This window comes from Lacinutrix undariae, from assembly GCF_052934785.1.
This window is the reverse complement of record NZ_CM128809.1, coordinates 3,091,716-3,149,386: the sequence shown is the minus strand read 5'-3', so window position 1 is coordinate 3,149,386 and position 57,671 is coordinate 3,091,716. Positions and strand designations below refer to the sequence as shown.

The 57,671-nt window shown below is 31.7% G+C and carries 58 protein-coding genes (2 of these 58 cut by a window edge); 28 read left to right on the top strand and 30 right to left on the bottom strand.

What is annotated here, in order from left to right; all coding sequences use genetic code 11:
- The 3 genes from ACU4C5_RS14180 to ACU4C5_RS14170 form a co-directional block, all read left to right on the top strand.
- Window positions 1–517, top strand: partial view of a PH domain-containing protein gene (locus ACU4C5_RS14180; protein WP_446844866.1) — the end only. It extends 977 nt beyond the left edge of the window; 517 of the gene's 1,494 nt are visible here — the last part of the coding sequence; its start codon lies off the left edge, out of view; it ends in the stop codon at window positions 515–517.
- A gap of 9 nt (window positions 518–526) precedes the next feature.
- Window positions 527–1,204, top strand: coding sequence for a metal-dependent hydrolase (locus ACU4C5_RS14175; protein WP_446844865.1), 678 nt, complete (start codon window positions 527–529; stop codon window positions 1,202–1,204).
- A gap of 107 nt (window positions 1,205–1,311) precedes the next feature.
- The gene (locus tag ACU4C5_RS14170; protein ID WP_446844864.1) at window positions 1,312–1,968 is read left to right on the top strand and encodes a hypothetical protein; all 657 of its coding nucleotides are present in this window, start codon (window positions 1,312–1,314) and stop codon (window positions 1,966–1,968) included.
- Here ACU4C5_RS14170 and ACU4C5_RS14165 read toward each other — a convergent pair.
- Window positions 1,965–2,756: an SDR family oxidoreductase gene (locus tag ACU4C5_RS14165; RefSeq protein WP_446844863.1), complete on the bottom strand. Its 792-nt coding sequence runs from the start codon at window positions 2,754–2,756 to the stop codon at window positions 1,965–1,967. The genes ACU4C5_RS14170 and ACU4C5_RS14165 overlap by 4 nt on opposite strands.
- A 167-nt stretch (window positions 2,757–2,923) precedes the next feature.
- Between ACU4C5_RS14165 and ACU4C5_RS14160 the strand changes: the two genes are divergently transcribed.
- The 3 genes from ACU4C5_RS14160 to ACU4C5_RS14150 are packed head-to-tail and all read left to right on the top strand — an operon-like array spanning window position 2,924 to window position 5,614.
- Entirely contained in the window at window positions 2,924–3,625 is a 702-nt protein-coding gene (locus ACU4C5_RS14160; RefSeq protein WP_446844862.1) for a DUF2490 domain-containing protein, read from the top strand.
- A 6-nt stretch (window positions 3,626–3,631) separates the two neighbouring features.
- A complete protein-coding gene (locus ACU4C5_RS14155; protein ID WP_446844861.1) occupies window positions 3,632–4,666 on the top strand; it encodes an o-succinylbenzoate synthase in 1,035 nt (344 codons plus the stop codon).
- Window positions 4,667–4,669: 3 nt separating this feature from the next.
- Window positions 4,670–5,614, top strand: coding sequence for a CPBP family intramembrane glutamic endopeptidase (locus ACU4C5_RS14150; RefSeq protein WP_446844860.1), 945 nt, complete (start codon window positions 4,670–4,672; stop codon window positions 5,612–5,614).
- Window positions 5,615–5,690: 76 nt separating this feature from the next.
- Here the strand turns inward: ACU4C5_RS14150 and ACU4C5_RS14145 are convergent, their stop codons facing one another.
- The 3 genes from ACU4C5_RS14145 to ACU4C5_RS14135 are packed head-to-tail and all read right to left on the bottom strand — an operon-like array spanning window position 5,691 to window position 10,285.
- Window positions 5,691–6,455 carry a peroxiredoxin-like family protein gene (locus ACU4C5_RS14145; RefSeq protein ID WP_446844859.1) on the bottom strand — a complete coding sequence of 255 codons (765 nt, stop codon included), beginning with the start codon at window positions 6,453–6,455 and terminating at the stop codon, window positions 5,691–5,693.
- A 15-nt stretch (window positions 6,456–6,470) separates the two neighbouring features.
- A complete protein-coding gene (locus ACU4C5_RS14140) occupies window positions 6,471–8,402 on the bottom strand; it encodes a DUF3858 domain-containing protein (protein WP_446844858.1) in 1,932 nt (643 codons plus the stop codon).
- On the bottom strand, window positions 8,402–10,285 hold the full coding sequence (locus ACU4C5_RS14135; RefSeq protein WP_446844857.1) for a DUF3858 domain-containing protein: 1,884 nt from the start codon (window positions 10,283–10,285) through the stop codon (window positions 8,402–8,404). Before ACU4C5_RS14135 ends, ACU4C5_RS14140 begins: the two co-directional genes overlap by 1 nt.
- A 103-nt stretch (window positions 10,286–10,388) precedes the next feature.
- Between ACU4C5_RS14135 and ACU4C5_RS14130 the strand changes: the two genes are divergently transcribed.
- Both ACU4C5_RS14130 and ACU4C5_RS14125 read left to right on the top strand, forming a co-directional pair.
- Window positions 10,389–11,447, top strand: a complete 1,059-nt coding sequence (locus tag ACU4C5_RS14130) for an AMP-binding protein (protein WP_446844856.1) — start codon at window positions 10,389–10,391, stop codon at window positions 11,445–11,447.
- A 95-nt stretch (window positions 11,448–11,542) separates the two neighbouring features.
- On the top strand, window positions 11,543–13,642 hold the full coding sequence (locus ACU4C5_RS14125) for a vWA domain-containing protein (protein WP_446844855.1): 2,100 nt from the start codon (window positions 11,543–11,545) through the stop codon (window positions 13,640–13,642).
- A gap of 55 nt (window positions 13,643–13,697) precedes the next feature.
- On the opposite strand, the gene ACU4C5_RS14120 is transcribed toward ACU4C5_RS14125, so the two are convergent.
- The 3 genes from ACU4C5_RS14120 to ACU4C5_RS14110 are packed head-to-tail and all read right to left on the bottom strand — an operon-like array spanning window position 13,698 to window position 17,040.
- Window positions 13,698–14,573: a hypothetical protein gene (locus ACU4C5_RS14120; RefSeq protein WP_446844854.1), complete on the bottom strand. Its 876-nt coding sequence runs from the start codon at window positions 14,571–14,573 to the stop codon at window positions 13,698–13,700.
- A complete protein-coding gene (locus ACU4C5_RS14115; RefSeq protein WP_446844853.1) occupies window positions 14,573–15,409 on the bottom strand; it encodes a hypothetical protein in 837 nt (278 codons plus the stop codon). Before ACU4C5_RS14115 ends, ACU4C5_RS14120 begins: the two co-directional genes overlap by 1 nt.
- Window positions 15,410–15,411: 2 nt before the next feature.
- On the bottom strand, window positions 15,412–17,040 hold the full coding sequence (locus ACU4C5_RS14110; RefSeq protein ID WP_446844852.1) for an acyl-CoA carboxylase subunit beta: 1,629 nt from the start codon (window positions 17,038–17,040) through the stop codon (window positions 15,412–15,414).
- Window positions 17,041–17,196: 156 nt separating this feature from the next.
- Between ACU4C5_RS14110 and ACU4C5_RS14105 the strand changes: the two genes are divergently transcribed.
- The 4 genes from ACU4C5_RS14105 to ACU4C5_RS14090 are packed head-to-tail and all read left to right on the top strand — an operon-like array spanning window position 17,197 to window position 19,204.
- Window positions 17,197–17,730 carry an NADPH-dependent FMN reductase gene (locus ACU4C5_RS14105; protein ID WP_446844851.1) on the top strand — a complete coding sequence of 178 codons (534 nt, stop codon included), beginning with the start codon at window positions 17,197–17,199 and terminating at the stop codon, window positions 17,728–17,730.
- A gap of 2 nt (window positions 17,731–17,732) precedes the next feature.
- Window positions 17,733–18,017, top strand: coding sequence for a GNAT family N-acetyltransferase (locus ACU4C5_RS14100; RefSeq protein ID WP_446844850.1), 285 nt, complete (start codon window positions 17,733–17,735; stop codon window positions 18,015–18,017).
- 22 nt (window positions 18,018–18,039) lie between these two features.
- Window positions 18,040–18,477 (top strand): MarR family winged helix-turn-helix transcriptional regulator, encoded by a 438-nt coding sequence (locus ACU4C5_RS14095; RefSeq protein WP_446844849.1) that lies wholly within the window; start codon window positions 18,040–18,042, stop codon window positions 18,475–18,477.
- Between the two features lies 1 nt (window position 18,478).
- Entirely contained in the window at window positions 18,479–19,204 is a 726-nt protein-coding gene (locus ACU4C5_RS14090; protein ID WP_446844848.1) for a pirin family protein, read from the top strand.
- A 30-nt stretch (window positions 19,205–19,234) separates the two neighbouring features.
- On the opposite strand, the gene ACU4C5_RS14085 is transcribed toward ACU4C5_RS14090, so the two are convergent.
- The gene (locus ACU4C5_RS14085; protein WP_446844847.1) at window positions 19,235–20,413 is read right to left on the bottom strand and encodes an MFS transporter; all 1,179 of its coding nucleotides are present in this window, start codon (window positions 20,411–20,413) and stop codon (window positions 19,235–19,237) included.
- Between the two features lie 269 nt (window positions 20,414–20,682).
- Here ACU4C5_RS14085 and ACU4C5_RS14080 point away from each other — a divergent pair, with 269 nt between their 5' ends.
- Together ACU4C5_RS14080 and ettA are read left to right on the top strand one after the other, a co-directional pair.
- Window positions 20,683–20,865, top strand: a complete 183-nt coding sequence (locus ACU4C5_RS14080) for a CAL67264 family membrane protein (RefSeq protein WP_446844846.1) — start codon at window positions 20,683–20,685, stop codon at window positions 20,863–20,865.
- A gap of 19 nt (window positions 20,866–20,884) precedes the next feature.
- Entirely contained in the window at window positions 20,885–22,576 is a 1,692-nt protein-coding gene (gene ettA / locus ACU4C5_RS14075) for an energy-dependent translational throttle protein EttA (RefSeq protein WP_446844845.1), read from the top strand.
- Between the two features lie 48 nt (window positions 22,577–22,624).
- On the opposite strand, the gene ACU4C5_RS14070 is transcribed toward ettA, so the two are convergent.
- Both ACU4C5_RS14070 and ACU4C5_RS14065 read right to left on the bottom strand, forming a co-directional pair.
- A complete protein-coding gene (locus ACU4C5_RS14070; RefSeq protein WP_446844844.1) occupies window positions 22,625–22,834 on the bottom strand; it encodes a hypothetical protein in 210 nt (69 codons plus the stop codon).
- A gap of 331 nt (window positions 22,835–23,165) precedes the next feature.
- Window positions 23,166–23,957 (bottom strand): MBL fold metallo-hydrolase, encoded by a 792-nt coding sequence (locus ACU4C5_RS14065; protein WP_446846464.1) that lies wholly within the window; start codon window positions 23,955–23,957, stop codon window positions 23,166–23,168.
- A 167-nt stretch (window positions 23,958–24,124) separates the two neighbouring features.
- Here ACU4C5_RS14065 and ACU4C5_RS14060 point away from each other — a divergent pair, with 167 nt between their 5' ends.
- A complete protein-coding gene (locus ACU4C5_RS14060) occupies window positions 24,125–24,718 on the top strand; it encodes an NUDIX domain-containing protein (protein WP_446844843.1) in 594 nt (197 codons plus the stop codon).
- Window positions 24,719–24,731: 13 nt separating this feature from the next.
- Here ACU4C5_RS14060 and ACU4C5_RS14055 read toward each other — a convergent pair whose 3' ends face one another.
- Window positions 24,732–25,751, bottom strand: coding sequence for a formimidoylglutamase (locus tag ACU4C5_RS14055; RefSeq protein ID WP_446844842.1), 1,020 nt, complete (start codon window positions 25,749–25,751; stop codon window positions 24,732–24,734).
- 122 nt (window positions 25,752–25,873) lie between these two features.
- On the opposite strand from ACU4C5_RS14055, the gene ACU4C5_RS14050 reads away from it, so the two are divergent.
- Entirely contained in the window at window positions 25,874–26,755 is an 882-nt protein-coding gene (locus ACU4C5_RS14050) for a DUF8428 domain-containing protein (protein ID WP_446844841.1), read from the top strand.
- A gap of 54 nt (window positions 26,756–26,809) precedes the next feature.
- Here ACU4C5_RS14050 and hutI read toward each other — a convergent pair whose 3' ends face one another.
- Window positions 26,810–28,045, bottom strand: coding sequence for an imidazolonepropionase (gene hutI / locus ACU4C5_RS14045; RefSeq protein WP_446844840.1), 1,236 nt, complete (start codon window positions 28,043–28,045; stop codon window positions 26,810–26,812).
- A 41-nt stretch (window positions 28,046–28,086) separates the two neighbouring features.
- On the opposite strand from hutI, the gene ACU4C5_RS14040 reads away from it, so the two are divergent.
- Complete coding sequence (locus ACU4C5_RS14040) at window positions 28,087–28,389, top strand: hypothetical protein (RefSeq protein WP_446844839.1); 303 nt, start codon at window positions 28,087–28,089, stop codon at window positions 28,387–28,389.
- 59 nt (window positions 28,390–28,448) lie between these two features.
- On the opposite strand, the gene fumC is transcribed toward ACU4C5_RS14040, so the two are convergent.
- Together fumC and ACU4C5_RS14030 are read right to left on the bottom strand one after the other, a co-directional pair.
- Window positions 28,449–29,846, bottom strand: a complete 1,398-nt coding sequence (gene fumC, locus ACU4C5_RS14035; RefSeq protein ID WP_446844838.1) for a class II fumarate hydratase — start codon at window positions 29,844–29,846, stop codon at window positions 28,449–28,451.
- Window positions 29,847–29,945: 99 nt separating this feature from the next.
- Window positions 29,946–30,608 (bottom strand): ABC transporter ATP-binding protein, encoded by a 663-nt coding sequence (locus tag ACU4C5_RS14030; protein ID WP_446844837.1) that lies wholly within the window; start codon window positions 30,606–30,608, stop codon window positions 29,946–29,948.
- A gap of 207 nt (window positions 30,609–30,815) precedes the next feature.
- Here ACU4C5_RS14030 and folE point away from each other — a divergent pair, with 207 nt between their 5' ends.
- Window positions 30,816–31,412 (top strand): GTP cyclohydrolase I FolE, encoded by a 597-nt coding sequence (gene folE / locus ACU4C5_RS14025; protein ID WP_446844836.1) that lies wholly within the window; start codon window positions 30,816–30,818, stop codon window positions 31,410–31,412.
- Between the two features lie 48 nt (window positions 31,413–31,460).
- Entirely contained in the window at window positions 31,461–31,748 is a 288-nt protein-coding gene (locus tag ACU4C5_RS14020; protein ID WP_446844835.1) for a hypothetical protein, read from the top strand.
- A 55-nt stretch (window positions 31,749–31,803) separates the two neighbouring features.
- Here the strand turns inward: ACU4C5_RS14020 and ACU4C5_RS14015 are convergent, their stop codons facing one another.
- The 9 genes from ACU4C5_RS14015 to ACU4C5_RS13975 form a co-directional block, all read right to left on the bottom strand.
- Window positions 31,804–32,382 (bottom strand): type 1 periplasmic binding fold superfamily protein, encoded by a 579-nt coding sequence (locus ACU4C5_RS14015; RefSeq protein ID WP_446844834.1) that lies wholly within the window; start codon window positions 32,380–32,382, stop codon window positions 31,804–31,806.
- Between the two features lie 18 nt (window positions 32,383–32,400).
- Complete coding sequence (locus tag ACU4C5_RS14010) at window positions 32,401–34,800, bottom strand: TonB-dependent receptor (protein ID WP_446844833.1); 2,400 nt, start codon at window positions 34,798–34,800, stop codon at window positions 32,401–32,403.
- A gap of 36 nt (window positions 34,801–34,836) precedes the next feature.
- Window positions 34,837–35,172, bottom strand: a complete 336-nt coding sequence (locus tag ACU4C5_RS14005) for a hypothetical protein (protein WP_446844832.1) — start codon at window positions 35,170–35,172, stop codon at window positions 34,837–34,839.
- Entirely contained in the window at window positions 35,173–35,667 is a 495-nt protein-coding gene (locus ACU4C5_RS14000; RefSeq protein ID WP_446844831.1) for a DUF6787 family protein, read from the bottom strand.
- A gap of 28 nt (window positions 35,668–35,695) precedes the next feature.
- Window positions 35,696–36,121 carry a DUF6146 family protein gene (locus ACU4C5_RS13995; RefSeq protein ID WP_446844830.1) on the bottom strand — a complete coding sequence of 142 codons (426 nt, stop codon included), beginning with the start codon at window positions 36,119–36,121 and terminating at the stop codon, window positions 35,696–35,698.
- Window positions 36,122–36,242: 121 nt separating this feature from the next.
- Complete coding sequence (locus tag ACU4C5_RS13990) at window positions 36,243–36,881, bottom strand: DUF937 domain-containing protein (protein ID WP_446844829.1); 639 nt, start codon at window positions 36,879–36,881, stop codon at window positions 36,243–36,245.
- A gap of 97 nt (window positions 36,882–36,978) precedes the next feature.
- Window positions 36,979–37,941 (bottom strand): D-2-hydroxyacid dehydrogenase, encoded by a 963-nt coding sequence (locus ACU4C5_RS13985; RefSeq protein ID WP_446844828.1) that lies wholly within the window; start codon window positions 37,939–37,941, stop codon window positions 36,979–36,981.
- 21 nt (window positions 37,942–37,962) lie between these two features.
- Entirely contained in the window at window positions 37,963–39,024 is a 1,062-nt protein-coding gene (gene serC, locus ACU4C5_RS13980; RefSeq protein WP_446844827.1) for a 3-phosphoserine/phosphohydroxythreonine transaminase, read from the bottom strand.
- Window positions 39,025–39,128: 104 nt separating this feature from the next.
- The gene (locus ACU4C5_RS13975; protein WP_446844826.1) at window positions 39,129–40,187 is read right to left on the bottom strand and encodes an acyl-CoA reductase; all 1,059 of its coding nucleotides are present in this window, start codon (window positions 40,185–40,187) and stop codon (window positions 39,129–39,131) included.
- A gap of 79 nt (window positions 40,188–40,266) precedes the next feature.
- On the opposite strand from ACU4C5_RS13975, the gene ACU4C5_RS13970 reads away from it, so the two are divergent.
- Both ACU4C5_RS13970 and ychF read left to right on the top strand, forming a co-directional pair.
- Window positions 40,267–40,620, top strand: a complete 354-nt coding sequence (locus ACU4C5_RS13970; protein WP_446844825.1) for a 4Fe-4S dicluster domain-containing protein — start codon at window positions 40,267–40,269, stop codon at window positions 40,618–40,620.
- Window positions 40,621–40,846: 226 nt separating this feature from the next.
- Entirely contained in the window at window positions 40,847–41,941 is a 1,095-nt protein-coding gene (gene ychF, locus ACU4C5_RS13965; protein ID WP_446844824.1) for a redox-regulated ATPase YchF, read from the top strand.
- Window positions 41,942–42,011: 70 nt separating this feature from the next.
- Here the strand turns inward: ychF and ACU4C5_RS13960 are convergent, their stop codons facing one another.
- Both ACU4C5_RS13960 and ACU4C5_RS13955 read right to left on the bottom strand, forming a co-directional pair.
- Window positions 42,012–42,821, bottom strand: coding sequence for a haloacid dehalogenase type II (locus tag ACU4C5_RS13960; RefSeq protein ID WP_446844823.1), 810 nt, complete (start codon window positions 42,819–42,821; stop codon window positions 42,012–42,014).
- Between the two features lie 32 nt (window positions 42,822–42,853).
- Window positions 42,854–43,450, bottom strand: coding sequence for a TetR/AcrR family transcriptional regulator (locus ACU4C5_RS13955; RefSeq protein ID WP_446844822.1), 597 nt, complete (start codon window positions 43,448–43,450; stop codon window positions 42,854–42,856).
- Between the two features lie 165 nt (window positions 43,451–43,615).
- Between ACU4C5_RS13955 and ACU4C5_RS13950 the strand changes: the two genes are divergently transcribed.
- From ACU4C5_RS13950 to ACU4C5_RS13940, 3 genes are read left to right on the top strand one after another with little or no spacing between them, the layout of a single operon-like run.
- The gene (locus ACU4C5_RS13950; RefSeq protein WP_446844821.1) at window positions 43,616–45,472 is read left to right on the top strand and encodes a DNA topoisomerase IV subunit B; all 1,857 of its coding nucleotides are present in this window, start codon (window positions 43,616–43,618) and stop codon (window positions 45,470–45,472) included.
- Window position 45,473: 1 nt separating this feature from the next.
- Complete coding sequence (locus ACU4C5_RS13945; RefSeq protein ID WP_446844820.1) at window positions 45,474–45,956, top strand: hypothetical protein; 483 nt, start codon at window positions 45,474–45,476, stop codon at window positions 45,954–45,956.
- The gene (locus ACU4C5_RS13940) at window positions 45,956–48,544 is read left to right on the top strand and encodes a DNA gyrase/topoisomerase IV subunit A (RefSeq protein ID WP_446844819.1); all 2,589 of its coding nucleotides are present in this window, start codon (window positions 45,956–45,958) and stop codon (window positions 48,542–48,544) included. Before ACU4C5_RS13945 ends, ACU4C5_RS13940 begins: the two co-directional genes overlap by 1 nt.
- 187 nt (window positions 48,545–48,731) lie before the next feature.
- Here the strand turns inward: ACU4C5_RS13940 and ACU4C5_RS13935 are convergent, their stop codons facing one another.
- Window positions 48,732–49,118, bottom strand: a complete 387-nt coding sequence (locus tag ACU4C5_RS13935) for a hypothetical protein (RefSeq protein ID WP_446844818.1) — start codon at window positions 49,116–49,118, stop codon at window positions 48,732–48,734.
- Between the two features lie 36 nt (window positions 49,119–49,154).
- Window positions 49,155–49,565, bottom strand: coding sequence for a helix-turn-helix domain-containing protein (locus ACU4C5_RS13930; protein ID WP_446844817.1), 411 nt, complete (start codon window positions 49,563–49,565; stop codon window positions 49,155–49,157).
- Window positions 49,566–49,868: 303 nt separating this feature from the next.
- Here ACU4C5_RS13930 and ACU4C5_RS13925 point away from each other — a divergent pair, with 303 nt between their 5' ends.
- From ACU4C5_RS13925 to ACU4C5_RS13915, 3 genes are all read left to right on the top strand, one after another.
- Complete coding sequence (locus ACU4C5_RS13925) at window positions 49,869–51,026, top strand: M14 family zinc carboxypeptidase (protein ID WP_446844816.1); 1,158 nt, start codon at window positions 49,869–49,871, stop codon at window positions 51,024–51,026.
- 79 nt (window positions 51,027–51,105) lie between these two features.
- On the top strand, window positions 51,106–51,585 hold the full coding sequence (locus ACU4C5_RS13920; protein ID WP_446844815.1) for an Lrp/AsnC family transcriptional regulator: 480 nt from the start codon (window positions 51,106–51,108) through the stop codon (window positions 51,583–51,585).
- An 87-nt stretch (window positions 51,586–51,672) separates the two neighbouring features.
- Window positions 51,673–52,188 (top strand): DinB family protein, encoded by a 516-nt coding sequence (locus ACU4C5_RS13915; RefSeq protein ID WP_446844814.1) that lies wholly within the window; start codon window positions 51,673–51,675, stop codon window positions 52,186–52,188.
- A gap of 66 nt (window positions 52,189–52,254) precedes the next feature.
- On the opposite strand, the gene aroB is transcribed toward ACU4C5_RS13915, so the two are convergent.
- Entirely contained in the window at window positions 52,255–53,322 is a 1,068-nt protein-coding gene (gene aroB, locus ACU4C5_RS13910) for a 3-dehydroquinate synthase (protein ID WP_446844813.1), read from the bottom strand.
- 91 nt (window positions 53,323–53,413) lie between these two features.
- Between aroB and ACU4C5_RS13905 the strand changes: the two genes are divergently transcribed.
- The gene (locus tag ACU4C5_RS13905; protein WP_446844812.1) at window positions 53,414–54,586 is read left to right on the top strand and encodes a proline dehydrogenase family protein; all 1,173 of its coding nucleotides are present in this window, start codon (window positions 53,414–53,416) and stop codon (window positions 54,584–54,586) included.
- 70 nt (window positions 54,587–54,656) lie between these two features.
- Here the strand turns inward: ACU4C5_RS13905 and ACU4C5_RS13900 are convergent, their stop codons facing one another.
- Both ACU4C5_RS13900 and ACU4C5_RS13895 read right to left on the bottom strand, forming a co-directional pair.
- A complete protein-coding gene (locus ACU4C5_RS13900; protein WP_446844811.1) occupies window positions 54,657–56,954 on the bottom strand; it encodes a GumC family protein in 2,298 nt (765 codons plus the stop codon).
- Between the two features lie 10 nt (window positions 56,955–56,964).
- A protein-coding gene (locus tag ACU4C5_RS13895; RefSeq protein ID WP_446844810.1) for a polysaccharide biosynthesis/export family protein crosses the window boundary here: on the bottom strand, window positions 56,965–57,671 show its 3' portion. The gene runs 76 nt beyond the window's last position; 707 of the gene's 783 nt are visible here — the last part of the coding sequence; its start codon lies beyond the right edge, outside the window; it ends in the stop codon at window positions 56,965–56,967.

Here is a 57,671-nt window from a genome sequence, read left to right as displayed (position 1 = left end):
GGAAAAAGGACAAGAACTCTCTAAGTTTTATGTAGATTATGTATTACAAGATACAGAAGGAAACACCTATGTTTTAGCCGAAAAATTTTATATCACAGAAACATATATACACAATCAAACTGGTGGATATGTGCAAACGGTTTACCATTATGATGATCTTTTAATTTTAAAATTTGATACTTCCGGTGATTTAAGTTGGGGACGTAGTGTGTTTAAAAAAGCACTCGGACCATCTTACAATGCGTTTATTAAAAATGATGAATTACACGTGATTTTAAATTCTGGAAAACGACTTTCAGAAAAAAATGACGGACGAACAAAAGTATCAATCGGTTTTTGGGAATCTACAGCTTTATACGATTTTGTATATACAAGTTCAGGAGAGGTATCTTACGATAAAATTCAGGATAACAAAGGAAAAACATTTTACACCCCTTATTATGGAACGTATGAAAACAATAAGTTTATCATGTCTAGTAATCTTGGAAAGAAAAAGAAATTTATGATTTTAAAATAAAAATAAACAATGAAAATTACATTTTACGGTCACGCGAGTTTAGGAATTGAAATTGATGATATTCATATTATTGTTGATCCATTTATTAGCGCGAATGAAAAGGCAAATCATATAGATATTGCAACACTAAAAGCCGATTATATTTTATTAACTCACGCACATCAAGATCATATTTTAGATGTTGAAGCTATTGCAAAACGCACCAATGCGGTTATCGTTTCTAATTTTGAAATTGTAACGCATTTTCAAAATAAAGGCTTTGAAGGTCATCCAATGAATCACGGCGGTACTTGGGATTTTGATTTTGGAACATTAAAATATGTAAACGCTATTCATACATCGTCATTTCCTGATGGAAGTTATGGTGGGCAACCCGGAGGTTTTGTGTTAGAAAGTGAACATAAAAATATCTATATTGCTGGGGATACCGCTTTAACAATGGATATGAAATTAATACCTATGCGCACAAAATTAGATCTTGCTATTTTACCTATTGGTGATAATTTTACCATGGGAATTGAAGATGCTATTTTGGCGAGTGATTTTGTGGCTTGTGATAAAGTTTTAGGTTATCATTTTGATACGTTTGGCTATATTGAAATAGATCATAAAGTTGCGAAACAACAGTTTTTTGAAAAAGATAAAGACTTAATGCTTTTAGAAATAGGCGAGAGTATTGAGCTGTAAATAGCGGCAATAACATTTCAGTCTTTATATATAACAGTTGAGAAACTTTAAATATTGTAAATAGATATATCTCTTGATATTTGAATTATTAATTAACAGATATCAAAATGGAAGAGACTATTACAATACTCATTTATATACACGCTTTTTTTGGAGGATTAGGATTAATTACTGGAATAGCGTCAATATTAGTAAAGAAAGGGAGTCTTCCTCATAAAAATATGGGGAAGCTTTTTTCTGTAGGAATGATTACAAGCTCAGTCATTTCAATTCCTATTACTTTTATGCCAAATCACGAAAATCTCTTTTTATTTTTAATCGCTGTTTTTACCATTTATTTAGTACTTACAGGACGCAGAGCTTTAATTTTTAAAACTACTTTTAAAGTTAATACGTACGATAAAATCCTATCAGGATGTATGTTTTTATTTGCTATAATAATGCTTTTTTTAGGAATTTATAATTTCATATACGCGACACCTTTTGGAATTTTATACTTGTTTTTTGGAGGCTTCGGACTGCTTTTAGTTTATGGAGATTATAAGTTTTATAAACAGATTGAACACCAAGGAAACGCTTGGTTAATTGTTCATGTTAAAAAAATGATTGGAGCTTTAATTGCATCAATTACTGCATTTATTGTAGCAGGAATAGGGATTTCAACATTAACAACTTGGATACTGCCAACTATTTTTGGAACCATTTATATCATCTATTGGAAACGAAAAGTATCAAGAAACTCGGTTGTAAAAACCAATAATTAACGCACATTACTTTTTAGTACAATTTTATGTAACAGCTTTGGAAAGAAACGTTTTACATACACGCCAAAAATCTCTTTTTTACCAATATAAACTTCGTGTTTTTTACGCTTAATAGCAGAAATCATTTTAGCACAAAACACAGCAACATCCAATCCGTTTTCTGTAGCGGTATCTTGAGTGTTTAGCGAGGTTCCGTCACCAGTAATTGCATTTTTAGACACATCGGTATTTACAAAACCAGGACACACAATAGTTACTGCAATACCATCTTTTTCATGTTCTTGTCGCAACACATCAAAAAAACCGTGCAGCGCATGTTTAGCACCGCAATATCCAGAACGATATGGCGAACCAAATTTCCCCATAATACTTGTTACTGTTACAAAATGACCTTTTTTGTGCATTATAAAATGTGGCAATAAAGCTTTTGTAAGTGAAACGGTTCCTAAATAATCTACTTCCATTAATTTTTTATCCACCATAATATCGGTGTCTTTAATTAATGAACGTTGACTAATCCCTCCATTATTGACTAAAATATCAATAGTGCCAAATAATTTTAAAGCATCGGCAACAACATTTTTCATATTGCCATAAAGCGCTAAATCAAAATCTAAAACCGAAACATTTCCAGGATGATTACAGTCTGTTTTAACCTTCTGTAATGTTTCATTACGCCTTGATGATAAAATTAACTTACAATTATATTGTGATAATTGAATTGCTAGTTCTCTACCAATTCCACTCGATGCTCCAGTAATCCAAATTACTTTATTATTAAAATCCATTTAATTTCACGTATTAATAACGGTGTTACTTACAATTAAAAATCAAAAATAGACACCTAATTCCATTTGGTATTTCAGCCATTTTCACCGAAATTTGAATTTTAAAAATAAGTCTTTTTTTAATCATTAAGATTTCATATTTACACTTTTAACAAGATTATAATTTTATGAGAAAATTACTTCAAGTATTTACATTTTTATGTGTGTCATTTTTTATGGGTAACCAAAACAGTTTTGCTCAAAATGCTGATCAAACAGGTGCTTGGTATATGTATTTTTACAGCCATCAATTTAATGAGAGTCAATTTGGAGTTCAAGGAGATTTGCAATACAGAAATTGGAATATCGCAGGAGATTTGGAACAACTATTAATCCGTTCAGGATTTACATATACATTAAAAGAAACTTCTACAAAATTCACATTAGGAGTCGCACATATTACAAGTGGAGAATTAGGAGATAGTAACGATACGAGTAGAGAAAGCCGTATTTATCAAGAAGCATTACTGCCCCAAAAAATTGGAAATCGCGTGTATTTAACCCACCGTTTTAGATACGAACAACGTTTTGTAGAAGATCAAGATTTTAGAACACGTTACCGCTATAATTTATTTGTAAATATCCCTGTAAACAAATCTGTTTTTGAGAAAAACACTCTTTATGTGGCTTTATATAATGAGCTATTTATTAATGGGCAACGTGATATTGGTGACGGTAGAGTGGTTGAAATTTTTGACAGAAATCGTATGTATTTAGGAATGGGATATATGATAAACCCTAATATGAAATTTCAATTAGCTTGGATGAATCAAAAAACAGATACTCAAAAGAAAGGTCAGCTACAATTAAGTATGCACCATAAGTTTTAATAGATTATGATAGCAACATATCACAAATATATTTTAGATTTTAAGCAAGCTAGCGGAACTTCTCGTGGCATTTTACGTACCAAAGAAACTTGGTTTATTATTTTAAAACACGAAGAAAAAGAGGGGGTTGGAGAATGCGGGATTTTAAGAGGTTTAAGTGTTGATGATGTACCAGATTATGAAAGTAAATTACAATATACTTGTAATAATATTCATTTAGGATTAGATGAATTATATACGCAACTAAAAGCCTATCCTAGTATTCAATTTGGATTAGAAATGGCTTTTCAGTCTTTAAAAAGTAAATCAGCTTTTGAGTTATTTCCTTCAGAATTCACAAAAGGTAATGCGTCAATCCCTATTAATGGATTAATTTGGATGGGATCTGAAGATTTTATGAAGCAACAAATTAAAGATAAAATAGAAGCTGGTTTTAGTTGTATAAAGATGAAAATTGGCGCTATTGATTTTGATACAGAAATGAAGCTGCTTAAATCTATACGGAAAGAATTTTCTGTTTCAGATATTGAATTAAGAGTAGATGCTAATGGCGCGTTTTCAAAAGAAGAAGCATTACTTAAATTGCAAGAATTATCAGAACTTCAGCTACATTCTATTGAGCAACCTATAAAGCAGGGTCAAATAGAAGCTATGACAAAGTTATGTGCAGAAACACCATTACCAATTGCTTTAGATGAAGAGTTAATTGGTGTTTTTGATACTGAAAAAAAGGCTGAATTATTACAACAAATTTCACCGCAATATATCATTTTAAAACCTAGTTTTGTTGGCGGATGGAAAGGAAGTAATGAATGGATTTCTTTTGCCGAATCACAACAAATAGGTTGGTGGATTACTAGTGCTTTAGAAAGTAATGTAGGGTTAAATGCTATTGCACAATGGACGTATCAATTGCAAAATAATATGCCACAAGGTTTAGGTACTGGGAGTTTATTTACTAATAATTTTGAGAGTCCATTAGACGTAAAACAAGGAGAATTACACTATAATACTGCCCAAAAATGGGATTTTAATTTATAATATATGTACATAGAACAAGCATTTAAAGGATTACACGATTGGTGGCGATATGCAATTGGAACCGTATTAATTATTTTTGCCGTAATACTTGGGCAAATACCTATTTCAATTGCATTTATTGCAAAAGCGATAATGGATGGTAAGGATTTTACCAAATTAACGGAAAGCGAAATGTTAAGCTCTTTGGAGCCTAACCTGAATTTATTTTTACTGCTTTTATCTTTTGCTATTGGTTTAGTAGGTGTTTTAGTAGTAGCAAAAACGTTACATAAACAAACCATTACTCAGCTAACAACTTCAAGAAAAAAAATAGATTGGAAGCGTTTTTGGTTTTCGTTCGCTTTTTGGGGAATCATCTCAACAAGTATGATTGGTTTTGATTATATGTCTTCACCAGAAAATTATGTGCTTAATTTTAAACTGGTGCCATTTATTATTCTTTGTGTAATTGCAATTGTAATGATTCCGTTGCAAACGAGTTTTGAAGAATATTTATTTAGAGGTTATTTTATGCAAGGTTTAGGTGTTGTTTTTAAAAATAAATGGGTACCGTTATTATTAACTTCTTTAGTTTTTGGATTGTTACATATTGCAAACCCAGAGGTAGAGAAATTGGGTTACGTAATTATGGTTTACTATATTGGAACAGGATTATTTTTAGGTGTTTTAACGCTTATGGATGAAGGTATGGAATTATCATTAGGATTTCATGCCGCAAACAACCTGTTTACAGCGGTATTGGTTACTGCAGATTGGACAGCATTTCAAACACATTCGGTTTTAAAAGATATGTCTGATCCTGAAAAAGCAGGGTTTATGGATGTGTTTTTTCCTGTATTTGTAATGTTTCCTATTATATTATTTATATTCTCAAAGGTTTATAAATGGACAGACTGGAAGGCTAAATTATTTGGTAGAGTAGTAGCACCTTCAGAAGAAATTATATAATATTTAAAAGACATAAAAAATGCCCAAACAGTAATTTGTTTGGGCATTTTTTTTATTCTAAAAAGTAATAGTTTTTTTAGTTGTTTTTCAAGAATTCTGTTAATTCTGAAGGTTCAGCTCTATTACGATAATCGCTATCTAAAAAGGCGTATATAATTTTTCCGTCTTCATCAATAATATAAGTTGCAGCTAATGGTAACTCATTTGAGTCGTCTCCATTATTACGATTAAGGTCAAATTTTCTGTTATATCTTACAGCAACATCATTGGTAAGCTTAAAAACAATACCATACTCTCTAGCTACTTTATTTCCAAGATCACTTAATACTTCAAATTCTAAATTATTTTTTTCAGCAGTACTAATTGATGCATCAGGTAATTCTGGCGTTAAAGCAATTAGAGTTGCGTTGTTTGCTTTAAAATTAGGAAGTTCATCCTGTAATTGATTTAGTGTCATATTACAGTAAGGACACCAACCACCTCTGTACCAGGTTAAAATTACTTTACCTTCTTTTAGATAATCATATAGCGCTACAGGTTGTCCTAAAGCGTTATTTAGTGTGAAATTTGGAGCCATATCACCAACTTGCATAGCAGATTTTACGATTCCGCTTTTTTCAACAGATTCTAGTCCTTCTTTATATTTTCTTTTAAGACTATCACTCGCATTAAGATAGAAATTAGCTTTTCTGGCGTCTAATTTTGATTTTAACGATGTAGTTTCTACTGTTTTTTCTAGTGTCTTACTTCCTGTATTAGTGCTAGATTCTATTTGTTTACTGCTTCCGCAAGAGGTAAGTAAATAGCTTAAAAATAGTACTGATATAATGTTGATTTTCATAGTTGAATATAATTTTTATTCTTTTTCTTTTAAAAGTATGGCTGCTTTATTAAAATCTGAAGCCGCATTAATAACGTTTCTAAATTCTTCATAACGCTCTAAATCGTAACCTATAGTTTTGTAAAATTCTTGAATAGTAATAATAATTTTATGACCATCTAGTTTGTAGCTAGATTCAAATTTAGCCATCTTTTCACCTGTTTTAGATTTATAGCTTTTATTGATGTTTAAACTGCTTAAACCTTCGGCAGAATATCCTTCAGGAATATTAACTGTAATTGTGTAATCGTATCTATTTGGGTATTGCATTTCAATAGGATTAACACGTTTTGTTTCTTGGTATAACTCACTTTGTCTTCCAATAATTTGACCTATTTGAAAAATAAAACTATCACCTGCATCTTCAATTAATGATTCTGAACTAACTTTAGAGTTTACAATAAAAGGTAAATTATAGACTGTTTGATTGATTTCAGAATTCAACATTTCAAAGCTAATTTCTTCTTTATCTTCAACACCAGAACTTGTTAAGTAGTCTTTAAATTCTTTAATACTTTGCTCAGGCGCAAGATTCATTACAGCTCTGTTTGTAGCCGACCAATGTCCTGTGTATTCTTGATGCATACTAATCATTACACTTTCAACTTCATCAGTAAAATCAATATTAATTTCACGTTTTACAACACTAAAATCTGGATCATTTTCAGAAATTTGAGCAAAATAATGCGTCAAATCACTTTTTATATATAAACCATAACTATCGGTTAATGATCCCGGAGCTTCACCAACACGATACTCTATACGATCTGGAGTGATATATTTTTTCTCGGTAGGTAAGTAGATTACAAAATCTCTTAACATATTTGGAATAAAAAATTCAGGATCAAATTTATATTGAAAACGGTTAGCGCTAATTACAATTTCGTAATCTACATTTAGAGATTTAAAATAGTTAGCATACACTTTTAAAATTCCATAATCACTAGCTGATCGATTAGTAAGAATGTAATCTATATCGCTTAACTCTTCGTTGTTATTTTTTACAATATTGAAGTTACTCTTTACAAAATTATCAATACGAGCCGCTTTTTCAAAGGTTGATAAACCAGTTTTCCCTTCAGTAATTGTCTCAATATCTTTAGCTGCTTTATCGTTTATAGTTTCAGGAAAAAAGGCTGTACCAATATTGTGTGAAACGTTGTTCCAAAACATCTCTTGAGTAATATTTTGTCCTTTCTGAAAACATTGATACACTACAGCAATTCGGTTAGCATCAGGTGTAGAATATTCTTCTTCAACCATTGCAGGAATATCTGTAAGTGTTAATTTTTGTGCAGTTTTACCATCAATATTTATGGTTTTAAATGTTGATGTTGTACGATACGCTTTAATATTAGAATTTAAGCTTCCTGTGATGAATAAAAATTCGGCATTTTTAATTTTATAATCGCCTTGCATGGTTTGAGCTCCGTACATATCAAATTCTTTTTCAACAGTATAAAGGACTTCAATTTCCGAACCTTTTTCGGCACCTTCAATAGCGAAAATTTTAAAATCACCATACTCTTCTACGTTTTTAACTTCCTTGATATTATCTTGGTTTAAAATCGTTATTTTTCCGTCGGGTGAAATGGTACGCGCTTTAATGTCAATAACCTTTTTTACTTCATACATTGGTATGTAAACGGTATTGTGTTTTGCAATTCCTTTGTCGTCATTAACCCGTGTAATGGTATGTTCGGTTTCGTAAATTTTAGGTTCTGGCGACATCATAGTTGTCGCGTATTCTACAATATGTTTTTTTAAAATCCCTACAGAAGAGGCTTCTGTTTCTTCAGCAGATAATTTGTGAAGCGTTGGTTTTTCGGTCCAATCATAGGTTCTAAAATGCTGTGCAAAACTACTTGAGCTTACCAGAAGTAATAGGATAAGTGCTTTTTTTGTCATTATATTTTTTCTAAAATTATACTTTTTTTATACGCTTTAGTTAGGCTTTTTATAAAACCATTCCAAGCTTCAAATTCAGCATTTTTAATGCTCAACGTGTTTAAAATAATGGTTTTATGCTGAATTATTTCAGTAGGCGTTTTACTATAAGTGATTTTGTAACTATAGCTAGGGTTTTCAAAACTTAAATCTTTTGGCACATAGCTCGCTTTGTAACCTTGAGGGATTTTAAAAGTTGTTGTAAAATGCTTTTCAAGTTTATAATCAATTTTCTTACTGTATTTTCTGTCGGTAATATCAATACCACTTTTAGAAAGTGTTTTATCGATATTTAAATTAATATAAATTTTATTGGCAATTGTTTTAGCGTAACTGTCAATAGTAAGATTATAATTTAATAGTAAAGGCGTGTTTTTGTTATCAAAATTAGACTTTGTAATATCAGAATAATTTGTTTTATTATTTCCTAAACCTAATGTCGTGTTTAAAAACTCTTCTTCGGTTTTATCACCTTTTTTGTAAGTGTAATCTGAAACAAAATCAACTTTTTCATAACCTTTCATTGCTCTTTCTTCAGCAACTTTAAGCGTATTGTTTTCTAAAGTAAAAGTACTATTAACGGTTGTTGTGCTTTTATTAGCATCTTGAACGGGTACTTTAATCACTTTAAAATTATCGGCATCAATACCTAAAAGCGCTTCTTTAGTTTGTGTAAACCCAGACGGCATTCCAAAAGGCACATAACTATCGGTAGCATCTAAGAAAATAGTATCGTTATCTGCAATAATTGTGTTAATCATGTGATTATCTACCATTGGTGTTGGTACATCAAAATATGAATATTGGCGATCTCTAGTTCCAATCCATGTTCTGTAAGATGTAATACCAACATGCGTAAGCATTTCGTACAATAAATTGGCCATATCTTTGCAGTCTCCGTAGCGTTTATCGCACACACTTGCTGCACCACGTGGCACAAACCCTCCTAAACCATCTTCAAAAGCAACGTAAGTAATATTATCTTGTACCCAGTTAAAAATGGCTTCAGATTTAGCTTTATCTGACGTTAAGTCTTTGGTTAATTTTTCAGCAATACTAAAAACTTCTCCTAAATCTTCGTGATTAATCTGTTTCACTAAAGAGGTGTACCATGTATATAAATCGGAAACATCATTTAAAATATTATGCGTTTTTCCGTCTTCTTCATAGCTTTTAATATACACAATAATGTGAGGTAAGTAGTACAGCATAGATTCGCTGCGCTCTTCAGCTTGAAAGCCTTTAATATTGTTTACCGTCCATGTGTAAGTGTAACCTTTGGTAGTTTCGTCTTTTGTGAATTTCACATCTACATTCTCTGTATTAAAATCAATATATCCAATGTTTACATTCTTCGGAAATTCAATAGATAACTCCACTTCTTTAGTTGGTACATAAGTTGCAAACCTAAATAAGCCTAAAAAACGAGGATCTTTAATGGTTTCTTTATAATTAAGATTGGTGATAGCGCCTTTTGTGACTGCAGGAAATATAAAACTTTTTGATTCTTGATCGCTGTAAAATACACCGTTATCAAACTCTCTTTTAGTTTCAATATAATCTACTTTTATGGTTTTATCTGTAGCGGGAATATAGGTATATGCATCAATATCATCGATAGAGGTGAAGCTATCAAAGCTCATCGATTCGTTAGCGAAATACAATTTATTAGACGTTAAATATTCGGCTTGTTCAGAAATTTGCTTCGTTATATCGAATTTATCCTTTTTTAAATTAATTTTGATGTGCTCTTTACGTTTTAAGTAAATGTAGTCTTCTTTTGAAAAATCTTGTGAAAACACAAAGAAAGGGAATAACAATAAAATTAATAGGGACTGCTTCATAGATTGTGGCTTATTTGTCAAATATAATTTTTTTAATTTTCAATTTTTAACTTAAGTTCGTTAAAAATAGTATAATTTTAACATAACCAATATCATACCAAAAATGATTCCTACTTACGATAAAATTCATTTAAAGTTTAAACTAAATTCTAATTCATTTACAAAAGACGAATTAAACGAAGTCGCCTACAGTTTTATTAAGGAAGGTGAGCCTTTTGAAATCGCTATTGGTAATTTTTTATTAGATTGGTTGGATAGTAAATCTTTTATAGAAGTTAAAACATCGGGATCTACCGGAAGTTCTAAAACCATATATGTGAGTAAACAAGCTATGGTAAATTCGGCAATTGCAACTGGCGATTATTTTAAATTAGAGCCTGGTGATACCGCTTTACAATGTTTGCCTTCGCATTTTATTGCTGGTAAAATGATGCTAGTACGCGCTATGATTTTAGGGTTAGAATTAGATTTAATTGCACCATCTAGTTCACCTGTTTTTGATACAAAAAAAGTCTATGATTTTTGTGCTATGGTGCCAATGCAATTACAAAATTCAATAGAAAAAATTAATAATTTTAAAACCATGATTGTTGGTGGTGCTGCGGTTTCAAACGACATTGTAAAACAAGTAAAACATATAGATTGTAAAGTGTATGCCACTTACGGAATGACTGAAACACTAAGTCATATTGCTGTGAAAGCTCTTAATGGTGCCGAAAAGCAAGCACATTATAACTTACTTAATAACGTTACAATATCTAAAGATAATAGAGGTTGTTTGGTTGTAGAAGCGCCAAATTTAACCGATGAAATTGTAACCACTAATGATATTGTAGAGTTACACTCAGAAACGAGTTTTGATATTATTGGGCGTTTTGATAATATGATAAATTCTGGAGGAGTTAAAGTATTTCCTGAACAAGTAGAAGCTAAATTACAAGACAAAATAGATGCGCGTTTTTTTATAGCTGGAATTCCTGATGCCACGTTAGGTGAGAAAGTGATTTTAGTCATTGAAGGGAATTCTCACACAATTACACCTTCTGTTTTTAAAGGGTTACAAAAATTCGAAATTCCGAAAGAAATTTTTACCATTGAAAAATTTATTGAAACACCAACGCAAAAACTTCAGCGTTCAAAAACTTTAGCATTATTAAAATAACACGTTCCCTAACCAAAGGGTAACGTTCCCTCATTATTAGTTTTATAAAGGTGATTTGCAGCTTAGTTTTACTGTAAACTAAAATACAAATCATCATGAAAAAATTCGTCATAGTATTGGTGTTGCTTATTTCTTCGCAAATTAGCGCACAACAAAAAACAGTTTCAGGAACGATCACATCGTCTTCAGATGGCTTAGGTTTACCTGGAGTAAATGTTATAATTAAAGGCACATCTACAGGAACACAGTCCGATTTTGATGGTAATTATACCATTAAAGCCGAAGTTGGAGAGGTTTTAGTATTCTCATTTGTTAGTATGATTACCAAAGAAATTACCGTTGGATCTATTAATAAAATAGATGTTGTATTAGATTCAGAAAGTTTAGACGAGGTGGTGATTATTGGTTATGGAACTACTAAAAAAAGAGATGTATTAGGTTCTATTTCTATAGTATCTTCAGAGCGTATAGCGCGTAAATCTTCAGTAGAAAAAGCATTACAAGGTCAGGTTTCAGGTCTTCAGATTGTTTCTGCTTCAGGAAATTCAGATATTAAAATTAGAGGCGCAGCTTCGGTAAATAATAATTCTCAACCTTTATATATTGTTGATGGTGTGCCAACATCGGCAGCAGAAGTGAGTAAATTAGATCCTAACTCTATAGCGTCTGTTAGTGTTTTGAAAGATGCGGCTGCAACAGGTATTTATGGTAGTCGTGCATCTCAAGGTGTTGTGGTTTTAAATAGTATGAACGGTTATGTTGAAAATCCGCCTTATAAAGCAGAAGATTTTGTTGATGATTCTTATGAAATGATTAATGAAAACACGTTTAAAATGTCACAAAATTCGCCATTATCAACCTTTTCTATTGATGTAGATCGTGCATCGTATAGTAATGTGAGACGTATGATAAATAACGGACAACATATCTCGGCAAATGCGGTAAAGATTGAAGAAATGGTGAATTATTTCAACTATAATTACGCGCAACCAACAGATAAACATCCTTTTTCAATTCATACTGAAGTTGCCAAAACACCTTGGAACTCTCAAAGTGAAATTGTAAGAATAGGATTGCAAGGGAAAACGTATAATAATGACGAATTACCTGCTTCAAATCTTACGTTTTTAATTGATGTTTCTGGGTCTATGAGCGATCAAAATAAGTTGCCATTATTAAAATCGGCTTTCAAATTATTAGTCAACCAATTAAGAGCAAAAGATAAAGTGGCCATTGTTGTGTATGCTGGGGCTGCGGGAGTCATATTGCCGCCAACTTCGGGAGATAAAAAAGAAACCATAATTAATGCTTTAGAAAACTTAGAGTCTGGTGGATCTACAGCTGGAGGAGAAGGTATCAAATTGGCTTATAAATTAGCGAATGCACATTTTATTAAAAACGGAAATAATAGAGTGATTTTAGCTACAGATGGCGATTTTAACGTAGGAGCTTCTTCAAATAATGCGATGGAAAAACTGATTGAAAAAGAAAGAGAAACTGGCGTGTTTTTATCGGTTTTAGGAATGGGTTACGGGAATTATAAAGATTCTAAATTAGAAACTTTAGCCGATAAGGGTAACGGAAATCACGCCTATATTGATACCATGCAAGAAGCGCAAAAAGTATTTGGACAAGAATTTGGTGGGACTTTATATACCATTGCTAAGGATGTGAAAATTCAGGTAGAATTTAACCCTAAAAAGGTGCAAGCTTACCGTTTAATTGGCTATGAAAACCGACAATTAGCCGATGAGGATTTTGTAGATGATACCAAAGATGCTGGCGAATTAGGAAGCGGACATACCGTTACAGCTTTATACGAAATTATTCCGGTAGGTGTGGAGAGTGCATTTTTAGAATCGACGATAGATTTAAAATATACTAATGAAAAGGCTGTAGTTGATTATAAATTTTCAGATGAATTGTTTACTGTAAAATTTAGATATAAAAAACCAGATGGTAAGAAAAGTATTGAAATGGTACATGTGCAAAAAGATGTGATTTCTGAAGCTTCAGATGATTTTAAATTTGCTTCGGCAGTGGCGTTATTTGGTATGAAATTAAGACAATCACAATTTGATAATGCTGCAACTTATGATACGGTTTTAGATTTAGCTAACGCAGGAAGAGGTGATGATAAAGAAGGTTACAGAGCAGAGTTTATACGATTAGTAGCGTCATATAAAAGTATGTAAACAGATTATAATTTAAAATAGATATCAAAAAAAAGCGACCAATTGGTCGCTTTTTTTACTCGTTATAATGAGTTATTGATGAGTGAATATGATTTTCACCTTCTAATCTTTTTTTAATTGAGTAGTGCAAGTCATTGAAACATTCAAGATTTACACCTTTACAAATTCCGTAGGAATAATGATATTTTAAAAGTTCTAAATCTAAAGAGGTTAATTTTTTTTGTGGCGAATAGCAATTAGAAAAATAACTCTCGCAATTAAACGCATTTAAAAGTTTAAAATGCCCTAAACTTCCAATAAAAAGTTCTTTTAGTTTTTGTAATACGAGCGATTCATTTAGATACCTCTTTGTATCTATTTTTATACCTCCCTTATATATTTGTTGCTTTCCGTTCCATCTTATATCATAATTGCTAGTTTTAACTTTAGCTAAATTATGGTTGTATTCATAATCACCAAAAATATAAATAGGATAGTTTGAATCTTCTAAGTGTTTTACTTCAGAAACTTGTAAAGAATCTATTTGATTTACTGTTGATTTAGCAAAACTCATAAACTTTCTTTTTGTTTTTGGAGAGATACTTTTTGAGAAAAATATTTTAATTGGCGATTTCCAATAGCGCATGGTTTGCTTATTATCAACCGAGTCTATACCAGTAGTTCTAAAAGCGACTTTAGTATAATATTTTAAAAATGTAGAATCTTTATATTCATAAGGTACGTTAACTCTTTTAGGATCTGCAATTTGTTCTTTTTTAACTAACGTATCATTTCCGTGAAAAAAAAAGGATAAACTATCGGCCTTTGTTAATGGTGTTTTGTATTTGTCGTTATAATCATTGAGATACACATATATGCTATCGTTACTTTTTTGAGCATAAGAAAACGAAGATATTAAAAGAAAAACAATACTATAAATTGATAATTTCATTATTTAGTATTTATTAATGAGTAAATTTTCCTGAAGGTAGATTGATTTATTTTTTGATCATAAATAGTCGCATAATGCAAATTAAGTATGTTTAAATCATCAGGTATTAACTGACTTCTGTTATCATATTTATTAGAGAAAATACTATCTTCATTATATCTGTTTTTAAAAGTAAATTGACCTAAACTCATATAAAAGAATTGTTTTAACTGTTTTAGTATTTGATCTTCACTTTTATCTTTTGGATTGATTAATATAGATCCTGAAAATCGTTTATAATTTCCATCATCTAACATTTTATAAGTGGCTCCTGTACGAAAAGAGTTTTTTCTATCCGTTTCATTATCAAAAGTATAATTTTCACTGTAAGCATTTACAACGGTATCTACTACTTTTATGTGATAATTTGCTTTTTGTTTTTTGGATGTGAAAGATATATTTAAGTTTTCTACATTATTAATTTGCGCAAAAAACTCTTCGAAATTCTCACGAGTAGATTTTGTTATTTTTTTATCTATATAAACCACTATCGGTACGCTCCATTGTGAGATATATCGATTGTCTTTATCATTACGATAAAAAAATGTATTCATATATTTTGCAACAAACTTTTCATCCTTAAACAAAGAGTCATTTAAGGATGAAATTTGTAAGCCTGTTTTATACTTAGCGTATAATGTATCGTGTACACATAAAGCAATATAATCTTGTAGATCTGTAGCTTCATATTTATCGCTCACAAAACTAAGTCTTGGTTTTACAATATTATCATAACTACTTTGGCTAAAAGCCATACTTGAGCATAAGAGACCTAAAAAATAAATACTTTGCTTCATAATTATACCTGTAAAATTCCTAAGTTAAATTTCTTCTCAATAGGTGAGTGGTCTGCAGCTTCAATTCCCATACTTATCCAAGTTCTGGTCTCTAAAGGATCAATAATTGCGTCTGTCCATATACGAGAAGCTGCGTAATAAGGAGATACTTGATTATCGTATCTATCTTTTATCTTATTGAATAATTCATCTTCTTTTTCTTTGGTAATTTCTTCACCTTTTTTCTTTAATGATGCTTTTTCAATTTGTAACAATACTTTTGCAGCACTATTACCACTCATTACTGCTAATTGTGCACTTGGCCAAGCAACAATAAGTCTTGGGTCGTAAGCTTTTCCGCACATAGCGTAATTTCCAGCACCGTAAGAATTTCCTAAAATAATAGTGAATTTTGGCACTACTGAGTTACTTACAGCATTTACCATTTTAGCACCATCTTTAATAATTCCACCGTGTTCAGATTTACTTCCAACCATAAAACCAGTAACATCTTGTAAAAAGACTAACGGAATTTTCTTTTGGTTACAGTTGGCTATAAAACGAGTAGCTTTATCAGCACTATCGTTATAAATAACCCCACCAAACTGCATTTCACCTTTTTGTGTTTTTACTAATTTTCGTTGATTAGCCACAATACCAACTGCCCAACCATCAATTCTGGCATAAGCTGTAATTATTGTTTTTCCGTAACCCGCTTTATATTCGTCGTATTCACTATTATCTACCAAGCGTTTAATAATTTCGTACATATCATATTGATCGGCACGACTTTTTGGTAAAATTCCGTAAATATCTTCAGGGTTTTCTTTAGGTTTTAAAGCTTTCGCTCGGTTAAAACCGGCAGTATCATAATCCCCAATTTTATCAATAATATTTTTTATGGTATCTAAAGCGTCTTTGTCATCTTTAGATTTATAATCGGTAACACCACTAATTTCACAGTGAGTAGTTGCGCCACCTAAAGTTTCGTTATCTATACTTTCTCCAATAGCCGCTTTTACTAAATAGCTTCCTGCAAGAAAAATACTACCTGTTTTATCTACTATTAAAGCTTCGTCACTCATAATTGGTAGGTAAGCTCCACCAGCAACACAACTTCCCATAACGGCAGCAATTTGGGTAATTCCCATGCTACTCATTATCGCGTTGTTTCTAAAAATACGTCCAAAATGCTCCTTATCAGGAAAAATTTCATCTTGCATAGGTAAATAAACACCCGCGCTATCTACAAGGTAAATAATAGGTAATCGATTTTCAATAGCAATTTCTTGAGCACGTAAATTCTTTTTTCCTGTAATAGGAAACCATGCACCAGCTTTCACAGTAGCATCATTTGCTACAACCATACATTGTTTACCTTTAACGTAACCAATTTTTACAACAACACCTCCAGAAGGACAACCACCGTGTTCTTCGTACATGTCTTCTCCTGCAAAAGCACCAATTTCAATAGATTTTGCTTTAGGATCTAATAGATAATCAATACGCTCTCGAGCAGTCATTTTACCTTTAGCATGTTGTTTATCAATATTTTTTTGTCCGCCACCAAGTTTTACTTTAGCAAAGCGTCTTTTTAAATCTGAAAGTAGTAATTTATTATAATCTTCGTTTTTGTTGAAGTTAAGGTCCATTTATAGTCTGTTTAATTTTGTAGCTAAAATACAAAAGTTTTCAATCAATTTTGTTTTCCGATACGGAATAAATTTATTAGTTACATGGAGATATATTCCTTGGAAACTAAAAATATTAATGATATATTTGCCATGGAAACTAAAAATAATAATCTTATGAAAAATATCATTGCATTTGCAGGAAGTAATAGTAAAACGTCAATTAATAAACAATTAGCCACTTATGCAGCAAGTTTGGTGAATAATGTAAAAGTTACTGTGTTAGATTTAAATGATTTTGAATTACCGTTATACGGAATGGATGCTGAAATAACATTAGGAAAACAACCAGATAACGCTCACAAGTTATTAGAATACATACAATCAGCAGATGGTGTTGTATTATCATTAGCAGAACATAATGGTGCTTATTCTACAGTTTTTAAAAATGCATTTGATTGGATGTCTCGTATAAACGGGAAAGTATTTGCTAAAAAGCCAATGTTATTAATGGCAACATCTCCAGGAGGACGAGGAGGAGAAACAGTTTTAGAGATTGCTAAAGGGCGTTTTCCTTTTCATGATGGCAATGTAGTAGCAACATATTCTTTTGCATTTTTTGATGATAATTTTTCAGGAGGTAAAATTTCTAACCCAGCATTAAACGCACAATTATTAGAAGAAGTTAAAACTTTTGAAAACGCTTTATAATTATGGATATTCTTCACACAGATAATGAAAAAGATGGTCGGTTTTATATTGAAATAGAAGGTCAGAAAAAAGCAGAAATGACTTACAGTTATATTAATGCTAAAAAAATAGACATAAATCATACTAAGGTTGACGTATCATTAAAAGGTAAAGGTATTGGATATAAGTTATTAGAAGCTGCAGTTGTTTTTATGCGCAAACATCATATTAAAGCGGTGCCAACTTGTAGCTTTGTTGTTGCGGCGTTTAAGAAGAATGAGACTTATGCTGATGTTATTTCAGATTAAAAATTAAAACAAACACAACACAGTGGGAGATATATCAAAAGACATACAATCTAGTTTTCCTAACGAGAAAGTAAAGGCGCTAATTAATATTATGTATACTGCTAATTGGATAACGAGTACGCAGAATGCTTTTTTTAAACCCTTTGGAATTTCCCCGCAACAGTATAATGTGTTACGCATATTAAACGGTGCAAAAAAGCCTTTAAAAGTGCAAACTATTAAAGAGCGCATGATTGATAGAGCACCAAATGCAACACGTTTAATGGATAAATTATCTGTAAAACATCTTATTAAACGTATTCCCAGTGAAACCGATAGGCGAGTAGTACATATTATAATTACAGAAGAAGGAAAAGCACTTATTTCAACTATTGGAAGTGATTTAAATACCAGTTTAGTAGATAATTTAAACGAAGAAGAAGCTAATCAGCTCAATAATTTATTAGATAAAATGCGTTAAAATGAAAGTAGTAATTCATAAATCAGAAGAAAGAGGAACGGTAAATCATGGTTGGTTACAGGCTAATTATTCATTTAGTTTTTCTAATTATTATGATTCTAAAAAGCTGAATTTTGGAGCTTTACGAGTATTTAATGATGATGTTATTGCTCCTAAAATGGGCTTTGGTACTCATCCTCATCAAAATATGGAGATTATTACCATTCCGTTAAGTGGTGAGTTAAAACATCGCGATTCTATGCATAATGAATGGCAATCGGTTTTTCCTGACGAGGTACAAATTATGTCGGCAGGAACTGGTGTTGAGCATTCTGAAATTAACGGATCGTTAAATGATCACTTAAATTTATTTCAAATATGGATTATACCGAGTGTACAGCATATAGCACCACGTTATGATCAGAAAAAATTTAATTCATCAGAGAGAAAAAATACACTTCAAACTTTAGTGAGCGGTGTTAATACAGCAGATGATGGTAGTTTGAAAATTAATCAAGATGTAAAAATATCACGAATTGATTTAGATGAAAATCAAAAATTTAACTACCATTTAAAAAGTGAACATCATGGTGTTTATGTGATGGTTATTGATGGAGAAGCCAGTGTGTCTACTCAAAATTTAAAAAGGAGAGATGCAATTGGCATTTCAGAAACTGTACAATTTTCAATAGAAACCGTAACTAGTACTCAGCTAATTTTTATTGAAGTTCCTATGTTATCGCTATAAATTCTATTTAAAAAAATAATTAAAAAGCACTTATTCAACTAAGTGCTTTTTTGTGTTTTTAGATTGTTTTCTTCTTAGCATATAGATAAGTAAAGCTATTAAAACTCCCGTTCCAGCCATTGCAGCACCAACCCAGTCGGCAGAAGTGTAGCCATAACCCATTGCAATTGGTAATCCTGCTAAATAAGCTCCAGAAGCATTACCAACATTAAAAGCACTTTGGTTTAATGAAGATCCGAAGTTTTCGGCACCTTTAGCGGAACTTATAATAAGCATTTGTATAGGTGTTGAAATAGAAAAAGAAACAGCACCAATAACAAAAGTCATCACTAATACAAATACTTGATCTGAAGCTAAAAAGGTGTTTGTAACTAAGCAAATAACCATGGCCGATAATACAAGTGTTACAGTTGTTAGTGGTGAAAATTTTTCGGTAAGTTTAGCACCCATAAAATTTCCTATTACCATTCCTAAGCCAGCAAGAATCATGGCATAAGGCACAATATTATCAGAGTATTTAGCAACCTCTGTAATTAATGGTGCAATATAACTATACCAAGCAAAAAAACCACCAGTTCCAATGGTTGTAAGTAGAATAATTAACCAAAGTTCTAAGCGTTTAAAGATTTTAAATTCACTCATAAAATTAGTCTCTTCAGGTTGTTTTAACAACGGCATCCAAAATTTAACAGATAATACTGCAAAAACGCCTACAATTCCAACCATTAAAAACGACAGATCCCAACTGTAATTTTTCCCTAAATAAGTTCCTAACGGTACTCCTAAAAGGTTCGCCAAGCTAAGTCCACTAAACATAATAGCAATTCCTTGTGCTTCTTTTCCTTTTTTAGATAATTTACCAGCAACTACAGCACCAATTCCAAAGAAAGCACCGTGAGGTAATCCTGCTAAAAATCTAACGGCCATAAATGAATTATAGTCTGTAGCAAAAGCAGAAAGCGTATTAAAAACCGTAAACCAAAGCATTAAAAATAAAAGCACTTTGTTTGCTGGCCATTTACTACCAAAACCTGTAAGAATAGGAGCTCCAACGACTACACCAAGTGCGTAAGCAGAAATAAAATGTCCAGCTTCAGGAATAGTTACGTTAAAAGCTTGAGCAACATCAGGTAAAATTCCCATGATAACAAACTCGGTTAAACCAATTCCAAATCCTCCAATGGCGAGAGATAGTAGGGCTTTATTCATTTTAAAAAATAGATTTTTTTGGTTAATTATCGGCAAAAGTAATAGTTCTAATATGTAATTAATAAGAAAATGTGAATATAAATAGGCTTTAAAAGTAAATGTGTTTTTATATAAATGGCGCATATTTAATGTTGAGCTTGGCTTTTTACTCATTATTTATGAAATTTATTGATATAAAAAGAAGAATACTTGTAAATCACCCATTTTACAGATGTTTTTTTATTAAAAAAAGCGATATTTGTATTTTACTAACTAAAATGAAATAGAGAATGGCAATGAATAAAAACACTGTGTTAGCTTGGGCTACATGGATAATGATTTTTGTAGGATTCGCTTTAATAGGATTAGGCGCATTTAGATATGATGATGTTGCAGGCTGGGGCTTTGCAGCAGTTGGAGTTGGATTTTTTGCTATAGCATGGGTGTTTTATGCACTAAAAGGTAGAGTTTAATATATTTTAAATTAGAACAATGAGCGACGATAAAAAAATAATATTTTCAATGTCTGGTTTAACCAAGACATTTCCTGGTGCAAATACGCCAGTATTAAAAAACATCTATTTAAGTTTCTTCTACGGAGCAAAAATTGGAATTTTAGGTCTTAATGGATCTGGAAAATCTACTTTATTAAAAATTATTGCTGGTACAGATAAAAATTATCAAGGAGATGTAACGTTTCTTCAAGATTACTCTGTAGGTTATTTAGAACAAGAACCACAGTTAGATGAAGAAAAAACTGTTTTAGAAATTGTTAAAGAAGGTGCTGCCGAAACTGTAGCTATTCTTGATGAATACAATAAAATAAACGACCAATTTGGTTTAGAAGAAGTATATTCTGATCCAGACAAAATGGAAAAGTTAATGAACCGTCAAGCGGAACTTCAAGATCAAATTGATGCTTCAAACGCTTGGGAGTTAGATACCAAATTAGAAATTGCTATGGATGCGTTACGTACGCCAGATGGTGATAAGAAAATTGGTGTATTATCTGGAGGGGAAAGACGTCGTGTAGCTTTATGTCGTTTACTTTTACAAGAACCAGATGTATTACTATTAGATGAGCCTACCAATCACTTGGATGCTGAATCTGTACATTGGTTGGAGCATCACTTAGCGCAATATAAAGGAACTGTAATTGCTGTAACGCACGATAGATATTTCTTAGATAATGTTGCAGGATGGATTTTAGAATTAGATAGAGGTGAAGGTATTCCTTGGAAAGGGAATTACTCATCTTGGTTAGATCAAAAATCTTCACGTATGGCTCAAGAAAGTAAAACAGCTTCTAAACGTCAAAAAACGTTAGAGCGTGAGCTAGATTGGGTACGTCAAGGTGCAAAAGGTCGTCAAACAAAGCAAAAAGCACGTTTGAAGAACTACGATAAATTAATGAGTCAGGATCAAAAAGAACTGGACGAAAAGCTTGAAATTTACATCCCTAACGGACCGCGTTTAGGAACAAATGTGATTGAAGCTATTGGTGTTTCAAAAGGATATGATGACAAATTATTATATGATGATTTAAACTTCAACCTACCTCAAGCAGGAATTGTTGGTGTTATTGGGCCAAATGGTGCTGGTAAAACCACTATTTTTAGAATGATTATGGGTGAAGAAACTCCAGATAAAGGAGAATTTAAAGTGGGAGATACTGCTAAGTTAGCTTATGTAGATCAAAAACACTCTAATATTGATCCAGAAAAAACAATCTGGCAAAACTTCTCTGATGAGCAAGAATTGGTAATGATGGGCGGAAAAGAAGTGAATTCTAGAGCTTATTTAAGTCGATTTAACTTCTCAGGAGGTGAGCAAAACAAAAAGGTGAAATTACTTTCTGGAGGGGAACGTAACCGTTTACACTTAGCAATGACGCTTAAGGAAGAAGGAAACGTTTTACTACTGGATGAGCCTACCAATGATTTGGATGTAAATACATTGAGAGCATTAGAGGAAGGTTTAGAAAACTTTGCTGGTTGTGCAGTTGTAATTAGTCACGATAGATGGTTTTTAGATAGAATTTGTACACATATCTTAGCTTTTGAAGGTGATAGTCAAGTGTATTTCTTTGAAGGAAGTTTTTCTGATTATGAAGAAAACAAAAAGAAACGTCTTGGTGGAGATTTAATGCCAAAACGTATTAAGTATAAAAAATTAGTAAGATAATTACTACTTATATATAACTAAAAACGCCCACTGTAAAGTGGGCGTTTTTTATTTATGATTTTCATACAAATGGCCAGAGCCTATGTTGTAATTGGATTTTAAATTGAGTGCATCAATTTTGTTTAAATTTTCATCAAAAATTGCTAACTCTTTTTTTATGGATTTTTCATGCTCATATACATATAAATGTTTTTTTGCATAGAAAGCTATAATTAAAAAGCAAACAATAAATAGAGATGTAGCTATAACTGTTATCATTTTTTATTTATTGTATAAATGACTATCTGTAAAATCTGTGTAATTATCATCTGTTTCCGGCATTGAAGTATCCATTTCAGATAATCTTTTATTTTCAGATTTTAGTTTATACATTTTAATGATTGCTATAGCTATAAAAAATAAAAATATAATAGAAGTTAAAACTAGTACTACTGTGAGTTGAGATGTGCTTACAACAAGATTGTGAAAAAATAGTAGTGTAATCATAACGAAACTAAAAGATTAGATTGTGAATCAAATATACAATTATTGAACAAATCATCATAATTAAGCTTTAGTAAATGTTTTTTTAACATTTTAATTGAATACATTAATACCATTCTTTAAGAATAACCTTAATATTATCATTACCCTTATTTACTATTTTTTTAAACTCATTTACATCACTTAAACCCTCTGTTCCTCTATAGTGGTAAGGATAAACTTGTTTTGGTTTAAACTCTAAAACTGCACTCGCAGCACTTTCAACGGTCATTGTGTATGGTAAATTCATACATACAAAAGCAATATCTATATTTTTTAAAGCACGCATTTCTGGAATATCTTCAGTATCTCCCGAAATATAAATTTCTTTTTCTCCTAAAGTAATCACATAACCGTTTCCGCGTCCTTTACTATGAAATTTTAAAGCTTCTTCACGTAAATTATACATTGGTATCGCTTTAACTTTAAAATCTATAGTAGAGTTTTTTATAGATTGAATTTCGCCATTCTCTAAAACTGAAACCTTACCTATTAATGTTTCTGGTAATTTTTCAGCAACAGCTTTAGGGACAATTAAAAGAGTGTTTTTGGTAGTAATGGCTTCTAAAGTTTCAATATTTAAATGATCACCATGAATATCGGTTACTAATATAATTTGTGGTGGTTTTTGTTCTTTAAACATATCGGCTCCCCCAACAGGATCTACATAAATAACCCCATCTTCATATTCTAATACAAGAGTAGCATGGTTAATTGGTATAATTTTTACTTCAGGTTTTATAACCGTTTTAGTGATTGTTTTAGAAGCCTCATTATTAACTTCTGGTTGTTTTGCGTCGTTTTTACAGCTTGAAATTAACAAACTAATAGTTGCAAGGAGTATAAGTTGATGTTTCATCATTTATTTTTTCATAAAGATAATTACTATAATAGACTTTTATAAAAATTCTTACAAAATATAAATTATTACAGTTGATTGCCACTTATAAATATTTATTTTTGAAATGATATAACTAATAAAAATAATGAACGTTATTTAAATAGCAATAACCTCAATTGGAACTTATGAATGATAGATTAAAAAATATAACACGCACCATATTATCTAAAGAATGGGCAACGTTGTACCGCATAAATTACGATTATAAATTTAATGATGGTATATGGAAATCGGTTTCTAGAGAAAGTTATGATAGAGGAAATGGCGCTTGTGTGTTATTATATAATACTGAAAAAAATACGGTTATTTTAACCTCTCAGTTTAGGATGCCAATTTATGAGAATAATGATAATAAAGGTTATTCTGTTGAGGTTTGTGCAGGAGTTATTGATGGTAATGAAGACGCCGAAACATGCGTAATTAGAGAAACAGAAGAAGAGGTAGGCTATAAAATACTTAGCGCTAAAAAAGTTTTAGAAACCTACATGTCTCCTGGAGCTGTAACCGAAAAAATATTTTTATTTGTAGCAGAATATACTGACGCTATGAAAGTAAATTCAGGAGGTGGATTAATTTCTGAACGCGAAGAAATTGAAGTTTTAGAAATCCCTTTTACAGATGCTTTAAAAATGCTGCGTACTGGTGAAATACAAGATGCCAAAACAGTGCTTCTATTGCAATATGCACAATTAAATAAATTGGTGTCTTTTGAGAAATAAAAGTAGCTAAATTTTACAAATGTCTAGCTCTTAAAAAATCTGTAATCAAATATGTGATTAATTTCCCTACAAGAGTTTCGGTATCTTTTGTAGGAGCAGCCTCACAAATATGTAAGTAAGTTGCGTTTTTATGTGCACCAAACTCATTAACAAATGCTCTTGCTTTATTTACAGAAAAACCAGAAGGCGTCATCGCACTACTTGGGATATTTTCAATAGCATCACAATCTATTTCAATTCCAAAAGGAGCATTACAAATATGGTTTGTAGCACGAATAACTTCTGTATTGAAATTTGTTTTACGTCTTATTTTTAAATTTTCGTAGGTGTTATATTTTACGTTTGGAAGCTTATTTAATGTTTTAAATAAAGCTTCTGAAGTATAATTTTCATGCAATCCAAAAATGAAGTAATTTCCAAGAAATCCTTCATTAAAAGCATAACTAAATCCATTTCCACTATGACGACCTTCCTCTTTTCTAAAATCACAATGTGCATCAAAATTGATTGCATTTACAGGTTTTCCAAGAGCTAAAGCACTTCCTTTTATATTTCCGTAGGCATTATTATGTCCGCCACCAATAATCACAGGAATTTTACCAGCACTAACAATTTGATTGACAAGAAACGAAACATCTTTGTCTATTTTTTCAACCTTACGGCTTGCTTTGGCAATATCTTTTTTACTTTCAGGATTTAAAGCTCTTACTTTTTCTTGAGTTTTTTCGTAATCTAAATGTCCAAGAATAAGCACTTTTTGTGGATTAGTATATTCGTTATTTTGAATATTCAATAATACTTTTAGGGTTGCGTCCCAAGCATTAGCGGTACCAGGCTTTCCGTGGTTGGCAAAAACACCAATATCTTCTTTTATTCCAAAAATAACATGTGTAACATCCAAATCTACAATTGCATCGTATATATTTGTAAAGTTGGGAAGTGTTTGCACACATTCACCAAATTTAGATTCGCCAGAGCGTTTTTTTGTAAGAGTAGTTAAATCGTTGTGAGACAGTAATACAAGTGATTCCATGAGAGGGATAATCATTTTAAATTATAAGTATTAAAAATACTGATTTATTTATATTTTACATTAAAAACTCAAAAAATAAAAAAAATAAAAAATTAACGTTTCAATAATTAAAAAACAAAACTATGAGTGATACAAACGGAAAAAGCACAGGGTTAAAAGTTGGATTGGGGATATTGTTGGTGCTTTTCTTGGGAACTGCATTTTATACTTCAAAATTATACAATGAGAAAAAAGAAACTGAAGCGACTTTAATAAAGGAGAAAGCTCAGGTAATGGCCGATTTAGATAATATGGTGAAACAATATGATATTGTTATCGGTGAAAATAAAATGGCAAATGAAGATTTGGTAGAAGCCAGAGAGCGTATTCAAGGATTGATGGATTCGTTAAAGATTTCTCAAAATAGCGTAAACAGTTTATGGAGTTATAAAAAGAAGTTTTTATCACTACAAGAAGAAATGGATGCTTTACTAACTGAGAATGACAAATTAAAGTTGGAAAATGCAATGTTAGCCTCATCTTTAGATAGTACACAAGTGAAGTTAAATGAAAGAGCCATGTTTACAGACTCGTTATTAGTGCAAAATTCGGCATTATCTAATGTTGTTGAAAATGCAGCTGTTTTACAAATGGTAAATCTTAAAGGATTTGGTGTTATTGAAAGAAGTTCAGGGAAGTTAATTCCTACAGAAAGAGCTCGTAGAAGTGATAAAATTAGAGTATGTTTTACAGTTGCAAAAAACACTTTAGTAGGTGCAGGAGATAAAGAGTTATATGTTCAGGTTCTTGATCCTAAGAATAATGTTTTGGGTGCTAATGAGCAAATTGAATTTGACGGGCAAGTATTAAATTACAGTTTAGTAAGTAAGTTTAATTACGAAAACAAAAACTTAGATATTTGTGAGTTTGTGGGGCCTAATGAAGATTTTGAAAAAGGGAAATACATTGTGAATGTTTTTAATAAAAAAGAAGTGATTTCAACAACAGAATTTACTTTAAAATAAGAAACAACTACCACATAAAAAAAGCCGAAAGTATTAAACTTTCGGCTTTTTTATTTATATCAATTCTCCGTTGATAATAACTTTATCTATAAGGTTTTCGCCAAACGAATAAGGGAGATAATGATACCCCGAAATTGGCTTGGTAATAATAATGTTTGCTTTTTTACCTCTACAAATACTACCATACATATTACTTACACCCATAGCGTAAGCACCGTTAATAGTCGCCGCATTTATAGCTTCTTCAGGTGTCATTTTCATTTTTATACACGCAGTACTTACTACAAAGTTCATGTTTCCACTAGGTGTAGAACCTGGGTTGTAATCTGATGCGATAGCCAGTGGTAATCCTGCGTCAATAATTTGTCTTGCAGGAGAATATGGGATACTTAAAAAATAAGAACATGACGGTAATGCAACTGGCATGGTTTTACTGTTTTTTAATGCTTCAATATCTTCTGGGTTCATTAATTCTAAATGATCTACAGAAAGCGCTCCATATTCAACACTTAAACCAACTCCTCCAAAGGCATTAAATTGATTAACATGTATTTTAGGTGTTAACCCATGTGTTTTTCCTGCTTCAATTACTCGGCGTGTATCTTCTAGAGAGAAATACCCTTTTTCACAAAACACATCAATATATTCAGCTAGATTTTGGTCTGCTACTTTAGGAATCATTTCATTAACTACTACATCAATAAAACCTTCAGTATTATCTTTAAATTCCTTAGGAATAGCATGTGCTGCAAGTAATGTTGCTTTTATTTTAGCTTTAGATGATTTTTTTAAACGCTTTATAACGCGTAGCATTTTTAATTCGGCATCAACAGTAAGTCCGTAACCCGATTTAATTTCTACAGTTCCGGTTCCTAATTTCATAACCGAATTTAAACGTTCTAGTGATTGTTGGTATAAATCATCTTCAGAAGTATTTTGAAGTTTTTCTGCAGAATTTAAAATTCCACCACCACGATTAGCAATATCTTCATAGCTTAAACCATTAATTCTGTCTACAAATTCTGGTGATCTGTCTCCTGCATAAACAATATGCGTATGAGAATCGCACCAAGTTGGAAGGACTACTTTTCCTGTAGCATCAATAACTTGATCGGCTTCTATAGGTTCAAAATCATCCATACTACCATATTCAACGATAGTATCGTGCTCAATTATAAGATAAGCATTTTCTAAAACGGGTAACGTTTTCATGTCGCTACCTTTAACAATAGTGACATTGGTATCTCTAACCTGTACTAGTTGTTTTATATTGGTAATTAAAGTTGTCATAAATAAAAAATAAAGTCTAAATTTATGAAAATTTAATTTTTATGACGAGAGAAGAGCGCGATAAAATTTGTTTAAGTTGTAAACATCACACTTTTGAAGAGCGATATGGCGTTTTATGTGGTTTAACTGAGAATTATGCGAATTATAAGGATAGCTGTAAAGATTTTAGCAGAAAAATTTCTATAAATAATAATACTGAAGAAGAACGAGAAGCTCCAATTTTTAAAACATCTAAATCAAAAGATAAAAAGAAGAAAGGTTTTGGTGCTTTAATAGGAAAAGGTATAGGAATATGGATTGTTATTAAAATAATATTTACAATAATTAGAAGTTTTACTGAATAAAAAAAACGCTAACAAATTAATGTTAGCGTTTTTTATAGTATTATAATTAGACTTAATTTTTATTTAAGCTCACCAACCATATTTTCTGGTTTTACCCATGCATCATAATCTTCGGCAGTAACGTAACCTAAGTTAATCGCTTCTACTTTTAAAGTTGTTCCGTTTTTATGAGCCGTATTAGCTATTTCTGCAGCTTTATAATATCCAATTTTAGTATTTAAAGCAGTAACCAACATTAATGAGTTATTTAAAAGTTGTTTAATTACTTCGTGGTTTGGTTCAATACCATTTGCACAGTGTTCTTCAAAACTTGTACAAGCATCACCAATTAATTGTGCTGATTGTAATACGTTAGCAGCCATCATTGGTTTAAAAACATTAAGTTCATAATGACCTTGAGTTCCACCAATAGTTACAGCAACATCATTACCCATAACTTGTGCGCAAACCATTGTTAAGGCTTCACATTGTGTAGGATTTACTTTTCCAGGCATAATTGAGCTTCCTGGTTCGTTTGCTGGAATAATAATTTCACCAATTCCTGAACGAGGACCAGAAGCCATCATTCTAATATCATTAGCTATTTTATTTAAAGATACAGATAATTGTTTTAATGCTCCATGAGTTTCAACAAATGCATCGTGAGCCGCTAAAGCTTCAAATTTATTTTCGGCAGTTATAAAAGGTAATCCTGTAAATTTTGCAATATAATCTGCAACAAGAACATCATATCCTTTTGGTGTATTTAATCCTGTTCCAACAGCTGTTCCTCCAAGTGCTAATTCAGCAAGGTGAGGTAAGGTGTTTTCTAAGGCTTTTAATCCGTGGTCTAATTGAGATACATATCCTGAAAATTCTTGCCCTAAAGTAAGAGGTGTTGCATCCATTAAGTGAGTACGTCCAATTTTTACAACATCTTTAAATGTTATAGATTTTGAATGTAGCGTGTTTCGTAATTTTATAATTCCAGGAATTGTTACTTCTGAAATTTTCTTGTAGGCTGCAATATGCATTCCTGTAGGAAACGTATCATTTGAAGATTGCGATTTGTTTACATCATCATTAGGTTGAATAGCTTTTTCTCCTTCACCAATAACATTACCTGCAAGTTGTTGTGCTCTGTTTGCAACTACCTCGTTAACATTCATGTTACTTTGTGTTCCTGATCCAGTTTGCCAGATAACAAGCGGAAATTGATCGTCGTGTTTTCCTGCTAAAATTTCATCACAAACTTGAGCAATTAAGTCGCGTTTTTCTTCCGATAATACATTTAATTCACAATTTGTATAGGCCGCTGCTTTTTTAAGATACGCAAAACCATAAACAATCTCTAATGGCATAGACGCTGCTGCACCAATTTTAAAGTTATTACGAGAACGTTCTGTTTGTGCTCCCCAAAGTTTGTCAGCAGGTACTTTTACCTCGCCCATTGTGTCTTTTTCTATTCTGTAAGTCATAAGAAATATTAATGATTAGTTGTACTCTACAAAGTTACTATTTTTAATACTTAAAATGGAATAAGAATTGGAGTTTGTTTGTGTTTTTTTAGGTGATATTTAGCTTACAATTTTACCATCTACCATGGTTAACTTTCTGTCTGTCATGTTTGCTAACTCTTCATTATGAGTTACAATTACAAAAGTTTGACCAAATTGATCGCGGAGTTTGAAAAATAAATTATGAAGGTTTTCGGCAGATTCACTATCTAGATTTCCTGAAGGTTCATCTGCAAAAATTAACGCAGGACTATTTATTAAAGCTCTAGCTACGGCAACACGTTGTTGTTCTCCTCCAGATAATTCATTTGGTTTATGGTGGTAACGTTCTGTAAGGCCTAAGAAATCTAAAAGCTCTTTAGCGCGTTTTTCGGCGTCAGCCTTAGTTGTTCCTTTTATAAATGCCGGTAAGCACACGTTTTCTAAAGCTGAAAATTCAGGAAGTAGTTGATGAAACTGAAAAATAAATCCAATGTGTTCATTACGGAATTTAGCCAGCGCTTTTTCATTCAAACTTAAAACATCAATTCCATTTATAAATAATGAATTATCAGCCTCTTTTGGTGTTTGATCTAAAGTACTCAAGATTTGAAGCAAGGTTGTTTTTCCTGCCCCAGAAGCCCCAACAATAGCGACAACTTCACCTTTTTGTATATTTAAATCTACACCTTTTAAAACTTGTAAATCATTGTAATATTTATGAATATTTTTTGCTCTAATCATATCTAAAATAATAAACGGTTAAATTACTACTTTCAGCGGTGTTGTACAATTATCAGGTTATTAACTTTAGTGATATTCTTGTTTTTCTTCGGAATTTATTTTAAAATAGAAAATGTTAAAAATAAAATGTTAGTTGTGTTTTTTAAAAGGGAATGCTGACCTTTGTATTTAAGTAATGATATTTAATAGGATTAAATTTAGAGACAAATGCCATATAAGAAATTTGAAGAATATAATATAAAAGTAACCGAAGATGTGAAATCGCGTTATAAATCTATTATTGAAGATTTAGGAGAAGATGTTACTAGAGATGGTTTATTAAACACACCTGAACGCGCCTCGAAAGCGATGCAGTTTTTAACACAAGGGTATCACCAAGATGCTGCCGAAATTTTAAAAAGCGCGATGTTTAAGGAAGATTATAATGAGATGGTAATTGTAAAGGATATTGAATTATACTCGTTATGTGAACATCATATGTTACCATTTTTTGGAAAAGCACATATTGCTTATATTCCTAACGGACAAATTGTAGGATTAAGTAAACTACCAAGAATTGTTGATGTATTTGCACGCAGATTGCAAGTGCAAGAACGTTTAACAAAACAAATATTAGATTGTATAAACGAAACCTTACAACCCCAAGGTGTTGCTGTTGTTATTGAAGCGTCACACATGTGTATGATGATGCGTGGTGTACAAAAACAAAACTCGGTAACTACAACATCTGGATTTAGAGGTCAGTTTGAAAAAAGTGAAACTCGTAATGAGTTTTTAAAATTGATTAGTGAAAAACTGTCATAATTACTTTTTGGTATGTTTATTGTTTGTAATTAGTTAAAAATTAAATACATGAATAAATACAAAGTATTAGTTTTAAGTCTTTTGTTTGACGCCATAGGATGTGCCTCTTTTCTTATTCCAGGAATTGGTGAATTTTCAGATATAGTTTGGGCTCCGGTTTCGGCGTGGATAATGACTAAGCTATATAAAGGTAAGGCAGGAAAAGTAGGAGCGGTGATTTCTTTTGTAGAAGAAGCTTTACCAGGACTAGATATCGTGCCAACTTTTACACTAATGTGGCTATATAGTTACGTTATTAAAAAAGATCATACAGATTTTAAAAACATAAACGCATAAAAAAAAGCCCTTTCTAAATTTAAGAAAGGGCTTTTTTAGTTTATTAATTTTAGTATTATTCTACTGTAACAGCAAAAGATACTGAAGCATCTGTAGATCCATTAGCATTTGTAATATCTCCATCAGCTACACCAGTTGCATCTTTACTTGGTTGGTGACGTAATACGATAGTAATTGTCCCTGAAGCAGCATCTGTTGTTGTAAATACAGATTGTAAACCAATAGGAAATCCATTAGAATCGTAATTTACTAAACCTTCATCATAAGTGATAGCGTTTAATGTTCCTGTAACTTGGTAAAATAATTGGTGATCGTCACCTTCTTCAAGAATTTCTTCAGTAATATCTTCAACAGGATTTGTAGATTCGTTTAAAAAAGTAATATCACCTTCGTAAGTTGTGTTTTGAGCAAAACTTCCTGAAACCGAAGTTGTCGCTTCTGCAGCACCATCACCATCTAAATCTTGATATTCTAAAGTGATAACATCACCTCCTCCAATAGGCGTGAAAACAGCTGTAACGGTTGTGATCAATTCTTCTTCATTTACGGCTTCTGGATTGTCGTCATCAGAAGAACAAGAGTTAAATGTTAAGGCTGATAAAAATAATACTGATAAAAATTTTAATGATTTCATGTTTTAATTTTTTTGTAATTAATAATTGAATTTTAGTTGTAACATCATATTTCTCCCTAAGTCATCGGCAAAATATCTTAATCTATTAAGATACTCTCTGTACGAGGTATTAAAAATGTTACTTACGCTTAAACCAATGTTTAAACTTGTGTTTTTTGAGGTTTGTAGCGTTACATCACTCGAAAAATGCATTATATGATACGCCGGTGGAGGTGTACTAATATCTACATTTACATACGAATCTGTTGCTGCTATATAAGTTTCAAAATTATTGTTTGGATATTCATTTTGTTTAAAAACCCATTCGCTTTTTAATTCGGCATTAAAATTTTTCCATTTTGTATTAGTATATGTAATACTATTCATGGTTTTTAAAGCCGGAATATCTATTAGGTCACGATTTTGAGATAAGTCTCTTCCTTTTGTATAAGAGGTTTTATTGGCAAATTTAATGTGGTCATTAATTTTAAGATCTAAACTTAAATCTAAACCTAATAACATGGCATTAGTTTGTTTGTATTCTCCTACCGGAAAAGAGCCTCTTATGGTTTGTTGTACACCTGTTGGCTCGATATAAATAAAATCGTTGATGTTGTTGTAAAACGTTTCGAAATTTACATTTAAAGCTTTCGAGTTATAGGTATATGATACTGAAAAACGGTTTGACTGTTCTTGTTTAATTCGTAAATCACCTAATTCTATTCTTGCAGCAGAGTGGTGTAGTCCATCACTAAATAATTCTGAAGGGTTTGGAGTTCGGTTAGATAAACTATAATTAAATAATACTGAGTTTTCATCATTTATACGGTATGAAATTCCAGCGGAAGCAGATATGTTATTATAAATAAATTTAGGGTTTGTAAGTAATTGTGTTCCTAAATCTTCAATAATAATATCATTAAAATCTACATCATAACCGCGTTCTTCCCATCTACTTGTTTGGTAGAATTTTTTGGCATCAATATTCACATAATCGTATCTTAAAGCTGCATCTACTAATAGGTTATCGTTTAAGCGCCATTCTGAAGTTATAAAAGCTCCAAAACTATACTTTGTATAATCTGGTATTAAACGTTTTATTCCTGTATTAGGGTTTGCAAAATTATCTTGATATTCACCATCAAAACCAACCACAAAAGTTTTATTATCAAACTTATCTATCTTTAAATTTGTACTCAAACGGTGAGTTTGTAAAGTTAAATCTATAGATGCTTTATTTCTGTCATCACCAACTCTAAGGTCGTATTCAAAACGTTGATTATTTTGGTAATCGTACTGCATATTAAGCTTTCCGATACCTTTAAAACGTTTATAAAAACTCACTTTTGCTAAATGATGTGTTACATCTTGTCGCGGTGCATTTATATCGTAACTAAAAGGGTTTGTAACCGTGGGTTGTTGTGAGTTTATAGCATTTACTAAATCTTCTACATTACCAATGTGTGAGGCGCTTAAAATTCCAATATTATTGTTTAAATAACTGTAATAAATGCTAAATCCTTTTTCAAAAGAATTAAAACCTGTATTTACAGAAAACCCTTTAGAGTCTAACCCTGTGTTGGTTAAGTAGTAATCTGGTGCTTTAAAATCGCCATAACGTTTTAAGGTTCCTTGTCCGTTTACGTACCAACCATTTTTATAGGTTTTGGTTAAAGATGTGCTTACACTTCCGCCTCTTCCGTTTGTTTGTCCGCTTAAAATTGTTTTCCCGTATAAGGAGTCTACTTTTTTATAGTTGGGAGGATTTAAAACGACCACACCACCAATTGCATATCCACCATAAGCTAAAGCTCCGGCACCTTTAATTACCGATATACTTCCGGCGGTATTAAGGTCTACATTTGGAGCATGTTCAATTCCCCATTCTTGATCTTGAAGTACTACATTATTAGTAAGAATAATAACTCTGTTACTATGTAAGCCGTTAATTACAGGTTTTACAATTGTATTTCCTGTACTAACTGTTGAGACGCCACTTACTTCTTTTAGGGCGTCACCAAGACTTGCTGAGCTATATTTTTCTAACGTTTTAGATTTTAAAACAGTTTCTTGAGCTGTTTTTGTTTTCTTAATTCCTGTATGTCCTTCAATTTTAATTTCTGATAAAGCTTCAACATGATGTTCTAAATTGATGACTTTTTTGATATCATTTTTAATATCAAGATCAAAAGTTATGGTTTCGCAACTTAAGTGAGCAACGGTTATTGTATAGGTACCGGCACACACATTTTGCATAACAAATTTTCCTTTGTCATCGCTAATAGCGTATTTATTTAGAGTTTCAATATATATTGTTGCTCCTTCAATTTTAGTGCCGTTATGAAAATCATGAACTTCACCAGAAAATGTATAAGAACAGTTTTGACCGCTTGTAATGTTTACAATAAACAAGAAAGCAACCAATAGTGTGTATTTCATTGGGTGTAATTTTAGTATAAAATATTCAGTAAATAATTATACTAGGGCAGGAGGTCCTCGTAAAGAATAAGATAATTGCCAATGACTTTTAAGGTAATTATATGGTGTTGAGGTAGGATTTGAATGTGTTTCTGTTTTAATAAGAATATCAAAATCGTTTGTAAAACTTACAAAAGGGGTGTTGATATTAAACTTATAAAAACTACATTCTAAATCTAAATTATGAATATGTGTTTGGTTTTCACCTAAGCAAATGTCATGTTGATGGTGACTAAATACATGTGTAAATTTTACAGCATAGGGTATTGAAATAGCGGCTACCACTAAAAGGGTTGCTATTTTAAATATAATATGTTGTTTTAGTTTATACACTTAATCTAAGAAACGTTTTAAGCCGAATCGTTTTAACATTTTCTTTTCGAATTCCCAGAAAAATTTAAATTGGCCAAATAGCCAACCAAATGTAACTAATAGTATTTGATAGAAAACGAGCCCAATGATAATATATAAAAACCAATAAAGACCTACATTTAAGTTTTCTTTAGTAATTCCGATAGCCTTAATTATTGGGCGTCCTATAATCATTGAGGATGATCCAGTGAGTGCAAATACAATGAAAATACGAATCATTTCCCATTTTTGTTTTACAATCCATTTGTGTTCTAGCTTCTTAAAACAAAATAGAAAGAAACGAAGTAATACAAAATAGAAAACGAAACTTAGTAAGACTGAAAATAGATTGGGAGCGTTGTTAAAAAATAAACTACTTAGTTTAAGAGATAAGTATAGTAAGGCGATAATTGCTATTGTTGGAAATAGTAGTTGCCAGTTTTTTGTGATTTCCCAACGTTTTTTGAATTTTTCCATAGTTTAAAAACAACATTACAAAGATACTTTAAATTCTAGGAATTGCGCCTGCTAATTTTTGATTATGTGTAATTTGAAAGTACACAAAATAATTATAAAGCTTATAGTTTAATTCGTAACCATAATTAATGCTAGAGTTGTAATCTATTTGCATTTCGTACAAATCTTTGTTGCTAGAAATTAAATTAACACGTTGATTCCATGCGTTTACATAAATCCTGTTTTTTGTTTCTAAATAGGGTTGAGAATAGTAGCCTTCAGGACGCGCTGAACTGTCTAACCAAGTATTAAAACCGGGTTCAATAATAATGATGTCGTACTCTAAATTATCATTTGATATGGTTACAATATCATCTTCATTTTCTATAGCATCTGTATTGGTATTGCTGTTTTGGGTTGCTACACAACTTAATAAGGTTAGTGCAATTAGTAAACTGTATAAAAGAGGTTTCATATGCTTAAAATTTCAATATATAAAATAAAGAATTTATAAAGGAATAGCGGTGTTAAAGTAGAATTTTAACAAAAAAAAATCAAGTTATAACACTTGATTTTTTTTTATAAAAGGGGTTTATTTATTTACCAAATAATCCACCTAAAAGACCTCCAATTCCGCCTTTACTTTTATCTCCACCAAGAACCATTCCTGCTACATCATCAATAACGCTTCCGTCACCATCTGCATCTAAAATTGATTCTAAGAAGCTTTGTTCTTGATCTTGTGAGTTACCAGAAATTAAACCACCTAATAAACCTTCTAATCCTGAAGAACTAGATACACTATCTTGAGAAGCTTTTTTGCTTAACATGCTCATTAATATTGGTGCAGCAACTTTTAATATTTGTGCTACCGAACCAGCATCCATTCCTGATTTTGCTCCTAAAGCGGTTGTAACGTTATCTTGTTTACTACCTAATACATGTCCTAAAATTTTGCTACCATCACTAAGTACATTATCATCTACACCACCACTAAATAACCCTCCAAGGTTGTCTAATAAGCTTCCGTCATGTTTTGAATTTGTGATAGCACTCATTAATCCTTCAGCACCTTCTGGTGTGGCAGCATTACGTTTCATAGCTTGCATTAACACTGGTAATGCCATAGTTAATACATCTTGAGTTTTACTTTCAGATTGTTGTGTTTGTCCTGCAACACCACTAATAAGTGTTTTACCAAGATCGCCGTTTAATAAGTCTAAAATTCCAGACATTTTTATATATGTTTTATAATTAAGAGTCTCAAAATACAAAAAAAAGCTCGTAAGTTTTATACTTACAAGCTTTTAATGTGTTTATTGTTAATAACTTTTATGCAGATTTAGTTTTTAATAAACTAATTATTTGTGATGCTAATTCTGTTCCAATTCTATCTTGCGCTTCGTTAGTTGCTGCACCAATGTGAGGTGTAAGAGAGATTCTTCCGTTCATTAATATTTGTACTGCAGGAGTTGGTTCGCTTTCAAAAGTATCTAAACCAGCAAAAGCAATTTTACCTTTAGTTAATGCGCTTACAAGTTCTACTTCATTAATAACACCACCACGAGCAGCGTTAATAATACCAGTACCGTCTTTCATCATGTCAAATTGTGCTTTTCCAATAATGTAATCGTCTTGTGCTGGTACGTGAAGTGTTACAAAGTCTGCTTCTTTAAGAATGTCTTCCATAGGTTGTGTTTCTATTTCAACATTTATAAACTGACCGTTATAAAATTCAACTTTTATTTCAGCTTTTCCTACAAATTTATCACTTGCAATCACTTTCATACCTACTCCTAAAGCAATTTTGGCAACCTCTCTACCAATACGTCCAAAACCAATAATACCTAATGTTTTTCCTCTTAATTCTACACCATTAGCGTAGTTTTTCTTTAAGGATTTAAATTTTGTATCACCGTCTAATGGCATATTTCTGTTAGAATCGTGTAAAAATCTTACAGCTCCAAATAAATGAGCAAAAACTAATTCGGCAACCGACTGCGATGAGGCTGCAGGTGTATTAATGACGTGAACATCTTTACTACGTGCATATTCTACATCAATATTGTCCATACCAACACCACCACGACCAATAATTTTTAATGATGGGCAAGCGTCAATAATATCTTTTCTTACTTTTGTAGCGCTTCTTACTAATAGTACATCAATAGTGTTTTCGTTGATGTAATTGATAAGTTGTTCTTGTGCAACTGTTGTTGTGATGACTTCAAATCCACCTTGTTCTAAGGCGTCAATACCACTTTGTGAAACTCCGTCGTTAGCTAAAACTTTCATGTTGTTATTATGTTTGTGTTGTTATGCTTTTCGTTCTAATTCGCTCATTACATCTACTAATGTTCCTACACTTTCTAATGGTAGTGCGTTGTACATTGAGGCTCTGTAACCACCAACACTTCTGTGTCCGTTAATACCGCTAACTCCTGCTTCTTTCACCATAGTATCAAACGTTTCTTTTAAATCGTCGTTTGTAAGATTAAAAGTGGCATTCATCATTGAGCGGTCTGCTTTGGCTGCAAATCCTTTAAATAATGGGTTTAAATCTATTTCTGAATAAATTAAGCGTGCTTTTTTCTCGTTTTCTTTTTCAATTGCTGATACTCCACCTAATTTTTTAAGCCATTCTAGTGTTAACATTGAGGTATAAACGGCAAAAACAGGAGGGGTGTTAAACATACTACTTTTATCAATGTGAGTTTTGTAGTTCATCATTGAAGGAATTTTACGAGATACTTTTCCTAAAATATCTTCTTTTATTACTACAAGAGTTGTTCCTGCTGGTCCCATGTTTTTTTGAGCTCCGGCGTATATAAGATCAAATTGAGAATAATCGATAGCACGAGAAAAAATATCACTACTCATATCACATACCATTGGTACGGGTGAGTTAGGGAATGCTTTCATTTGTGTTCCAAAAATGGTGTTATTTGATGTACAATGAAAGTAATCGTAATCTGGTGAGATATCAAATCCTTTAGGAATGTAGTTATAGTTCGCGTCTTTTGATGAGGCTACTTCATAAATATCATCGTAAATTTTCGCTTCTTTTATCGCTTTATCACTCCAGGTTCCTGTGTTTAGGTATCCAGCGCGTTTTTCTAATAAGTTAAGTGCCACCATTAAAAATTGTGTACTTGCACCACCTTGTAAAAACAAAGCTTTATAACCTTTTCCTTCTAATCCTAACAACTCAAGAGCCAATGTTCTTGCGTTTTCCATAACATCAACAAAAGCTTTACTTCTGTGAGAAATTTCTAATAATGATAATCCTTCATCAAAATTTAAAATTGCTTCTGAAGCTTTTTGTGTTACTTCTTCTGGTAAAATGCATGGACCGGCACTAAAATTATGTTTTTTCATGATATGGTTGTGTTGTTTTGTGTTGTTTTGTGTTGTTTATTGAGATATCAACAAAGGTGCTAAATTCTTATAAAAAATTAGTTAATAAATTGATAATTTATAGGCTATAGTTTTATTAAAAATTCAATACTATCTATATTATCTGCATAATCCCAAAGCTTAGGTTGTTGTGTTTCTCCAAAAGCAATTTTTGTAATTTCGGTATTATTGCTAACTACACACTGTATGCGGTCTTTATTATCCGTTAATAATGTGTTTAATTCGTTTTCAGAATCATAATATTCGTAAAATACAGTTGCAATAGGGGAGGCGAAGCTTTTATCTTCTTTAATCATTAAAAATCCGTTTTCTAACATGGCAAATTCGCTCATTAGGTATACGGCTTTATTATAGTCGTAATTATTGGCGTATTTGGCTTCGTTAATAATAGGATTCCAGTGATACATAGCTTGAAAGAAGGCTTGAAAATCATAATCTTTAGGGACTAATAATTTTGAAACATTTCGGCAACCTAATCCGTAGTATCTAAAAATATCTTCAGATAAAGCGGTTAATTCTTCTTCAGTTTCTTTGCCGTTTAAAACAGCTACTGAATTTCTATTATTTCTAATAATTGACGGCTTTCCTTTAAAATAGTATTCAAAATAACGCGCCGTATTATCACTTCCGGTAGCAATTACAGCTTCAAAAGTATCTAATCTTCCTTCTGTAAAAGACATTTTACCTTTAAATTCAGGAGCAACGTGCTCTAAATATTTAGACAAGAAAGGTAATAACTGTTTGTCATTACTAGATTGTTTTACTATAACTTCATGACCAGAGATTAAGACCGATAAGAAATCGTGAAATCCTACTAGCGGAATATTTCCAGCCATAATTATTGCGACTTTTTTAGAAGAAGTAGCATTAAAATTATAAGGTTTTAACCACGTATTGAGGTTGGTTTCTGTTAACGCATCAGCCCATTGGGTTAATGTGAACAATATATTTTTTTTTGTGAACCATCCGTTATGTTCTTGAGCGAGTTTTATTTGATGTTGAAACCCGTCAAAAAATAAATCGTTAAACGGAATATCTTCTTTTTTTGAAATACCTTCGGTAGAAAATTGACTTAAAAATTCTCCTAGTTTTACAAATGCATCAATTCTTTGCTGTAAATTCATTCTGTATTTGGTTATGAATGGTTTTGGCTTTATTTTTGTGCAAAGTTAGAAAAATTAAACTCTGAAATAGAAAAATGCTATGGCAATAATTATCACAGACGAATGTATAAATTGTGGTGCATGCGAACCCGAATGCCCAAATACAGCAATATACGAAGGTGCAGATGATTGGAGGTATAATGATGGAACAAGTTTAAAAGGAAAATTAGTGCTTCCTAATGGTCATGCTGTTGATGCTGATGATGCACAAGAGCCTATAAGTGACGAGATTTATTATATTGTACCCGATAAATGTACTGAATGTAAAGGATTTCATGAAGAACCACAATGTGCGGCAGTTTGCCCAGTAGATTGTTGTGTTCCTGATGACGATCATGTAGAAACAGAAGAAGCGTTACTAGGAAAACAAGCATTTATGCACCCAGATAACTAGATTTTAAATCTTCATATTCAAAACATATTAATCCCAAACAAATTTGTTTGGGATTTTTTACGCCTTTTTTTCTGCTGAAAAATAATAATAAATTGAAACTTTAGGTCGATGACAAAACAATTTGCAATCGGTGTACTTTCTAATCAAGGAAATACTTATCTTTGCACTCGCAAAAACCCATATTAAAGGGTGGCGATTTTTTAAAACCTAATTATCTATAACAAAAATGAAAGCAGGAATTGTAGGATTACCAAACGTAGGAAAATCAACCTTATTCAATTGTTTATCAAATGCAAAAGCGCAAAGTGCGAATTTTCCATTTTGTACTATTGAACCTAATATTGGTGTGGTAAACGTACCAGATTCAAGATTAGAAAAACTTGAAGAATTAGTGGTTCCAGAACGTGTACTTCCTGCAACAGTAGAGATTGTTGATATTGCTGGTTTAGTAAAAGGAGCAAGTAAAGGTGAAGGTTTAGGGAATCAGTTTTTAGCAAATATTCGTGAAACAGATGCTATTTTACATGTATTACGTTGTTTTGATAATGATAATATTATTCATGTTGATGGAAATGTAGACCCTATTAGAGATAAGGAAACTATCGATATGGAATTACAATTGAAGGATTTAGAAACGATCGATAAGAAATTAGAGAAAGTAAAACGTGCTTCAAGAACAGGTAATAAAGAAGCTCAAAAAGAAGAAGCGGTTTTATTAAAAATTAAAGCGGCCTTAGAGGCTGGAACATCTGTAAGAGCTTTAGAGTTTTCTGAAGAAGATTATGCTGAATATGTTAAGCCTTCTCAATTAATTACAGATAAACCAGTAATGTATGTTTGTAATGTAGATGAAGATGCTGCTGCAACAGGAAACAAATATGTTGATTTAGTTAAAGAAGCTGTAAAAGATGAAAATGCTGAAGTTTTAGTATTAGCAGTTGGTACAGAAGCAGATATTAATGAGTTGGATGATTATGAAGAACGTCAAATGTTTTTACAAGACATTGGACTGGAAGAGCCAGGAGCTTCAAAATTAATTCGTTCGGCTTACAAATTATTAAACCTACAAACTTATTTTACTGCAGGTGTAAAAGAAGTAAGAGCTTGGACTATTGATGTTGGTGCATCAGCGCCACAAGCAGCAGGAGTAATTCATACTGATTTTGAAAAAGGTTTTATTAGAGCTGAAGTTATTGGGTATAATGATTATGCAGAATACGGAAGTGAAGCTAAAGTGAAAGAAGCTGGAAAAATGCGTGTAGAAGGTAAAAACTACATTGTTAAAGATGGAGATGTTATGCATTTCTTATTCAACGTATAAAAACGAAATACATATAAATAAAAAAACCAACGCGATAAGCGTTGGTTTTTTTTATACTATAAAATGAAACTTATTTAATAGCCATTAATTGTTTAGCTACTTTAAGTAAATCTGTTTCGTTAATATGTGGAGTAGGCGCTAACGGGTAAACTTGCTGTCCTGGTCTTGCAACAAATGCTGCTTTCCAACCTGCCCATTGTGCACCTGCAACATCCCAACCGTGAGCTGCGACTAATAAACAGTCTTCTGGAGCAATATTCATTTTTCTTGCTGCCCATTGATAGGTATCTGCATGTGGTTTAAATTTCCCGATGTCTTCCACGCTTAAGCGTTCGTCAAATAAATCAATTAAACCAGAGTTTATAAATTGAGTTTCAACACCCTTATTTGATGAATTTGTGAAAGATACTAATTTATAACCGTCAGCTCTAAGTGCTTCTAATGCTTTTCTAACTTCTGGATGCGCAGGTAAAGAACGTATTGGAGTTACGATAGCATCTTTAGCTTCAGCTTCGGTAAGTTCAATGCCATTGTTTCTTCCTACCATACGTAAAGCTGCGGCTCCAATTACTGCAAACCCTTCATATTGATTAGCAACAGTAGATACTAATGAATATTGTAACATTGTTGTAAACCATAATGGAAGTAATTCTGTTCTTCCGTTTAAAGCCTTTCCAACACTTTCTTTCATTGCTGTTAAGTCTAATAATGTTTCATTAACATCAAAAAATAAAACTTTCGGGCGTTTTGTTAAAGCTGGTGCTATTGCTGTTAAGTTTTCTTGATCTGTGGTGTTACTCATCATAATGGTTGGTGTTACTAATGTTGCTATTCCTGTTATTGCTGATTTTTTAATAAAATCTCTTCTGTTATTTTTCATAATATCTGTTGTTACGTACGTTACGGTATGTTTTATAAGTTATCAATAGTTGTCTCAATCGCAATTATATAATGATTAATCGCGTAATCATCTAAATATAAGGTGTTTATTCCTCTAAAACCTTCAAAAGCACTAATAAGATAAAGTGCTATGGACTCGCTATTAGTTGTAGGTTTAAATTGCCCCAAATATTTACCGCGTTCAATCACTGCCGCTAAGGCCGATTTCCATTCTTCAATAATACGTTTTAAGGCACTTTGATAAACAGATTCTTTATTTCCTATTTCATTTATTAAACTATTTGCGGGACAGCCATGTGTTTTTTCAAAATCAGATAAGGTTTTCACCTTATTGATAAACACTGTTTTTAAGAGCACTTTTGGGCTATCATCATTAAATAAAGGTAAAATCATCTGTTTGTAAATACGATCTTTAACAGTTGTTGAAATAATAAGTTCGCCAAGTTCCTTTTTGTTTTTAAAATGGTGGTAAAAAGCACCTTTTGATAATGCTGTTCTATCCATAATTTGATCGATACTAGTGGCTTGAAATCCGTTTTCAAAAAAAGATTCGAAAGCACTTTTTAGAATGATATCTCTGGTGTGTTCAGATTTTAATTTCTGCTTCATATACAAATAAAGCAAAATAAAACATTTATATAGGAATGTTTTGTGTTAAATTAAATTAATTCTCTACTTATTTTAGGTGATTGTTAATTACTTTGTAACTTAGTATTTCATATTTTAATGCTATGTATTATCTTAGCAACTTACTCAATAAAATCGTTACATTTTATGTCTCAAGAAACCGACTATACCGAAGATAATATACGCTCCCTCGACTGGAAAGAACACATCCGTATGCGTCCTGGAATGTATATTGGGAAGCTTGGTGATGGGTCATCTCCCGACGATGGAATTTATATTTTACTAAAAGAAGTGCTCGATAACTCTATTGATGAGTATGTTATGGGTGCGGGTAAAATTATTGAGATTTCTATTCAAGGAAGTAAAGTGATTGTAAGAGATTACGGTCGTGGTATCCCTTTAGGTAAAGTTGTTGATGTGGTTTCAAAAATGAATACCGGTGGGAAGTACGATTCTCGTGCCTTTAAAAAATCGGTAGGACTAAATGGAGTTGGTACAAAAGCAGTAAATGCATTATCTTCTTATTTTAGAGTAGAATCTACAAGAGATGGAAGATCTGCTTCTGCAGAATTTGGACAAGGAAATCTTACCAACGAAGATTTATTAGATGATACATCTCGTAGAAAAGGAACTAAAGTATCTTTTGTTCCAGATGAAATCATCTTTAAAAACTATAAGTATCGTAATGAGTATGTAGCAAAAATGCTTAAAAATTACGTGTACTTAAATCCAGGATTAACCATTGTTTTTAATGGTGAAAAATATTACAGTGAAAATGGATTGAAAGATTTATTAGCTGAAAATATTAAGGAAGAAGATTTAGCTTACCCAATTATTCATCTTAAAGGTGATGATATTGAAGTAGCTTTAACTCATAGTAAAACTCAATACAGCGAAGAATATCACTCGTTTGTTAATGGGCAAAACACCACTCAAGGTGGAACACACTTATCTGCATTTAGAGAAGCATTAGTAAAAACTATACGCGAATTTTATGGTAAAAACTACGAAGCATCAGATGTTAGAAAATCTGTAGTTTCGGCTATTTCTATAAAAGTAATGGAACCTGTTTTTGAGAGTCAAACAAAAACCAAATTAGGTTCAACCGATATGGGAGGCGACTTACCAACGGTAAGAACTTATATTAATGACTTCTTAAAAAAATATTTAGATAATTATTTACATAAGAACACAGATACGGCTGAGAAAATTCAACGTAAAATTTTACAAGCAGAACGTGAACGTAAAGAATTATCCGGAATTAGAAAATTAGCTAAAGACAGAGCTAAAAAATCTAATCTTCACAATAAAAAATTAAGAGATTGTCGTGTGCATTTTGGTGATGCTAAAAACGGAAGAAACCTAGAAACTACCTTGTTTATTACCGAGGGAGATTCTGCTTCTGGGAGTATTACAAAATCACGTGATGTAAACACACAAGCGGTATTCAGTTTAAAAGGAAAACCTTTAAATTGCTACGGACTGAGTAAAAAAATAGTTTACGAAAACGAAGAATTTAACCTCCTTCAAGCCGCATTAAATATTGAAGAATCTTTAGAAGATTTACGTTATAATAATGTAGTAATCGCTACCGATGCCGATGTGGATGGAATGCATATTAGATTATTGTTAATTACATTCTTTTTGCAGTTTTTCCCTGAAGTAATTAAAGAAGGGCATTTGTATATTTTGCAAACACCGCTTTTTAGAGTTCGAAATAAAAAAGAAACTATTTATTGTTATTCGGAAGAAGAGCGACGAAATGCTGTTGAAAAATTAAAACCAAAACCAGAAATTACTCGATTTAAAGGTTTAGGTGAAATTTCTCCAGATGAGTTTGTGCATTTTATAGGTGAAAATATTCGTTTAGATCCTGTAATGTTAGATAAAGATATGTCTGTTGAAGAGTTATTATCATTTTACATGGGAAAAAACACACCAACACGACAAGAGTTTATTATAAAGAATTTAAAAGTAGAATTGGATATTGTAGAAGACATGTAGAATGAGAACAAATAATATAGAAGTAACAAACACTATAATATCTGTCTATTTCATACTAATTGTCTTAGCTATATTAAGTGCAACTGTATTTAATGCTTTTAGCGAAGTTACAAGTAATCCTTTTTTAATCTCAGGAATAATAATAGTAGCATTTATTATTTTATTTGTTTTAGTATATATTATTTCTAAATTTTTTGAATACGATAGTGATGGTGTAAAAGTTGTCATACTACACAGAGGTTTGTTACTTTCTGAATATGTAAATTATCGAGAATATAAAGTAGAATTTGATAAAGAGCAATTAGTAGCATTTGAATTTACAAACCTTTTAATATATAAACGATTAACAATATATGTTAAAGGACGGAATAGTTCGAAACAAAAAAAACATAGTTTTAATATTTCGTTGGTTTCTAAAAAAAAGCAACGTTATATAAAACAATCTTTGAGTAAAATGATTAAAAATAACCGAAATAATAGTTAATGAGCGAAGACAACGACAATTTGTTAAACGAACATGAAGATAGCAGTCAGGAAACTATTACACGAGTTACTGGCATGTTTAAAGATTGGTTTCTAGATTACGCTTCTTATGTAATTTTAGAACGTGCAGTTCCTGCAATTGAAGACGGTTTTAAACCTGTGCAACGACGTATCATGCATTCTATGAAAGATTTAGATGATGGTCGTTACAATAAAGTAGCAAATATTGTTGGGCATACCATGCAGTATCATCCTCACGGAGATGCCAGTATTGCTGATGCTATGGTACAAATTGGTCAAAAAGATTTGTTAATTGACACACAAGGAAACTGGGGTAATATTTTAACAGGAGATAGCGCAGCTGCTTCTCGTTATATTGAAGCCCGAATTTCAAAATTTGGTTTAGATGTGGTTTTTAATCCAAAAATCACAGAATGGCAATCTAGTTATGATGGCCGTCGTAAAGAACCTGTTAATTTACCTGTAATGTTTCCGTTGCTTTTAGCGCAAGGTGGAGAAGGAATTGCAGTAGGATTATCTACCAAAATTTTACCTCATAATTTTATTGAACTTATTGATGCTTCAGTAAAACACTTAAACGGAAAACGATTTACAATATATCCAGATTTTCCAACATCAGGAATAGCAGATGTTTCTAATTATAATGACGGATTAAGAGGAGGGAAAGTACGCGTACGTGCAAAAATTTCTCAACTCGATAAAAATACTTTGGTAATTACCGAGATTCCTTTCGGAACTAATACATCATCATTAATTGATTCAGTCTTAAAAGCCAACGATAAAGGTAAAATTAAGATTAAAAAAATTGAAGATAACACAGCTGCTAATGTAGAAATATTAGTGCATTTACCTGCCGGAATTTCTCCAGACAAAACCATTGATGCTTTATACGCATTTACAAATTGCGAAAGTTCAATTTCTCCTTTAGGTTGTGTAATTGAAGATAATAAACCGCTATTTGTAGGAGTTACCGAAATGCTAAGACGAAGTACAGATAATACCGTACAACTTCTTAAGCAAGAATTAGAAATTAAATTAAGTGAATTTGAAGAACAATGGCACTTTGCATCTTTAGAACGAATTTTTATTGAAAATAGAATTTATCGTGATATTGAAGAAGAGGAAACTTGGGATGGTGTTATTGCTGCAATTGATCGCGGACTTCAGCCACATATAAAACATTTAAAACGAGCAATAACTGTTGAAGATATTACACGTTTAACAGAAATACGAATTAAACGTATCTCAAAATTTGATATTGATAAAGCACAACAAAAAATTGATGCACTTGAAGATCAAATTGCAGAAGTGAAACATCATTTGGCAAATCTTATCGTTTATGCGATTGCATACTTTGAACGTCTTAAAAAAGAATATGGAGAAGGACGCGAGCGTAAAACAGAAATTAGAATTTTTGATGATGTTGATGCTACAAAAGTAATTATCCGTAATACAAAACTATACGTTAATAGAGAAGAAGGTTTTGTTGGTACAGCTTTAAAACGCGACGAATATGTTTGCGATTGTAGTGATATTGATGATATTATTGTATTTACCAAAGAGGGTAAAATGATGGTTACAAAAGTAGATAGCAAAACATTTGTAGGAAAAGATATTATTCACGTTGCCGTCTTTAAGAAAAAAGATAAACGCACCATATATAATATGATGTATCGCGACGCAAGATCCGGACCAACTTATGTAAAACGATTTGCAGTAACCTCAATAACTAGAGATAGAGAATACGATTTAACTAACGGAAGTAAAAATTCTGTAATGTGGTATTTTTCAGCAAATCCAAACGGAGAAGCAGAGGTTGTAACTGTGTTATTAAGACAGGTAGGGAGTATTAAGAAATTAAAGTGGGATATTGATTTTGCTGAAATCTTAATTAAAGGACGCGCTTCAAAAGGAAACTTAGTTACTAAATATCCTATTAAGCGTATTGATTTAAAAGAAAAAGGAGTCTCTACATTAAAGCCGCGTAAAATTTGGTTTGATGATACTGTAAAAAGATTAAATGTAGATGGTAGAGGTGATCTTGTAGGGGAGTTTAAAGGAGAAGACCGTATTTTAATTATCACACAATCTGGAATTATAAAAACAATAGTTCCAGAAATGACTGCGCATTTTGATGCCGATATGATTGTGATGGAAAAATGGATTCCAAACAAACCTATTTCTGCTATTTATTACAATGGTGAAAAAGAACTCTATTATGTAAAACGATTTTTAGTTGAAACCGAAGGTCGTGAAGATGTCTTTATCTCGGAACATCCAGCATCTCAATTAGAAGTAGTCTCTACAGATTGGAGACCTATGGTTGAACTTGAATTTACAAAAGAACGAGGAAAAGATCGTAAGAATAATTTAGAAGTTAATTTAGAAGAATTTATCTCTATTAAAGGAATTTCGGCACTTGGTAATCAGCTAACGCGAGATAAGGTTAAGCAAGTAAATATACTGGAGTCGTTACCTTATGAGGTAGAAGAAAATACAGTTGAAACTTCAGTAGATTCTGAAGATGGATCTGATGATGACGATGATTCTCAGACTGCTTTATTTTAGATATTGTAGTTGTTAATAATAAATAAAAAGCCGCTTAACATTTTATGTGTTAAGCGGCTTTTTTGATTTATAAAGCGATTTTAGAGCGAAAAATAGAGGTAAATCTAATTGTGTATACGAAAACTTTAAAATGCGCTTATTTGCACTTTAATAAGAGCTGTTTTTTTGTGTAGAAAAAAACTGAAGCTTATTTAATTTTTTTAGCAGTACCTTTTATAGTATTGTTTTTTTTACTCATTTTTTTAACAGCTAATTTATATTCAAAAGTATAAGTGCTATCTGTAGTTGATAATATTTTAAAATGAATAGCATCTTCTTCCGATTTGCTTTTTGGATGTTTTGCTTTCTGAATAAATTCACAATCGTTAATCCATCTTATAGACGCGGTGTCAATTTTATTTTCAAAATAATCAATATTGTATTTTTCGGTTCTTACAAAAGTTCCAGTTTTTTCAATACCGTCAATTGTGTAATTAAATTCAAAAGTTCCAGTTTTAAAATCTGAACAATTTCTTTCTGGAGAATAGCAAGATGTAAAAAATGCTAAAACGAAAATAGGTAGTATAAATTTCATGTGTATAATTTGAAGTTACAAATTTACTAAAACAAATTATTCTTTCTTGAAATCTTTGAATGTTCCGTCGGTATAAAAAATTACAATCTTATCAATTGTTTTTTCTTTGGAAGAAAAAGTTTTAAAAATTTCACTTTCAGTTTTCACTTCTGGCTTAGTCTCTTTTTCAATTTTTACAACAGGTGTTTTTTCGGGAGTTAAAATTTTTGCTGTTTTTTCTTGAGCAGGAAAATTTCCTTTTCCATTCATTAACCAGTACAATTCTACTTCAGGGAAGGAGGTGAGTATCTTCAAAACAAAGTCTAAACTTGGCTTATTTCTACCTGATAATATGTGTGAAATACTAGAGCGTTGTACACCTATTTTTTCAGCAAAAGAAGAGGCCGATTCCCCGTAGTAATCAATCACTTTTTGTAAACGTTTTGTAAAATCAGCGTTGTTTATCATTGTAAACTGTTTTAATATAATTTAAGTGTTACAAATGTAAAACATTTAATCAACATAAAGTATAATTATATCAAAAATCAGAAAATAGAGTAAACTAAAGCTTTAAGTAATGTTACTTATAGGACTGAATTATAGGGCTTTATTTTGCTTTAATCATGTTGTTGGTTTTATAAACTCCTTTTGTAGCAGTATTTAATAAATACGTGCGCTGTTATGGTTACTTTTGTAAACAACATTTGTAAACAAGCTAGTTTACAAATGTAAAACATCAATTGTTTACCTTTGTAACATAAAGAATAAGAGATGTTAATAGATGCTTTAAATAAATTGTTTGCTGCTCACAAAGAAGTGGCACTTTCTCATAGGTATATCAATAACGAAATGATAGCTCCGCTTTTAGATAAATTACCTGAAATTTTTGATGTAGAAATTATTGGAAAATCTGTAAACGGCTTGCCAATTCATGCAATAAATTTAGGGAATGGGCCTAAAAAAATATTCATGTGGTCGCAAATGCACGGTAATGAATCAACAACTACTAAGGCTGTTTTTGATATTTTAAATACTTTTATTGCTCACGATTTATGGTCTGAAGTAATATTAAAATCATGTACAATTAAAATTATTCCTATTTTAAATCCAGATGGAGCTGAAGTTTACACGCGAATAAATGCAAATAAAGTAGACTTAAATAGAGATGCAGTTGATCTTTCTCAGCCAGAAAGTGTGGTGTTGCGAAATGTGTTTAATGATTTTAAACCTAATTTTTGTTTCAATTTACATGGACAGCGTACTATATTTAGTGCAGGTAAAACTGATAATATTGCTACGGTTTCTTTCTTGTCACCTGCTGAAGATGTTGCATGTGTAGTTACTGAAACACGTAAAAAAGCAATGGAGGTTATAGCGGTAATGAATGCTCATTTGCAGACTAAAATCCCTAATCAGGTAGGTGTTTATGACGATAGTTTTAATAAAAATTGCGTAGGGGATATGTTTCAAACATTGCAAGTGCCTACAATTTTGTTTGAAGCAGGACATTATAAAGACGATTATGCGCGTGAAAAAACACGTCAATACATGTATGAATCTATAATGGTAGGGCTTCATAAAATAGCAACGTCAAAATGTGATGGTTCTGAGTATGTACCATACAATGATATTCCAGAAAACGGCAAATTGTTTTACGATATAATTATCAGAGATGCTATTGTGCTTGTTGAGTGTAAAGAAGTTGTTAGAGATATTGCTATACTATATAAGGAAGTTTTAGTTGAAGGGAAGATCGAGTTTTTTCCAAAAATTACAAAATTCTCAAATTTAGATGGTTTTTTTGGTCATAAAGAGATTAACGCTAATGGTTATAAGGTGTTAGGTGTTAATGGGTGTGCTTTAGAAATAGGTAGCGAAAACGATTTCGTATCTATAAATAATGAATTATATTCATTAAAATTAACATAAACTTAATTTTCGATGCAGATAATTCAATAAATTTGTATTATTTTTGTTTATTATTTAAAAAATCAAAGAATCACGACGAATGGCGAAGTTTAAATTAGACGAAATAGATCACCAAATTCTAGATATGTTAATTGATAACACTAGAATCCCTTTTACAGATATAGCAAAAAAATTAGTTATTTCTGCAGGAACAGTACATGTAAGAGTTAAGAAAATGGAAGAGGCTGGAATAATTAAAGGGTCTTCTTTAACATTAGATTATAAGAAGTTAGGTTATTCATTTATAGCTTATGTAGGGGTGTTTTTACAAAATACATCTCAAACTAAATTTGTTTTAGCACGTATTAATGAGATTCCATTTGTAACTGTAGCACACATTACAACTGGAAAATTTAATATTTTCTGTAAAATTAGAGCTAAAAACACGGATCATGCTAAGAATGTAATTTTTAAATTAGATGATATAGATGGTGTTTATAGAACTGAAACGATGATTTCGTTAGAAGAAAGTTTAAATGATAAGAAACGTTTAATGCATACTATCTTTAATGATATGTAAACTGATTATTATATTTATATCAACCCTTTATTGCGCTGCAGTAAAGGGTTTTTTTTGTACTTTTAATATTCAGAAATAAATAAAAACATGACCGTACATCAATTAGAAGAAAACGAGTATAATGGCTATTTTGAAACTTATATCAATTGCGTTGAAGGGCACGACCTAAATAAAGGATTAGTGTTGAATGGGGAGGCTTTAGTTGCTTTTTTTAAATCTATTCCAGAAGATAAGTGTGATTATAAATATGCGGAAGGTAAGTGGACAATAAAAGAGGTGTTACTCCATATTATTGATACCGAGCGTATTTTTGCATATCGAGCATTGCGTATAGCGCGACAAGATAAAACACCTTTAGTAGGGTTTGAGCAAGACGAATATGTGGCGCATTATAATTGTTTAAAAAGAACAATGCGATCTTTAATTGATGAGTATATGGCGGTACGGAAAGCTACCGTAACGTTATTTGAAAGTTTTAATGATGTAGCTTTAAAAAGCATGGGGGTTGCTAGTAGTCATCCTATTTCGGTACGTGCTATTGGTTTTATTATAGTTGGTCATGAAAACCATCATATAAAGATTATTAAAGAGCGTTACCTTTAAAGTAGAGAAAAAAGAAGGTAGATTTTTGGTGAAATTCACTTAAAATCTGCCTTCTTTTTAGTTGTTTTATAGATTGTAGTAAGCAAAAGCTTCAAGAATAAGCTTGTTATCAACAATACAGTTAGTTTTAGGTTGTCCTATGGTTTCAAGAAGTACAAAGTTTATATTTCCGTGTTCGTTTTTCTTGTCGTATTTAAGAAGTTCAATGATAGCTTCATGATCAGATGCTAATATATCTACGTGTTTAAATGTATTCATGATCACTGTTTTTATCATTTCTAAGTCATCTTTAGGGAAATTTAATAATTCCGAAGAAATATAAGTCGCCAAAATCATTCCTATAGCAATAGCTTCACCGTGTAAAAGGTCTTCCTTTTTAGGAGAGCTTAAAAAATAAGATTCAATAGCGTGTCCTAGTGTGTGACCATAGTTTAGAGATTTTCTAATATTGTTTTCAAAAGGATCTTTCTCAACAATATCTTTCTTTATAATTACCGATTCGTAAATTAATTGATCTAAATCTTCTAGGGTTAATTGAGATAAATCAGTCATTTTGTCCCAGTATTTACGATCGTAAATTAAACCGTGTTTTAACATTTCTGCTAACCCAGATTTTAGTTGATTCTGAGGTAAAGTGTCTAAGAATTCAGTGTCAATAAGCACCATTTCTCCTGCACTGATTACACCTACTTGATTTTTTAAAACACCTAAGTCTACACCGTTTTTTCCTCCTACTGAGGCGTCTACCATTGCGAGTAGTGAGGTAGGGATGTTTATATATTTAATACCGCGCTTAAAAGTACAGGCAACAAACCCTCCTAAATCGGTAACAACACCACCTCCAAGGTTTAATAGTAAGCTTTTTCGGTCTGCACCAAGTTCAGAAAGTGATTCCCAAACGCCTACGCAGGTTTCAATAGTTTTGTGATGTTCACCGGCTTCAATCTCAATAATTTCAATATCAACAGTGGTTTCTAACTTCGGAATAAAGTGTGATAAGCAGTAGTTATGTGTATTAGTATCAATTAAAATAAAAATTTTGGAAAACTGCTCAGTGTTTAAATAGGTGTTAAGTTGCGTGTAACAGTTTGAATTAAAGTGGACTGTATAAGTATCGGTAGTGATGGATTTCATTTGTAATTATGTTTTTTCGAGATTGTGAAATTAAGTAGATTTTACTGAATTATTAAAACATGAATAAATATATTTGCTTTATTTTTTTACAATGACGACAAATAATTTTTTTGATAATACAGAAGTTGCTTTTCAGTTAAAAAGCAATAGAGAGCTTAAAAGAGCTTATTTTTTATTTAAAATGATCTCTCATCAATCTTTGGTTAAGATTGGTACGGCCGCAACTCATTTTGCGTTAAAAATGCATTTGCCTGTTGAAGGATTGATTAGAGCTACGGTTTTTGATCACTTTTGCGGTGGTGTTAACGAGGATGATTGTTTGGGGGTAATTGATGATATGCATAGCAAAGGCGTGTGTTCTGTTTTAGATTTTTCTGTTGAAGGAAAAGAAATAGAGTCGCATTTTGATGATGCTATGGAGAAAACACTCAAACTTATTCGCTTTGGAGATGAAAAAGAAGCAATGCCAATTGTGGTTTTTAAACCTACAGGTTTTGGACGTTTTCATTTGTATCAGAAAAAAGGAGAAGGTAAGGCGTTTACTGCTATTGAAACTGAAGAATGGAATCGTGTTGTGGCGCGTTTTCATAAGGTTTGTGAGCTAGCGAAAGCAAAAGATGTTGAGATTTTAATTGATGGTGAAGAGAGCTGGATGCAAGATGCTGCTGATGATTTGGTAGAGGAGATGATGCGTACTTATAACACCGGAAAAACAATTGTTTATAATACACTACAAACGTATCGTTGGGATAGATTAGCGTATTTAAAAGGATTGCATGAGCGCGCAAAAGCTGGTGATTTTACAATAGGTGTTAAAATTGTTCGTGGCGCATACATGGAAAAAGAGCGTGATCGTGCTGAAGAAAAAGGTTACGAGTCTCCAATTTGTGAAAATAAAGCTGCTACAGATGCTAATTTTGATGAAACCTTAGCGTATATCTTAAATAATTTAAATAAAATATCTCTGTTTATAGGAACTCATAATGAGCTGAGTTGCTATTTAGCGATGGATTTAATGAAGCAATTAAAAGTTGCTAAAAATGATAATAATGTTTGGTTTGGTCAGTTATACGGTATGAGTGATCATATTAGTTTTAACTTAGCTGCTTTAGGGTATAACGTTGCTAAATATGTGCCTTTTGGACCCGTTAAAGATGTGATGCCTTATCTTATACGTCGCGCTGAAGAGAATACATCGGTTGCAGGACAAACTAGTAGGGAGCTTAATTTACTGAAACAAGAAAAAGCTAGACGAAAATTATAAACACAAAAAAACTCCGATTTTAAATCGGAGTTTTTTTATGCCATTATTTTAATAATCACTTTAATTACCACTATTTTTTTGTTTTTGGCTCGCTACCGTAACCATAACCGTAACCTTTTTTTGTGATTGTGCCATTTAATAAGGATGTCATGTTTGGGAGACGTTGCTCTTCGTGTAGTGTTTGTGCGATATGTAACTGGCGTTTATCAATTTTATTAGCGCTAATAACGTAAATAAAAAGATCAGCAAAATCACTAATTAATAGCGTATCTGTTACTAAACCAACCGCAGCAGTATCTACTATAATATAATCATAGGTGTTTTTTACATGGTCAAAAAGTGTTTTCACGCGCTCACTCATAAGTAATTCTGCAGGATTAGGAGGGATTGTTCCAGATTGAATAACGCTTAAATTGGTATTGTCTTCGTGTTGATTAATGATGCTTTCAATAGTTAATTCAGGATTAGAAATATAATCAGTAAGACCAAGGTTTTGTTTTGTGTTTAGATAGGTGTTTACTTTAGGGACACGAATATCAGTTTCAATAAGAAGTGTTTTTTTTCCTGAAAACGAAAATGAACTCGCTAGATTTACAGAGGTGTGGGATTTTCCTTCCTGAGCAATCGTAGATGTAATAAATATGGTTTTACATGCGCTTTTGTGACTTTTTAACATGAAATCGATATTAGAACGTATAATCCTGAAAGCTTCTGCTTTTGGGCTGTAATCTACTTGCTTTACGAGTTTGCTTTTGGTGTTTGCTTTTGGAATATCGCCAAGAAAAGGAATGTTTAAAACAGCTAAAACATCGGCTTTTGTTCTGATTTTTGTATCTAATAAATTTAGAATGTAAATGAGTGTTAGTGGAATTAGTATCCCAAAAACTAAAGCGGCTAGAAATAAAATTGATTTTTGAGGCCATACAGGTGATGAGTTGGAGTAGGCGGGGTCAATAATAATGGCGTTTGGGTTTTTTATGCCATGGGTAATTGCGGATTCTTCTCTTTTTTCTAATAAGTATAAGTATAGGGATTCTTTGATGCTTTGTTGGCGTTGGATGTCTCTAAATTGGCGTTCTTTTTTTGGTGCCGAATAGATTTGAGAAGAGATTCGGTTATCTTCTCTTTTTAAGGCGTTTAATCTAATTTGACTAGAAGATTTCGCATTACTTAATGATTGATTAATAGATTGTTTTAAGCTTTCTATTTGAGTATTTAGGTTTTCAACGACAGGGTTTTTATTACTAGAGGCTTTAAGTAGTCTGTTTCGTTGAATGACTAAATTATTATGTTGTTGGGTGAGTTCATTTATGGAGTTGTCTTCAAAAGATAAATTAGCCGGAATTAAGTCGCTGCTATTGGAGTTGTCTTTAAGATAGTCGCTCATGTAGTCTACAAGTTTCAATTGTGTAGCTGTAGTAACTTGTTGTGATTCGATATCTCTTTCACTTTGAAGAAAAATACTAGATTGTGAAGCTAAATCGGTGAGTTTATTATCTTTTTTAACGTTTTCTGCAGTTAAATCTACTTGAGAAAGTTCGTCTGCAATAACTTGTAGTCGGTTGTTTATAAAATCGGAAGTTAAATCAACAACTTGTTTTTTGTTTTCAATAACATAATCATTGTATTCTTTAATAAGCGTGTTAACGATGTCTTCTCCTTTTTCTTTTATAGTCTCATCAATACTTATAATAACAACACTTGAGTTTTCTCCTGCGGGAGCAATTTTTAGTTTTTGGGCATATTGATTTGTAGTGTTTTCAAGGCTGGAAATTTCAACCATAATATCTTTTCCTACGCTCATTTCTGGCTGACTAAAATTAGGTGTAATTATAAGGTCGCCAATAGGGGTGGGAATTTTATCACCAAAGTTTAAAAGTGTATTTTCGCCTTGGAAAGTGAATTGATTTTTAGAAATTACATGCAGTGTTATTGTGGTATCTGTGTGATGTAAAATTGAATCTTCATCTAAGAAATTTACTGTAATTGGTGGGTTTTTGTAAAGTTCTAGAGATTTTATATTTCCTTTAATTAAATATTTAACATTAAGGTTTAAACTATTTACAAACGAGCTAGTTATGGATTTGCTTTTGAGTACTTCAATTTCATCATAAACGCTGTTGAAGTCTTTTTTAAATAACCCATAATCATTAATCGTATTTACTTCGCTAAGGATGCTATTTTTGCTGTCATCTCCATTTGCAATTTTAATACTTGCTTTTATATTGTATAAATTTGTACTATATCTGAGGTATATAAAAACGCACGAAAAACAGATAAATAAGCTTATAATAAACCAATGAATTTTTCTAAAATAAGTTTCAATAAGCGCGATAAAAGTGTCTTTTTCAGATGAAGGATTAGTCATTGTTTGGGTCTTATTTAATTAATATTGCAGTAATGGTTGCTAAAGTGGCTATTGCTGAAATAAGTACAGTATTATTAGGTGAGTATTTAGATGAACGGACTCTAGCATTGTTTGGTGTTACGTAAATAACATCGTTTTGAGATAGGTAGTAATAAGGTGAATTCACAATGTTTATTGAAGTAAGATCAAGCTTCTTAAAGTATTTTACGCCTTTAATTTCTCTAATTAATAAAATATCATTGCGTTGTCCGTAAATGCTAAGATCTCCAGCAAGACCAAGTGCTTCAGATAGCGAAACGCTTTCATCTTGTATTGTGTATGCTCCAGGTTTATTGACTTCTCCTAATACGGAAACAGTAAAATTTGAAATCCGAATATTTACAATTGGTGATTTTAAATAAGGTTCTAATTGTGTTTTTAGTAAAGTAGTTGCTTCTGTACTTGTTAGTCCTTCAAGTTTTAAAGTTCCTAAAACAGGGAAATTGATATTTCCGTTACTATCAATTAAATAGGTTTGCATTTTTAGTGTTCCTTGAGCGCTAATTACGGTGCTATTGTAAGTTACCGCAGGAAGATTGAAAGGTCTCGCAGCTTCCATCTCGGAGGCAGAAACGTCAATAGCTAGCATATCTCCAGATTTATAGGTTAAAATAGGAGTGTTATTGATTTCTCCAGAAGATTCTATAGGGTCGTTTTGAAAATAAACAATGTCTTGTC

Coding starts and splice junctions, on each gene's coding strand:
- ACU4C5_RS14120 (WP_446844854.1), bottom strand. CDS start 14,573: ATGAAATTATCAATTTATAGTATTGTTTTTCTTTTAATATCTTCGTTT.
- ACU4C5_RS14160 (WP_446844862.1), top strand. CDS start 2,924: ATGAGAAAATTACTTCAAGTATTTACATTTTTATGTGTGTCATTTTTT.
- ACU4C5_RS14125 (WP_446844855.1), top strand. CDS start 11,543: ATGAAAAAATTCGTCATAGTATTGGTGTTGCTTATTTCTTCGCAAATT.
- ACU4C5_RS14090 (WP_446844848.1), top strand. CDS start 18,479: ATGAAAGTAGTAATTCATAAATCAGAAGAAAGAGGAACGGTAAATCAT.
- ACU4C5_RS14050 (WP_446844841.1), top strand. CDS start 25,874: ATGAGTGATACAAACGGAAAAAGCACAGGGTTAAAAGTTGGATTGGGG.
- ACU4C5_RS13955 (WP_446844822.1), bottom strand. CDS start 43,450: ATGAAGCAGAAATTAAAATCTGAACACACCAGAGATATCATTCTAAAA.
- ACU4C5_RS13945 (WP_446844820.1), top strand. CDS start 45,474: ATGAGAACAAATAATATAGAAGTAACAAACACTATAATATCTGTCTAT.
- ACU4C5_RS13985 (WP_446844828.1), bottom strand. CDS start 37,941: ATGAAAGTTTTAGCTAACGACGGAGTTTCACAAAGTGGTATTGACGCC.
- ACU4C5_RS13990 (WP_446844829.1), bottom strand. CDS start 36,881: ATGTCTGGAATTTTAGACTTATTAAACGGCGATCTTGGTAAAACACTT.
- ACU4C5_RS14165 (WP_446844863.1), bottom strand. CDS start 2,756: ATGGATTTTAATAATAAAGTAATTTGGATTACTGGAGCATCGAGTGGA.
- ACU4C5_RS13970 (WP_446844825.1), top strand. CDS start 40,267: ATGGCAATAATTATCACAGACGAATGTATAAATTGTGGTGCATGCGAA.
- ACU4C5_RS14015 (WP_446844834.1), bottom strand. CDS start 32,382: ATGAAATCATTAAAATTTTTATCAGTATTATTTTTATCAGCCTTAACA.
- ettA (WP_446844845.1), top strand. CDS start 20,885: ATGAGCGACGATAAAAAAATAATATTTTCAATGTCTGGTTTAACCAAG.
- ACU4C5_RS13960 (WP_446844823.1), bottom strand. CDS start 42,821: ATGAAAAATAACAGAAGAGATTTTATTAAAAAATCAGCAATAACAGGA.
- ACU4C5_RS14105 (WP_446844851.1), top strand. CDS start 17,197: ATGAAAAATATCATTGCATTTGCAGGAAGTAATAGTAAAACGTCAATT.
- ACU4C5_RS14145 (WP_446844859.1), bottom strand. CDS start 6,455: ATGAAAATCAACATTATATCAGTACTATTTTTAAGCTATTTACTTACC.
- ACU4C5_RS14065 (WP_446846464.1), bottom strand. CDS start 23,957: ATGAAACATCAACTTATACTCCTTGCAACTATTAGTTTGTTAATTTCA.
- ACU4C5_RS13995 (WP_446844830.1), bottom strand. CDS start 36,121: ATGAAACCTCTTTTATACAGTTTACTAATTGCACTAACCTTATTAAGT.
- aroB (WP_446844813.1), bottom strand. CDS start 53,322: ATGAAATCCATCACTACCGATACTTATACAGTCCACTTTAATTCAAAC.
- ACU4C5_RS14130 (WP_446844856.1), top strand. CDS start 10,389: ATGATTCCTACTTACGATAAAATTCATTTAAAGTTTAAACTAAATTCT.
- fumC (WP_446844838.1), bottom strand. CDS start 29,846: ATGACTTACAGAATAGAAAAAGACACAATGGGCGAGGTAAAAGTACCT.
- ACU4C5_RS14070 (WP_446844844.1), bottom strand. CDS start 22,834: ATGATAACAGTTATAGCTACATCTCTATTTATTGTTTGCTTTTTAATT.
- ACU4C5_RS13935 (WP_446844818.1), bottom strand. CDS start 49,118: ATGAAATTTATACTACCTATTTTCGTTTTAGCATTTTTTACATCTTGC.
- ACU4C5_RS13920 (WP_446844815.1), top strand. CDS start 51,106: ATGGCGAAGTTTAAATTAGACGAAATAGATCACCAAATTCTAGATATG.
- ACU4C5_RS13900 (WP_446844811.1), bottom strand. CDS start 56,954: ATGACTAATCCTTCATCTGAAAAAGACACTTTTATCGCGCTTATTGAA.
- ACU4C5_RS14020 (WP_446844835.1), top strand. CDS start 31,461: ATGAATAAATACAAAGTATTAGTTTTAAGTCTTTTGTTTGACGCCATA.
- ACU4C5_RS14030 (WP_446844837.1), bottom strand. CDS start 30,608: ATGATTAGAGCAAAAAATATTCATAAATATTACAATGATTTACAAGTT.
- ACU4C5_RS14080 (WP_446844846.1), top strand. CDS start 20,683: ATGGCAATGAATAAAAACACTGTGTTAGCTTGGGCTACATGGATAATG.
- ACU4C5_RS14010 (WP_446844833.1), bottom strand. CDS start 34,800: ATGAAATACACACTATTGGTTGCTTTCTTGTTTATTGTAAACATTACA.
- ACU4C5_RS14100 (WP_446844850.1), top strand. CDS start 17,733: ATGGATATTCTTCACACAGATAATGAAAAAGATGGTCGGTTTTATATT.
- ACU4C5_RS13975 (WP_446844826.1), bottom strand. CDS start 40,187: ATGAATTTACAGCAAAGAATTGATGCATTTGTAAAACTAGGAGAATTT.
- ACU4C5_RS13930 (WP_446844817.1), bottom strand. CDS start 49,565: ATGATAAACAACGCTGATTTTACAAAACGTTTACAAAAAGTGATTGAT.
- ACU4C5_RS14000 (WP_446844831.1), bottom strand. CDS start 35,667: ATGGAAAAATTCAAAAAACGTTGGGAAATCACAAAAAACTGGCAACTA.
- ACU4C5_RS14150 (WP_446844860.1), top strand. CDS start 4,670: ATGTACATAGAACAAGCATTTAAAGGATTACACGATTGGTGGCGATAT.
- ACU4C5_RS14170 (WP_446844864.1), top strand. CDS start 1,312: ATGGAAGAGACTATTACAATACTCATTTATATACACGCTTTTTTTGGA.
- ACU4C5_RS14110 (WP_446844852.1), bottom strand. CDS start 17,040: ATGGACCTTAACTTCAACAAAAACGAAGATTATAATAAATTACTACTT.
- hutI (WP_446844840.1), bottom strand. CDS start 28,045: ATGACAACTTTAATTACCAATATAAAACAACTAGTACAGGTTAGAGAT.
- ACU4C5_RS13925 (WP_446844816.1), top strand. CDS start 49,869: ATGTTAATAGATGCTTTAAATAAATTGTTTGCTGCTCACAAAGAAGTG.
- ACU4C5_RS14140 (WP_446844858.1), bottom strand. CDS start 8,402: ATGACAAAAAAAGCACTTATCCTATTACTTCTGGTAAGCTCAAGTAGT.
- ACU4C5_RS14135 (WP_446844857.1), bottom strand. CDS start 10,285: ATGAAGCAGTCCCTATTAATTTTATTGTTATTCCCTTTCTTTGTGTTT.
- folE (WP_446844836.1), top strand. CDS start 30,816: ATGCCATATAAGAAATTTGAAGAATATAATATAAAAGTAACCGAAGAT.
- ACU4C5_RS14085 (WP_446844847.1), bottom strand. CDS start 20,413: ATGAATAAAGCCCTACTATCTCTCGCCATTGGAGGATTTGGAATTGGT.
- ACU4C5_RS13905 (WP_446844812.1), top strand. CDS start 53,414: ATGACGACAAATAATTTTTTTGATAATACAGAAGTTGCTTTTCAGTTA.
- ACU4C5_RS14115 (WP_446844853.1), bottom strand. CDS start 15,409: ATGAAGCAAAGTATTTATTTTTTAGGTCTCTTATGCTCAAGTATGGCT.
- ACU4C5_RS13940 (WP_446844819.1), top strand. CDS start 45,956: ATGAGCGAAGACAACGACAATTTGTTAAACGAACATGAAGATAGCAGT.
- ACU4C5_RS14055 (WP_446844842.1), bottom strand. CDS start 25,751: ATGGAATCACTTGTATTACTGTCTCACAACGATTTAACTACTCTTACA.
- ACU4C5_RS14175 (WP_446844865.1), top strand. CDS start 527: ATGAAAATTACATTTTACGGTCACGCGAGTTTAGGAATTGAAATTGAT.
- ychF (WP_446844824.1), top strand. CDS start 40,847: ATGAAAGCAGGAATTGTAGGATTACCAAACGTAGGAAAATCAACCTTA.
- ACU4C5_RS14060 (WP_446844843.1), top strand. CDS start 24,125: ATGAATGATAGATTAAAAAATATAACACGCACCATATTATCTAAAGAA.
- ACU4C5_RS14040 (WP_446844839.1), top strand. CDS start 28,087: ATGACGAGAGAAGAGCGCGATAAAATTTGTTTAAGTTGTAAACATCAC.
- ACU4C5_RS13950 (WP_446844821.1), top strand. CDS start 43,616: ATGTCTCAAGAAACCGACTATACCGAAGATAATATACGCTCCCTCGAC.
- ACU4C5_RS14155 (WP_446844861.1), top strand. CDS start 3,632: ATGATAGCAACATATCACAAATATATTTTAGATTTTAAGCAAGCTAGC.
- ACU4C5_RS13915 (WP_446844814.1), top strand. CDS start 51,673: ATGACCGTACATCAATTAGAAGAAAACGAGTATAATGGCTATTTTGAA.
- serC (WP_446844827.1), bottom strand. CDS start 39,024: ATGAAAAAACATAATTTTAGTGCCGGTCCATGCATTTTACCAGAAGAA.